Raw genomic sequence first — 57,671 nt, forward strand, 5'->3', positions numbered from 1 at the left:
TCAGGGTGATGCGGTTATTGAGCAACCCGACGTCGACACCCATATCGGCCTGGGTCGTCGTTTCCCACGACAGGTCGGGGTTGGCAATCTGATTGGGTCCTAACCCCGTTGACACGGTATTGCCGAAAACGTAGTTCTGTGTGCCCAGCAGCGAGTAGGCCGGGTAGTTGCCTACTCCATCCTGGTTACCCGTTGAGCCGTACGTAACCCGGAATTTAAGGTCATTGATCACCCGGTTGTTCTTCAGAAACGCTTCCTCCGAAACCCGCCAGGCCAAAGCCGCCGAGGGGAAATAACCGTACTGTTTGTTGGCCCCGAAGCGCGACGAACCGTCGCTCCGGAACGAGGCCGTGAGCAGGTATTTATCTTTATAACCGTAGTTGATCCGGGCCAGGTAAGACTGTAGGCCCCAGGTGCCAATGCCTGATGAAGGTGTGAGCGGCACCGAACCGGAACCCAGGTTGCTCGAGCCCAGGTTGTCATTGACGAAGTTACGGGCCTGAGCCTGGCTGTTTTCCGAGCGGTTGGCCTGTTGGGTGTAGCCGAGCAGGGCGGTTACGTTATGAACCGTATTGAACGTACGCGTGTAGGTCAGCAGGTTTTCGTTGAGCCAGGTTACCGACTGCCCGTTGAAGATCGAAGCCGCTCCCCCCTGCGCCAGTCCGCTGGATACCGAGCGGGGCAGGTACGAATCCTGCTTCTGCAAAACCCCGTCAATACCCAGCAGCACTCGCAGGCTTAGCCCGTCGAGAATCTGGTAATCACCGAATACATTGCCGAAAATTCGGTAAGCCGTGTTCCGGTTTTTATTGTCTCGGGCCAGCGCCACCGGGTTATCGGCCGTGAAGGCCAGCGCCGGGCTGGTGAGCAGGTACGAGCCATCGGGATTGGTGACGGGCAGGATAGGCGGAAACTGCAGAGCCGCAATGGTTACCAGACCCGCGCTGCCTAAATCCCCATCCGTACGCGCCTGATTGGTGACCGTCCGGTTGACCGTCAGGCTGTTGCCGATCTTTATTTTGTTGGTTAGCTTCCGGTCCAGATTGATGCGGAAAGAATACCGGTCAAAGTCGGAGTTGACGATGATACCGCCCTGTTTAAAATACCCACCGGCAATGGCGTACTGCGTTTTCTCGTCGCCACCGCTCATCGACAGCTGGTAATTGGCAATGGGTGCCTGCCGGAAAATCTCGTCCTGCCAGTCGGTTCCTTCACCAAAGGCATTGACCTGTTCCTGGGTATACACCGCCGGACGACCTTCGTTGGTGTTGGCGTCGTTCACCAGTTGGGCATACTCCCGGCCGTTCAGAACGGGGTACTTCCGGCGAACGGTCTGTATGCCATAATAGGTATCCAGGTTGATGGTCGATTTACCGGCCTTCCCGCGTTTGGTGGTGATAATAACAACGCCATTCGACCCCCGCGAACCATAAATAGCCGTCGACGAGGCATCTTTAAGAACCGAGATCGACTCGATGTCGCTGGGGTTAAGCGTACTCAGCACGTTGAAACTCGACCCGCTGCTGGCCCCGTCGTTTTTGAAGGGGATTCCGTCGATGACGTACAGTGGTTCGTTATCGCCCTGGATGGAGTTGCCGCCCCGAATCCGGATGCTTGTCGTGCCACCCGGTGCGCCCGAGTTCTGGGTGATCTGCACCCCGGCGGCCCGGCCCTGTAAGGCCTGATCGAGGGAGGTGACGGCCACCTTCCGAATCTCCTCGACGGGTACGGTCGATACCGCGCCCGTCAGATCGCTTTTCTTTACCTGACCATACCCCACCACCACCACTTCGTTGAGCGCTTTGGTATCCGGCAGCAGTTGAACGTCAATGATCGTCTGGTTCCGGACGGCCCGCTCCTGACTGACGTAACCGACAAAGCTGAACACCAGCGTAACAGCCGACGCATCGGTTGGGATGCTCAGTTGGTAACGCCCCTGCGCATCGGTCGTTGTCCCCCGCGATGACCCTTTCACCACGACACTCACGCCCGGCAGCTCTTCACCCGTTTCGCCCGTAACCCGCCCGGTTATTCGAACGTCGGTTTGCGCCATGTCCATCGGCTGTACCGTTGCCAGATTGGTCAGACCGGCCAACGACACAGGACCTGCTCCGGCGGTCGTCATGGGTATGGGCGCGGGCAAGTTGATCACTGCGCGGCTGTTGTTTCTGGGCGGCAGAATCAGGTACGCCCCCGACCGCAGCTTCTTGAACCGCAGGCCATACGGTTTCAGGAGCAGATCGAGGTTTGTTTCCAGCCGGGCGTTGAAGTTGAGCGGTTCAAGGGGGCTCAGGTGCCGCGAAATGACCGACTCTTCAAACAGAATATCAACGCCGTAATGCTCTTTCAACTGCAGCAGCGTTTGTTTAAGCGGCTGGCCAGCCCCAATACCGGCCGTGCCCTTGCCGGGTTGTTTGGTATCCGTATGCTGCGGAGGACGGGCAAACGCCAGGGTTTGGGCTACGGTATGCCCATACCCCACACTGATCAACCAGCCGGTTGTCAGCAATAACGGTAGCGATTTTTTCATTGATTGAGCTGGGTTTCAGAAGGAGTAGAAAAAACAATATGCTGATCGCGATGGCTGACACGCAGGTTGAGCAGTTCGGCCAGGGCATCGGCCAGTTCGTCCGATGAACCGGCACGGATGGTACCCGTTAGCGTTCGGCGGGCGAGTGCGGGGTCGGAAAGCTGCACCGTTACGCCAAATACGGTCTGCATTTGGGAGGCCACCTCCCGCAAAGAGGTATCGTTGAAACTGAACAGGCGGTAGCGCCAGTGGGCAAACCGGGTAGTGTCGGCGTGGGTCTGCAACTGCAACGCCCCTTTGCCATCGAGCGTAACCCGATCGCCGGGCTTCATGAGCAGATTTCGGGGAGGTTGGTTAGCGGTAACGTAGTGAAGATTAACCTTACCCCGTTTCAGGACAACCTCGGCGCGGGCGGCCCGGCTCCGTACAGAGAATTCTGTACCGAGTACTTCCACTGCCAGCCCATTAGCGGCCTGCACGACAAAGGGCTGGTTGTTGGCCAGGTGTCGGACCGCAAAGACCGCATCGCCCGTTAGCCTAACATGACGAGAGAGCCAGCCATAGCCAATACGCGGCACACGCAGCGATGAACTGCTGTTGAGGGCAACGGTTGAGCCGTCGGGCAGATCTACCGAACGGAGCTGGCGCGCCCCCGTCGTGATGGTCGTGTATAAAACAAACTCTTTGGCGAACCAGCCGCCAGCCAGCAGCAGCAATGAAACCGAAGCGGCAGCCAGCCAGCTTCCCCGTTGCCAGAGGGGGCGTGACACAGCCGCCCGTTGACGAACCAGTGGGACTTGGTCGTAAACGGGCGTATCGAGTCGCTGGCGGAACTGGTTGAGGTGGCCCGGTACATCGGGCATATACTGCGGAAAACTGCGTTCCCATTCGTCGAGCCACTGGAAATAGATTTCCCGGCTTCCGGCATCGGTCAGCCATTCGCCAATAACTTTCTGCTGGACAGACGTAGCCTGCCCGGCAAAGTAGGTAAATAACAGTTCTTTAGTTGGTTTCATGATGAGATCGTCTATCGTTGAGCGTTAGGGTAAAATCGTCAGCAGAAACAGTCCCCAGCTAATCAGCTTCTGTTGCCGGAGAAATTGCCGAACGGTGGTGATAGCCCGCAGCAGATGATTCTCAACGGTTTTGGGCGACAGGCTCATCTCGGCGGCAATCTCTTTGTAGGATTTTCCTTCAAATCGACTCAGCAGAAAAACCCGTTGCCGTTGGGGCGATAGCTGCTGAACAGCCTGCTCCAGCGCCCGGTACAGTTCATCCTGCTGCAACAGCCGGTCGGGTTGGGTAGCGTCGAGGTCGGCGGGGTCCAGGTCGTCGGGTAGTGTCTCCTGCCGGTTCAACTCCCAGCGCAGGCAATTATAGGCCCTGTTTCGCACGGCCTGATAGAGATACGCCCGGTACGATCCTCTAACCTGCTTGTACAGCTCTTTTTGATAGAAGGTATAGAAGAGGTCGGCGACTACGTCTTCGGCGGCTTGCCGGTCATACATGAAGCGAATGGCATGGCTGCAAAGGGGCGCAAAATATTGCCGGAAGAGCAATTCACAACCCAGCTTCGGGTCGTTGGCAAAGGCGTTGCGAATGAACAACTCACGATCAGCTGGCACGGAGGGCGCGGCTTCGGTATGACCCGGCAGTAAAGGCGATGACCCGGACGGTGCCGGGTCCGGTAACTGCCGGAATGGAAACGCGTTAGCTGCCATTAAATCGAAGGGTCTAGTAGACAGAAGACAAGCTCGCGTCAAAAATCCCCCAATCGATTGTTATTTTTTATTCACAAAATGCAAAACCTAGGCTTGTCTCCGGCAGCAGGATACTATTTGGTACAATACCGCTGGCCGATTGCAACTTCAGTAGATGTACAGATTCTGCGGAATTTCGGGGGCGCTCAGGTGCTGCCGGACCCAGTGCAGAAAAGCTTTGCGGTTAGCGTCGTTTAGTGTCCGAAGCTGAACGGCTCCGTACAGCTTGTGAGCACCCATGTCGGCTTTGGCATAGATGTCGCAGTTGGACACCAGGGGACACTCGCTGATTACCTGCCTGATGGTAGCCGGGTAAACGTTGACTCCGGCAATCGACACACTGTCGTCCAGGCGGCCAAGCACGCGAATCTCGGTGGCTGATACCCGCTCCAATCGGTCGGGCAGGGCGAAGGTGGCACCCGTATCGGTCCGGCACACGTCTACGGCTGGTTCTCCGGCCAACAGCGTTACATAGGGAAACAATGTAAACGGCTCGTCGGGGCGATGCCGGTACGCAAGTCCTCCGGTTTCGGATGAGCCGTAGATCTCTGTCATGGACACCCCGGCCCGGATCAGTTGGTCAAACAAACCCGGCGGCATGGGTGCGGCTGATGAAACGCCCCGGCACGGCAGCGACTTCCCGACCAGAAGAGACTGGTACGCAAACTCCCAGGTAAAAGGTGTGCATACCAGCAGCGAGTTGGCCGTAATGTCCGTTGCCGTAACATCTGCCAGCAGGCCCAAAGGCACATGCCAGAGCGCCGGAAGCAGCACCGTGTAGATAAACCCGTAAATATGATTGGCCGGCACCAGACTGATCACTCTGTCCGGACGAGGTAGCAACTCCGTCAGAAAGCGGGCTTCAAACAGCAGGGACGCCATCGAATGCCGAACGGCCCGGGCAGCTCCACTAGTGCCGGAAGTACGGAAAATCAGGTACTCATCCGTTTGCGAGCGGGCTCGCAGAATACAGTCTACCCAATGGTCGAGGGTAGTTCCGGCCAGCAGGTAGTTTTCAACGGAGGTGTCGAAAATACCAAAAAACTCGTTGAGATGAGCAGCCAGTTCCATCCGGCTTATGGAGTCGAGACCCACATCCCGATACAGGTCCAGCTCCATCGAAACGGCCGTTGGCAATCCGGCATGCGGGTTTTGGAGAATCCGCCCTGCCATGTCGAGAATGATTCGCCGGACGTTAGCGGATGTCCAGATCATAGGTATAAGAGCCAGAAACGGTATATAATGCGTTACTTACGATCAACCAGAAAATACTGATACCGGCTCTCCGGCGACTTGAGCAGCCGTAGGCGGACTTTGGTGGGCTCACTCACGTAGGTGAGAATATAGTCCAGTTCTTCATCAAGCGTTGGCAGTCCGTATTTGGCAGCTACCATCTGGTTGTTGGCACAGGGAGCAATCTGGGTGAAGTAATACTTACCCACCGCATATTCCTTCGAAATGCCGGTGATATGGGATTCTGACTTGCAGTAAGCAACGACGACTCCTTCGCGGTTCATCCGAACCACGCCAAAGGGAGCGTCTTCAAGCTGCTCATTCGTTTGCTCTTCCAGCCAATCAAGTAAATTTGAATCCGAAAACTGTAACGCTTGGCTCATAGGTTAGGTATGGAAAAAGTAAGATCCGGTTAGTTTTCAGTTGACGGAATAGGCAGATAGACGCTGAAAGTGGCCCCTTTGCCGGGTCGGCTGGTAGCCGTTAAGGCACCCTGATGGTTTTGAACGACCTTCTGGCAGATGGCAAGACCGATACCGGTACCTTCATAGGCAGTTCTGCCGTGCAACCGTTGAAAAACCTCAAAAATCCGATCCAGGTATCGTTCATCAAATCCAATTCCATTATCGGTTACGTTGATCCGGTAATAGTGTGAGGTTCTACCAGCTTCTGAACTGATGACCGTTGTCAGCACGGCAGCTTCGGGCATGTCTACTGATCTGACCTTCTTGCAGGTAACCCGCACGCGTGGGGCAACACCGGGGAGCCGGTACTTGACGGCATTTGACAGCAGATTCTGGAAAAGTTGACGCAGTTGCCCTTTGTCACCATGTACTACCGATAACTCATCCAGTTCAATAGTTGCATTCGATTCCTGTATCGGTATAGCCAGATCATCAAGGATCTTGGTCAGCAATTCGGTTAAGGATACCGGGTTGACCTCAACCAGTTGAGTAGACAACCGCGAGTAGGTAAGCAGATGCCGGATCAGTTCAGACATTCGCTGAGCCGATCCCTGCATTCGATTAATTATATCCAGCCCAAACTCATTCAGCACAGGGCCGCAGGTACTAATCAGCACATCGCCAAACGACTGAATTTTTCGCAGCGGCTCCTGTAAATCATGACTGGCCACGTAGGCAAACTTCTGAAGGTTCTCATTGCTCCGGCGTAACTCCTGGTTCGTTAATTCCAGAACCTGCTGCTGCCGTTTGAGGTTCGTAACATCCAGGAATGTAAATAAAATCTGATCACCATGACGAATCAGAGACGACTGGAACCACCCCCGAATACCGTCATTAAAATAAGGCAACAGCCACTCTTTCGACTGGCCGGTTTCGGCCACTTCTACCAATGTAAGGAAGAACTCCTGACCCGATTTACTGGGAAAGAGTTCCTTCATACGCTTACCTATCATCTCCTTATCCGAGCGGCCCGTAAGCTGTCTTTGTGTCTCATTAACCAATACCAGGGTAAAATCGACGATTTCCCCCGGTTGGCCATCCGCTGTACGCTCCCGCACCGGTTCATATAGAACAATCCCTGTCGGTTGAGCGTCAATAACCAGTTTCATCAGCTCGGCCTGCTGCCGTTGCACCAACTGCGCCTGATGAGCTTCGGTCACATCCATGTACGTCATCAGCACCTTATCCGTCGACCGGCCATCGCCTATACGTATAAACTGCGCATCGAACCAGCCGTCATTGGTTTCTCGGTAATACGTGAAAACCATGCGCTGTGTACGGCCGGTTTCGAGGGTTTCCCGGAGTGCAAACTCCAGCTCAGTTCCCCGAAAACGCGGAAACAACGTTAGTAAATTCTGCCCGATCAGGGTTTCGGCCGGATGTCCCGTTACGTAGGTGTTCATGAGGTTCGTCAGGCAGTATCGAAAATCGATCACCTTACGCTCAGGCGTATCATCCCGAACGGCCTCCCAAAGTACCAAACCCGCCGGGGTGTTATCGCTGATGGACTTCAGTACCTGTGCCTGGTCCTTGAGTTGTCGTTCAGCCTGTTTCTGGCCGGATTTATCCTGAATAGTCAGGACGATACCATCCTCGCGTTTCACGGCCGATACATCGTACCAACCGTTACCCCCTCCGTAATCAAACTCAGTTTCTGTACGAAACGGCTGGCCGGTAAGAACGACTTCGGTATACTGGTCGAGCAGTTTGTAGCATAGGGGAAATAGTTCGAGCATCGTATGCCCAAGCAGTTGATTGTCCGAACGCCCGGTACGCCTGCGGTGAGCATCGTTTTGCATAACGTACCGAAAATCAACAATTCGGCCGGTTGTATCCCGTACAGACTCCAGGGCAATAATTGAATTTTGAGAACCGTTGAGCACGGAGTTAAGCAGCTCTACCTGACGATGATGCCCCAGCTGTGCACGTTTCATCTCGGTAACTTCGGTCATCGCCATAATTAGCTGTTCCCCCTGGGGAGCCATCGACACCCGAAACCAGCCAGCCTTTTTACCAAGGGCAAACGGCAGTTCAAACTCCTGAACAATGCCCCCTTCAATACCCGTAATACAGCGGCTGAGCAAGCCCGAAGCGTTGGCATCTACGAAAACATCCGTCAACTTCTTCCCAACGACCGCCAGCGCCGATTGCCCCAGAATATCAGCTACCAAGGAGTTGATCAGGCTGATCTGAAAGCTGGGCGGACGGTTAGCCGGATCTTCACCAGAGCGAATAACGTCCAGTACAGCAATACCCACCGGTACACCTTCCAGCACTCGTTTCAACAATTCAGCCTGTTTCCGAACGGTTTCTTCGGGCTTTTTAATGGCTGTAATGTCAATATAGGTAACCATGACACCCGTGGGCAGGGGAACGATTTTCACTTTCCGCCAGGTATCATACTCAGGGTAGTAATTCTCCTTCTCAACGGACTGGCCTGTTTTACAGACTCGCACATACTCATTGAAAAGACCATTGATTTTAGTAGCCGGATAAATTTCCCACAATGTCCTGCCCAGCAGCTCTTCGCGGGTGTAGCCACCCATGCGTACACCCGCTTCGTTGATCATGACAAACTCGAAGTCGGTAACCTCACCCTGCCCGTCGTATAGTGCGTCAAAGACCGTGATACCATTAACCGATACATCAAAGGCTTTTTGCAACAGGCTATTCAGTCGGTCAGGCTCCGCATTGACTTTGGCAGGTGTAATGTCCTGACAGGATACCACCACACTGTTCTCTTCCAGTTTTACGGCTGATATGTCCCACCAGGTAGGCAGCACCCGACCCGGCTGGTTGAATTCAAACTCAAAACGAGCCGGTTGCCCCGTCGAAATCACGTGTTGGTATCGATCGGCAAGCTCCGTTCCCACCCAATATGGATGGATGCGATCAAACGTCTGCCCAATTACCTCTACAGACGAGCAGCCCAGGCTACGCTCGGCAGCTGCGTTTATCATCGTCAACTGCAAGTCTGTTAGCGTTCCGGCGGCATCATGAATGCCTCTGTAGACCAGCACCCCATTCTGCGATGCTTGTAGAACGCTTTGCAACAACGCTGTAGCCGATTGATTTGTGACAGACATACCTTCGTTAACTGGTTAAAAGTTGATTCGAACACCCGTAGACATAGTTATATACCCGGCTGGTTATGGCCTGTACTGGCTCTGCGTTAACCAGAAGTCGATGGCCAGGCGCATCATTTCGCTCACCTGGTGGTAACTTTCGGGCTTTATCAGGTAGGCATTAGCACCCAGGTCATACGCCCTGCGCATATCTTTTGGGTTATCGGAGGTGCTGTAAACGACTAACGGCAGGTAGCAGGTCCGACTGGTAGCCCGCACCTGCTGAATAACTTCAAAGCCATTATGTCCCGGCAACTTCAGGTCAATTAGTACCAAACGGGGCAAAGGCGTGCTTTGCCCCTGATAACTTCCCTGCTGAAGCAAGTAGTCGATCGCTTCACTGCCACTGCTTAAGATCAAAAAACTAGACGGCTCTTCCATCCGGCTGATAAGCCGTCTGAATATGTCAGCTTCGTCGGGGTTATCTTCAACGTAAAGGATATCAGGCATAAAAATCAGGAAATACGTTTGGGAAAAGATACATAGAAAGTTGTAGCCTGGTGAGGCACGCTCTCAAACCAGACTTTGCCCTGATGCCGACTCAGAATACGCTTGACAATAGCCAGGCCTACACCATACCCTTCATAGCTTGCTGCCGAATCGAGCCGCTGAAAAAGTTCAAACACTTTGCCCGCCTGTTTCATGTCAATGCCAATCCCATTATCCGTTACGGCATAAATGACTTCCTGGTTGCTTTGACTACCCCTCACCGATATACGGGCCTCGGGTACGGAGCGCGTGTACTTGATGGCATTGGAAAGCAGATTGCTGAAAACCTGATTCACCATGGTCTGATCTCCCTCCAGATCAGGGGTTTCTTGGATCTGGAAAACAATAGCGCGGGTCGTTTCACTCGCCAGCAACTCGTCTCGCAGTTGCAGCAGCATATCTTTCATGGGCAGCAGCCGTCGGGTCAACCCCGAACTTCCCACCTGCGAATACTGCATGATGTTGCGAATGAGCATACTCATTCGGTCGCTGGCTTTCATGATTCGGTCGAAGATAGCCTTGGCGCTATCATCCATCTGATCGCCGTAATCTTCCTTATATATCTCGGTGTATCGCTTAATCGACGAGAGGGGCGAACGCAGGTCGTGAGAAACCGTGTAGCTGAACGCTTCCAGCTCCTCGTTGGCCAGCCGTAGCTGTTCGTTTAGCGCGCGAATCTGATTGGCCTTCCCGGCCACAATCTGCAAAAGATCTTCGCGGAGTTTCAGAGCCAGCGCCACTTCGGTCTGTTGCCAGGATTGGGATTTATTCCGAACGATCTGATTCCATTTATCGAAACTTTTACGCGGACTGAGCCGCATTTCGCCAGAGGTCGTTCGCTCGACCGGTTTATCGGGATTGCCTCCCCACGAAATGTGCTGAATCTGCTCGGGTTTGAACCAGAGCAGATACTCGTTCATCTGCCGCGACAGTACCACCATTAATACCCCGGAGGCTTTAGCACGATAACTTTCGGCCGGTGGGTACAGGTTCGGGAGCTGGTTCGTCTGAAACACACTTTCGGGCGTTGTATTCTTGAGCCAGTCGATCAGGGTCAGGATTTCGTTCGGCTGCGGAGTATCGCCCAGCAGGTGCAGCTCCTCCTCAAAAAGCAGAGCGGCCCCGGTTGCTTCATTCAGATCCAGGGCCGTAATAGGGTGTTTGGTTAGCCCCTGTACAACATCCCAATCGGCTATCATCTGCTGGTAAAGGGCCTGCTCATTGTCGTGTAAGCGGTTCGAAATTTCAGTTTCCTCGTCATCTTTCCGTATTTCCAGAACAGTCGACAACAGTTGGCTCACCAATTTTATGGACTGCCGGGCGGGGTAGTCAATAAACCGGGGACCGCTATAATGGTGGCAGGCAATCAGGCCCCACAGCTCGGAACGGTAAAGTAAAGAAATGCTCATACTCGCCCGAACGCCCATATTCGACAGATACTCTACATGCACCGGCGACACGGACCGCAGCGTGGCATGTGTCAGATCGAGTGGACGGTCGTACTTCGCATAGTTGATGGGCAAAATAGGCACCCGGGGCTCCTTAACATCGGCAATACCCCGAACCAGATTGATTTTATAAAGCTCCCGCGCCTGCCGGGGAATGTCGGAAGCGGGGTAGTGCAGGCCCAGAAATGGCTCCAGATAATCCTCCCGCGCTTCGGCAACAACTTCGCCGTGCCAGTCTTCACCGAAGCGGTAGATCATTACCCGATCGAAACCCGTAATTTGCTTTATCTGCTGCGCCGTTTTCTCCAGCAGTTGTGAGAGGGTTTTACTACGCTGAATGTCGCTCATTGCCTGTGAGAGCAACGAGTGGATGGGTTTCGACAAACTGCCGTGAAGCGCGCCGGTTGGCTCCAGCTCCACAATCAACGCTCCGTCGTGCTGGTGAACAATGGCAAGCCAGTCGCGCCCCCGGAGTTTGACGGGGTAGGGATTAAAGGCTTCCGGCCTACCACTACGCATGGCGATGACCAGTATATCGTGAATCAGACTACCGGCCAGATCGCCCAGTTGAATAGCAGCGATAGACTGGCCAATAAGGCTGGCCACGGGCTGTCCGGCCAGTTCTTCTACATTCTCACTTACCTGCCAGATGGTAAATGCAACCGGATCAACCGCTATTAAAAACCCATTTGACTGAATAAACCCCGGCCATTGAATAGGTTCTTTTTCACAGCTGGTCAGGTCAGCGGTTGCTTGCATAATTGATAGTTCAGGAATTGGACACAGATCGGCATGGTAGTTTTCAGCTATATCATAGGCCAATGACAAACCCCGCTGACTTAGCCAAAGAATCAGTAATTACCTAACCGTTTAATTACAAAATTACTTATATCTCGTTGAAATATTTAGTGTATATACCTGAATTCGTAAACTTTTTGTGATAAACTATAAGTATTTATACCTGTCTTGGTAACAGCGGATAGACCAACTACTCAGAATGTGTAATTAATTATTTGTATTTAATCAGGAATAAGCCACTGGATTTTACTTTTTCGCTTTTGGATGCGCCTGATCGTACGTCTTTTTCAACTGATCCAGACTGGTATGCGTGTAGATCTGAGTAGCGGCCAGACTGCTGTGTCCGAGTAAGTCCTTGATAGCATTCAGATCAGCTCCCCGGTTGAGCAGATGGGTGGCAAAGGTATGCCTCAGGACGTGCGGACTTTTGGTACCGAGCGTTGTGACCAGCGTCAGGTGCCGTTTTACAATACGCTGAATGAGCATCGCGTAAGCAGCAACCCCTTTATCGCTGACAATTAGATGGGTATTATCGGCCTGACCGTGAAATTCTTTTTCTTTGAGAACGATGTATTGCTGGATCAGCTCGAACAACGGCTGGTTTAAAGGCACAATACGGTGTTTGTTGCGCTTCCCAAGTACGATGATCGTCTTCTCGTACAGATTGACGTCGGTGGTTTTCAAGCCGGTCAATTCGCTCAGACGGATACCGGTTCCGTAGAGAAGTTCCAGTACCAATTTATCCCGCAACCCCTCAAACGTGTCCGGAAACTCGATGTCGTCCAGCAGCATTTCCATCGGCTTTTCTTCGACATACTGCGGCAGTCGCTTGCTGGCTTTCAGCGCCTGAATCTTCGACATGGGGTCGAAGTCAATCACTTTACGACGCAGCAGAAATCCGAAGAAGTTACGAAGAGTGGCAATTTTCCGGTTCACGGACGATTTATCCATCCCGTTCTCCACCAGGCTCACGATCCACGACCGAATATGTCGAAAGTCGGCCCGTTCAGGCTGGTCGACGTTGCACTCGGCGAGCAGAAAGGTGCAGAACTGCTCCAGATCATTGGCGTAGGCCGTCAGCGTATGATGGCTCAGCCGTTTTTCGTAGCGAATGTGAGCGAGAAAATCTTGACCGGGATTAGTTTGATTCATTTGATTCCAATGATTTGGCCTATCAAATCTAATCATCTTAAACCGACGAATCTAGTGAATGTTAATGCGCCAGGTGGACCTCAAACGTATTGATCATGATAATCAGTCAAATCAGAAAAATTCCGGTTGAGAATCCCGGTCAGAAAAAAAGCAGCAGACATGACTGTCTGCTGCTCGTATTCGTGTCTTATCTGGCGATTCGGCATCGTTGACTGCGCAATCAACGATTCATCCACGACCAACTTCACACCACCAGCGTAGCTGATGACCGAACGATTCTATTGTTCGGTATGGTTGCCGTACATCCGCTCTTTGTAAGCGGCTTTGATAATTTCTGTGCGACGCTTTACCGACGGTTTTTGGAAAGCCGTCCGCGACCGCAACTGCCGCAACACACCCGTCTTCTCGAATTTCTTCTTGAAGCGTTTCAGGGCCTTGTCAATCGACTCGTTGTCTTTTACGTTAATGATAAGCATGTTCTAATTTTTCTGTTTTAGCTAAAACCGGACGGCAAAGGTAATAGATTTGCATCTATGAAACAAGCCATTATCGACTTAGGTACCAATACATTTCATCTCCTCATCGCCGAAAAAACCGATACGGGCTATACAACGCTGTTCCGCGAAAGTCGGCCTGCCAAAATCGGACAAGCCGGTATCAATCAGGGAATCATTACAGAAGCCGGTATTGAACGGGCGCTGGTCGTACTCACCTATTTCCGACAGGTGCTCGATCAGTATGCCGTAGCGCCCGATCAGGTCATTGCCACGGGTACCAGCGCCATTCGGGTGGCGCGCAATCAGCAGGAATTCATCGACCGGGTCCGGGTCGCAACGGGCATCCCGATTCGGGTAATTTCCGGAGAGCAGGAAGCCGAATACATCTATAAAGGCGTGCGGGCAGCCGGAGCACTAAACGAGACCACTGCACTGGTCATGGACATTGGCGGGGGCAGCGTGGAGTTTATTCTGGGCAACCAAACGCGTATCTTCTGGAAACAGAGTTTCGAGATTGGCGGGCAGCGTCTCCGCGAGCGGTTCATGTCTACTGACCCTATTGGCCCAGGCAGCATCCGGCAGCTTCATAATTATTTCCAGGAACAGTTACTGCCGCTGGCCAATGCCATTCACCAGTACGAGCCCACAGTGCTGGTTGGCTCCTCCGGTTCCTTCGATACGCTGGTCGATATGTGGTTCATGCACGAACAGGGCCACCTGCCCGACCCGCAACAAGCTGCCTTTACCCTGCCCGTCACCGAATTTTATAGGGCTTATGAGCTGCTCATTACCCGAAACCACGAAGAGCGGATGCAGATTCCCGGCATGATCGAACTGCGCGTCGACATGATCGTAGTGGCCGTTTGCCTAATCGACTTTGTCCTGAAAACGCACGGCATTTCGCAGATCCGGACTTCTACTTATTCATTGAAGGAAGGGGTACTGGCGTCGTTGTAACGCCTACCGTCCCGGTCGGGTGTGAAGCAATTTACGTCACACCCGACCGGGACGGTAGGTAATACACTAATCAGTACGCCAGCTTACTTATCCCACCACAACGGTTCTGACAGGGCTACTTCTGTGGGTACATTGATCCCATTTTTGGTCGTTTCGCCGTTCGGGTAGGCTACCCGACGAATGTATGTCGGCAGGGCGGCATTGACCGGAAGTTTGAATCCTTTGTACTGATAATTATACCGGCGGGCATCGTTCCAGGCTTCGGGATTCAGGTAGGTAGCCACGTATTTCTCTTTGAAAATGAGGTCGCGGGTGAGGGCATCGGCACCCACGCCGACCACTGGATTCGCGATGTACGCATCCCGGGCTGCAGTTGCTACACCGAACTTATCCATGTTGGCCCGGATACCGGCCAGGTAAGCGGCATAGGCGCGAGCCTTATCGCCAGTTGCCAGAGCCGCTTCGGCCTCCACGAATTTTATCTCCGCAAACGTCACGATCAACAACGGCGAGGCATCGCCGGTGAGGGGCGAGTTGAGTGAAATATATGACTCATCTTTCGTGGTGTTATTGCCGCCTACGTTGCCCTGCCCGTTTACGGTTCCTTTGTAATCGTTATTGACGGTTTTATCCGTGATCTTCTCGATCCGCGGGTCGAAAACACCGTACGTGGTGCCGTTCAGCTGATTCACCAGTTGCGTCGACAGCCAGCCGTCGAGTACCAAAGCGGCATTGTTGCGCGCTACCTGCGCCCATGGATTCCGCAGTAGAAACGACGACATCTGGGCATCGTCGGCATTTGACGTGTACGATTTCGACGTTGCCTCAAGAACATCAGCGGGCTTATAAGTGCTTGTTTTGGAGACTTTGTTCAGCATCCGCGCCTTAAGCGCGTAGGCTGTTTTTGTCCAGGCGGCCGTGCTCCCTTTGTGAATCAGGTCGTTGGCGGCACTTAGCTTTACCTTCGAATCTGTTTTGGCCAGTTCTGTAATGGCTTCGTTCAGTAGATTCAGGGCTGTGGCATACAGGGTTTCGGCGGTGTCGTATTTTGGCGTCAGGGTCGTTCCGGTGAAGGCATCCGAGAAGGGCGCACTCCCAAACGTATCGGCAATCAGCGTGAGGTGGTACGACAGCATGACATCGGCCACGCCAACGTACTCCGACGCCCCCTGTTCCTGCGCTTTCCGCTTCATGTCGTACAGGTCGGCCATGCCGAAATAAACTGCATCCCACGCTCCGGTATAATCCGTAATCTGGTACGTATCCGTCGACCCGCCAGCGCCCGGACTCGCCAGATACTGCACAAAGTAGGACGTAATGTTGCCGATCCGCTGCGCGTTAAGCGCCGTTTTCTGAGTCGTTGTCGAGAGGAACGCACTCAGTGGCGGATTGTCGATCAGCGTTGGATTCTGATTCAGTTCAAAATAATCTTTGCATCCGCCGAGGCTCCAGATCAGGAGCAGAGCCAGCAACGAACGCATATAATTCGGGTAAAATTTCATAGTAGCTTGAAAAGAAAATGATACTTAAAAACCAACGTTGAGCGTAAACAGGAAGCTTCGTACAGCCGGATAGGTGAAGCCGGTGAAGCCGTCTACGTTGCTGCCGCTATTGGTCGAACTGGTTTCGGGATCGTAGCCCGTGAATTTGGTCCACAGCCACACATTGTTGCCCGTTACGCTCAGGCGGGCACTTTTTACGAACGATTTTTTGAGCAGCGTAGTGGGCAGACTGTACGACAACCCAATCGAACGTAGCCGCACCCAGGAACCGTCTTCGATAAAGTTTTCGGATACGCCCCGGTGTACGTTCCGGTAGAAACCGTTGCCATAGTCGACCCCGTCCGGCCCCTTACCCTGACCCAGCCAAACGGCTTTGGTGTTGGGCTTGCCATCGGCCAGTACACCCTCAAATACCTTTGTATCGTTACGGTCTTCGGTGTACTTGGCAATGCCGAAGGCCGAAAAGTAGTTACTCAACTGGTTGTAGCGATCCTGTCCAACGCGGGCATCGAACAAAGCCGTCAGCGAGAAATCGCCGTACCGCAAGGTGTTGGTGATGCCGCCAATCCATTTGGGCTGCGAGTTACCCAGCAGTTTCTGCGCCGTATTGATAACCGGGAACCCGTTAGCCCCAATCACGACCGGGCGACTCCGGTCGAGTTCGACGGTTTCTTCCGATGGGTTGGCATAATACCGTTTGTAGCTCCGTCCGTACAGGTTTCCGTACGCATAGCCCGGTACCAGTTTCATCGTCACCGTCGAACTGGAGTAGCCGAACTGCGAGGCATAGTTGATTTCAGTAAGCCCCTCGCGGATGCTCAGGATCTTGTTGCGGTTGGCCGAGAAATTGAAATTTACATCCCAGTTGAATTTTCCCGTCCGGATGGGCGTAGCGCGTAAAATCAGTTCAATACCCCGGTTACGCATGGAACCGGAATTGATGGCTGCGTTGACGTAGCCCGTCGACGAGGTCACGTCGACGCGAATAATCTGGTCTTTACTGATGGAGTTGTAATAAGTAAAATCCAGCCCGAAGCGGTTGTTGAGGAAGTTCATCTCCAGCCCCCCTTCAAACGTATCGGTAAACTCCGGACGAAGGTTTGGGTCGCCGAGCAGCGAACCGCGCGTGAAGCCCGTCGTGCCGGAGGGCAGTTGGGTATAGGACGAGTAGCCCGAAACAGTTGAATAGGGCGCGGCATCTTTACCGATCTTGGCGTAAGAGGCCCGCAACTTACCCAGGCTAATGAACTGAGGCAGTTGGAATTGCTGCGAGAACAGATACCCAAGGCTCACCGAGGGGTAAAAGAACGAATTATTGGGAGCCATGAGCGACGATGTAATGTCATTCCGGCCCGTCAGGGTTAGGAACAGGTAATCCTTATAGTCCATGGTCAGCTCCCCGAAAATACCCATCAGACGGTAATCTTCGGCGCTTTGCGTTGGCACGATCGTTTTGGCATTTCGCAGGTCGAAGTAGTTGTAAACGGTTAACTCCGTCCCTTCCGCCCCGAAACCACGAATCCGGCGGTCGTACAGGTCGTGGCCCACGCGTAGCGTCGCGTTAATATCCGAGCCAAACTTGGTGTTGGCGCTGGCCGCAAACGTGGAGGTGATGGCCCGGAAATTGGTGTTATACTGATACACGAATCCAAGGCCATTATCTTCGAAAATTCGTTCGTTGGCAACGCCAGAGGGACCGGGCGCGGTCCGTTTGCGATCTTCGGAATACGTATCCAGACCGGCGCGGTAGTTCAGCGTTAGCCACGACAGAGGGTTGTAGGTGAAGTTCAGCCCACCCACCAGCCGGTTCACATTATCGCGGAGTTTGTTGGTCATGGCTCCGTAAATGGGGTTGCCATTCCCGTACGTTTTGTACGAGCCATCGGCGTTGAGGTAGTCGCGAACATCGTAGCGGGGCGACCAGTAGCTGAGGCTTTCGTTGTAGCGGTCGGCGTTGTACCGGTCGCCCCCCGAATTGATAAAATTCAGGTTGGCGCTGGTGCTGAACTTGTCGCTGAACTTCACATTGGTGTTCAGGCGAACCGACAGCTTGTTGTAGTTGGTAAACGGAATAACCCCGTCCTGGGTCACATGCCCGATGGACGACAGGTAGGTGATCTTGTCATTACCCCCCGAAAAAGACAGGTTATTCTGGAACTGCTTGCCGGTGTAAAAAGCGTCGCGGAAGTGGTTGTACAGCTTTTGCGGGTGCGTTGGGTCGATTTTGATAGCCTCCGCCACGGTTGGTCCCCAGGAAGGAAAGAAGTCCTGCGGGTTGTAGATACCCGAATAGCCAATGGTGTATTTGTCCTGTACTTCGGGGTATTTGTTCACATTCTCGAACCCGTATGTCCCGCTGTAACTGGCCCGCAACGCACCCGCTTTACCGGACTTGGTGGTGATAACAACGACGCCATTTGCACCCCGCAACCCATACAAAGCCGTTGCCGCTCCTCCTTTCAGGATGTTGATGGTTTCCACATCGTCGGGGTTGATATCCGCAGCCCGGTTCGACAAACCCCGAAGCTCCGCCCCCGAATTACTCGTCCCCGTCGAGGTGCTGTTGTCGAAGAGCACACCGTCGACAACGAACAGCGGCTGGTTGTCGCGGGTGGCATCGATGGAGTTGATACCCCGGATCAGAATCCGTGCGCCCTGGCCCGGTGCCCCGCCGGTGCTGGAGATGGTCACCCCGGCCACTTTACCCTGCAGCGCGTTGACCAGATTGGTCTGGCGGTTCTGCACGATCTGTTCGGCATTGACGCTCTGTGCCGCATAGCCCAGCGCCTTTTTGTCGCGGCTGATACCCAAGGCCGTTACGACCACCTCGTTGAGCATTTTATTGTCTGTCTTCAGCGCGACGCTGATGCTGGTGCGGCTCCCTACGGCTACCTCCTGACTCTCGTAGCCAATGTAGCTGAATACCAGGGTTGAGTTTCCGGGCGTGGCCCGGATGGTATATTGACCGTTTTCGTTGGTCAGCGTGCCCACCGTTGTGCCCTTTACCGACACGTTTACCCCCGGCAGCGCGGTGCCCTCTCCATCGGTTGTAACGGTACCACTTATTTCGATCTGCTGCGCCATCACAAGCGACGAACAGAACAACAGGATCAGTACTAAACACATTCGTACCAGTTTTTCCATAGTTGAGTAAGCATTAAAAGAGCGTTAAAAAACACAAAAGACAAAGTTATCATTTACTTAAAATTTTGCAAAGACTATCATTAAGCAAATTTTATTTGCTTAATGATTATTTAAGTTACTTGTAACCGTATTGTCTCATAGTCAGCGGATAGACAAAGGCGTCACGCTGTCGAACATCAGCCATAGGGCCAATCAGGCTTTTCGTACGGGTGACCAGCATGGGTAAGTTTAGATAGCCGGTTGCTTTTTAGGTCTACACATGTTCTTTGCGTCATTCTCCGTCTATACGCCCTTTTTAGAAAATGAAAGCTGAAACCAATGACCGCTCGTCATACAGCAATTTGATTTACACGGCCCTGATCATTGTAGCTGTAACCACAGCACTGATTTTTCCGGGACCCTTCACCAGTGTGGGCGACTTCCCGCTGAAAAAATTGATTGTTCCTCTGTTACAGATCATTATGCTGGGCATGGGGACGACCATGTCGATCAAAGATTTTGAAGGCGTTATCAAGCAGCCAAAAGCTGTATTCATTGGGGTAACCTGTCATTTCCTGATCATGCCCCTGCTGGGTTACACGCTGGCCAACGTATTCAGTTTCCCCCCCGAAATAGCCGCCGGGGTGGTACTCATCGGCTGTTCGCCCAGCGGACTGGCGTCTAACGTCATGTGCTTCATTGCCAAAGCCAACGTGCCGCTGTCCATCACGGTAACGACCCTGTCGACGCTGCTGGCTCCCTTCCTGATGCCCGCGCTGATGACCCTGTTGGCGGGCCAGTTCATCGAAATTTCTTTCTGGAAAATGATGATCGAGATTATGCAGATCGTTATCCTGCCCGTAATCGTTGGTCTGGCGTTAAATCGAATTTTTCATAAGTCGGCGGTTATGCTCAACCGCGTTATGCCGCTCATTTCCATGGGCGGAATCGTTCTGATCGTTGCCATCATTACGGCCGCCGGTCGCGATAGCCTGCTAACGGTGGGCTGGACACTGGCGCTGTGCGTATTGATCCACAACCTGACGGGCTTTACGTTAGGCTATTGGAGTGCCCGAATTTTTGGTATGGATGAGCAGAGTTCCCGCACGGTAGCTATTGAAGTAGGCTTACAAAATGGCGGGTTGGCCTCGGGTATCGCCGTTCAGATGGGGAAAGTGGCCACCGTGGGCCTTGCTCCCGCCCTCTTCGGTCCCATCATGAATACGACCGGTTCGCTGCTGGCCACCTACTGGAGCCAGAACCCGCCCAAAGGCGTGGCACTGAGCGAGACGGCACCTGTTCAGTCGGTGTCTTCGCAGGATGTATAAGTATTGATGTCGGCCGCGTGCCACGGTTACAACCATGGCACGTGTCCGACTGACATTGAGCCCACAGAATGTATGCGGGCTTAATTTTTACCACCCTAAGTTGCATATGCAACCTGCCTTTCTATATTTACTCCATGAATGCGGAACAAAGCCCTCAGCCTGCGGATTTAACCGAAAGCTACTGCATTGCGGGGCGGCTGCGGATGCTGGCGCGGGTCGTGACGGGGCGTTATAACGAAGCCTTTACATCGGAAGGGGTCACGTTCGCTCAGGCGGGATTACTGATGCACATTTTCGCTCAGCCCGGCATACGGCAGGCTGAATTATCGAAACAGTTACAGATTGAGAAGTCGGCAATGAGCCGGGATGTACAGCTTCTGCAAAGGAACGGCTGGCTGACGGACAACCTCCGCAATGGGCTTTTCCTGACCGAAGAAGGCAGACTGCTGGCCAAACGATGCCACAAGATCTGGAAAGCCCTCAACGAACAGGTCCGTAACGACCTAGGGACCAATGCCGTTGATGGTCTGAGTGTATTTTCCAGCCAGGTATTAACCAAACTTTTACCAAATCCATAATATAATACCGCATCAGCGGCCCTTCTCTTACTTTACCCACTACACTGTTTATTCGTACGATTCCTATGACAACACAACTCCTTACCCAGCTTTGGCAATTTAATCAGGCATCAGCTTCTGGTCCCGTTCGTAAACTGACACCCGACAACTACCGCCATCGACTGACACCCGAAACGGCATCGGCCGGGTTTATGGCCCTGCATACCGCCGAGGTCATGCACCGGTTTGCCTTTATGCTCTTTGGCCGGGAGGTAACCATTCCGTTACAAGCCGTGGGCGGTGTCTCGGACGACGGGCGAGAGCTTGATCTGCCCGTGGTTCAGCAATTTTATGACGACAGTTTCGCGATGATTGCCGACCATATTCAACAAATGACCGATGAGCAATGGGCCGACATTGTATCATCGCCCTTTGGCGAGGTGTCGAAGATGCAACTGCTTACCTTTCTCATGCACCACAATTCCTACCATGCCGGGCAAATAGCTCAGGCAACTAAAAAAGGGCAAATATTTCCCGTAACAGGCTACTAATCCGGCAACAAACCGCCTAGTCAACGTCTTCCATGAAACCTGCTTTTCTACAAACCAACCGGACCGAGTCGTTTAAAACATGGCGCTTTCGCCAGGTTATGAACTGGTACCCGATGTACTTCGGTACGGGTGGCAAAATCCTGTTCTGGTCGGGCGATTCGCGGGAGGTTCATCTGCGGCTACGCCGAAACCTGTGGACGTACAACTATGTCGGCACCATCTTCGGCGGCAGCCTGTTCGCTGCCGCCGATCCCTTTTACATGCTTATGCTATTGCGCATTCTAGGAAAGTCGTATGTGGTTTGGGACAAAACGGGCAGCATTCGGTTTCGCAAACCTGGTCGCCAGACACTCTACGCCCGCTTTGACATCACCGATCAGCAACTCGACACCATTCGGCGGGCCGTTGCCGAAAACGGACAAACCGAGCAGACATTTACGCTGGACTGGGTCGATGCCGACGGTGTCGTTCACGCCCAGATCGAACGACTTTGCTACATTGCCGATAAACAGCACTACGAGCAGCGAAAAAACGACCGCCAGCAATCACGATTTCACCGGTAAGTTACCATGCTTGAAGAACACCACTTACTTGTTCGACGTACCGCCCGGTATTACACCCTGGGAAAGCTCACGCAGCAGACTAAACGCATCTGGTTCTGCCTGCACGGATTCGGGCAACTGGCGCAGTATTTCAGCCGGAAATTCAACGATCTGGATGATGGGCAAACGCTGATTGTAGTGCCGGAAGGCCTCTCCCGTATGTATCTGGATAACACCTACCAGCGGATTGGAGCCTCGTGGATGAGCCGCGAAGACCGCGACCATGAAATCAGCGACTATATAATTTATCTGAACTCCCTCTACGACCTGCTCATGGACGGTCGTAAGCCCGACAAAGCCGGTTTGCATATCACCCTGTTTGGGTTTTCGCAGGGAGCCGCTACCGCCTGCCGATGGCTGAACAACGGGCACGTTCACGCCGACCGACTCATTTTATGGGCGGGCTACTTCCCGCAGGGCCTGGCCGACATGATCGATTCGGCAAAATTCGGCCATACCGACATGCACTACGTATACGGGCGGCAGGATGAATATATTCGGGATATTGCGGATATTGACGGGTACCTTGCCCGACTCAAAGCAGATGTCCCCACGCTGCAAGTTACTGTCTTTGACGGTTCTCACCGGGTAGAGTCGGAGGTGTTGATGGCGTTAAACGCAGGATGGCGTCATCGTTAAGAACCGTTTCTGATTTGGGGCCGCTGCGTAACCAGTCCTTTCGTTTACATCTCCGCCATTCCGAATACCCGTTCGGGGGCTTTTCTTTCCTGCATCAGAAATGCATTCGGGCTAAGGTTGGTAAATTCCCGGAAGTCACGAACTAAGTGCTGATAGTCATAGTAGCCCAGATCCAGGGCAACGCTCAGCCAGTCTTTGGTCGGCTGAGCGTTTTTTAGTTTCATAGCCTGTTCAAAACGCGCTATGCGGGCGTAGAGCTTGGGACTTACACCCTCGCGTTCTAAAAATTGCCGGTAAAACTGCCGTTGCGACAAACACGCCTGATCAGCCAACCAGTCCAGTGAAACGCGGGAAGGATGCTGAAGCATAAAGTGGCTCACCTTGTCAATTGGACGCATACCTCTTTCTTTAGCTCTGCTAATCAGATACATCAGAAAGTCTTCGACAATTGGAATCATTTCAGTGTATTGCCGGGTGTAACTCAACCGCTCATTTACCCGACGAATCTCCATAGAGAAGACGGCTTCTGCATCCACAAATGAGTTGGTCAGCTCATGACTCGGTATACCCGTGAGACGATGCAAGGCCCCCGGCTGAAACTTCACCTGAAACACCATAAAATCACGTCCCACGTGCCGGTTAGTCACAATGGAGTACTGGCCATTTAGCGTGGAACAGGGTTTGCTAAGGTGATTACCACCAAAGCCATACTCTATTTTTTCGGGATCTTTCGGGTAAAAGGCCAGACTGTTTTCGGCGCGGGGCCAATACGGTTTAACCGGTAAAACAGTCATTGACTGCGGGAACAAACAACCTACAATCTGGAACTGCCGCACGTATCCTCGTAGGGCCGGGCTGGGAAGTCGGTAGTCGAAGATGGCGTCCATTTCAGTAGCCTATACATCAAAATAATCAAAGCTTGATAAGTAACAGACTGTTTCTTAATCGGTTGACAGGAAGCGTGCTTTTATCTTAGTGCCAGGGGTGGTCCAACAACGGTCATACCGTGGGCCTTATGCATTTTCTGAATCAGCTCTTCGGTTGGCGGCCCTTTAAGTTCGGTTAGTCTCAGGAAGAAATCTTCCAGTTGGCCAGCAGGCTGCACCATGTACACCTGCTTCCCACGTTCCGACAATTGTAGCCAGGTATGGGGTATCCCACGTGGCGCAAAAACCGTATCACCTGCCTTTACGGTAAACTTCTCGTCACCAACCTGAAAGAGGTAGTCTCCTTCAATAATGGAAAACAGTTCGTCCTGATCGTGGTGAATGTGCAGCACCGGGCCAACTTTCTGAACACCAATATACTCAAATACAGCCAGTTGCCCATTGGTATCTCTACCCGAAATTTTAATATCGTTCACATTTACACCCCGATAAGGGGTATGAACCCCAAAACGGGCATCGCCTGCTTTGACAATGAAGGGCTTAGGGGGCGCAAGTCGGCTGTCAGGTTCAGCCTGAGCAACAAAAGCCGAAACGGCAAGCGTTGAGGTCAGAAATTGTCTTCTCTGCATAACTAGTTCTATTTAAGAATGTTACGCAAAAATACCGTACCCAAAAAGCCATTTGGTGGTAAGAATCGGACATTAAACGATCCCCTTACCAATCAGTCCTCCAGCCCGAACCGCTGGTTGATCATCGCAAAGAAAGCTTCGTTGCTCATACTTTTCCAGGCACCATAAGTGGCCTGTGCATCCTGCCCGGCTACGTAACGAATCTGGTCGGTATCGTCGGTGGCGGCCTGGTAGATCACCTCGGCGATCTGCTCAGCGGTTGAGTAATTGGACGAATTTTTGCCAAAAGCCGCAAACACCTTCTCCAAACTGGCATCGTACACACTGGGTCCATCCACGGTCCGTTTCAGCGAACGGGTAGCAAAATCGGTGATGACCCCGCCCGGTGCCACAATTTTGACCCGAATCCCGAACGGACGCAGTTCATAGTTCAGCGACTCGGACAGGCCATCCAGCCCGAACTTGGTGGCGTGGTAGATGGAATTGAACGGCAGGCCAACCAGTCCGCCAATTGACGTGACGTTGATGATCGTGCCACCCCCGGCTTCCCGTAAATTGGGCAGCAGCGCCTTGATCGTCCGCATCACCCCGAACACATTGGTGTTGAACTGGTCCATGATCTTCTCTTCAGAAGCCGTTTCCAATGGGCCAGCCAGACCGTAGCCCGCATTATTTAACAGTACGTCGATCTGTTTCCAATCGGCCAATGCCTGCTCCACCGCCTGGCTAACGCTCTCAGGCCGGGTAACATCCAGCGCATAGACTTTAATGGACGGATGCTGCACCAGTTCGGTTTCCTGTTGCGGGTTACGCATGGTCGCGGCAACGTTCCACCCATGGTTGGCAAACAGGAGAGCCGTAGCCCGCCCAATTCCTGAGGATGCGCCTGTGATAAAGATAGTCTTAGCCATGTAGTTGAATGTTTTTAAACCTATAAGATCTTTATGACCTTATAGGTTTAAAGAAACTGATTACTTCCGATGAATCGTCGTAGCGGCAGCCTGAGCCGATGCCAGAATGGTCATATCGGCGATGGTGACGTTGGCCGGAGCGGTTACGGCATAGACGATCGTATCGGCAATATCGTCGGCGGTGAGGGGCGCAAATCCTTCGTATACTTTAGCCGCCCGTTCGGTGTCGCCTTTGAAGCGCACTACCGAAAACTCCGTTTCAACGGCACCGGGCGCAATATTCGTGACTTTGATACCGTGCTGGGTCAGGTCCAGCCGCATGCCCGTGCTGATGGCTTCAACGGCGGCTTTGCTGGCACAGTAAACGGCCCCATTGGCGTAGGTCTGCTTACCCGCTATTGAGCTCAGGTTAACAATATGACCGCGCTGGCGTTCGACCATTCCCGGTGTTACGGCCTTCGACACATACAGCAACCCCTGCACGTTTCCATCGATCATCAGATCCCAGTCGGCAACATCGCCATCCTGAATCGGCGACATACCAAAAGCATTCCCGGCATTGTTCACCAGAATATCAATGGCTTTCCACTCGTCGGGCAGGCCGTTGATGGCGTTACTAACTTCGGTCCAGTCGCGTACATCGAAGCTGAGGGTCAGTACAGATGTCTGGCTGCCAAGTTGTTCTTCCAACTCCGCCAAACGGTCCTGCCGGCGGCCACAAAGAATAAGATGGTATTCCAGATCGGCAAATGCATTCGCCGTGGCGCGGCCAATGCCAGAGGTTGCGCCGGTGATAAGAGCAATACGAGACATATGAAAGCTGTAAAAAAGATGATTTCACAAAGATAAACGGGTGCGTAACGTTTTGTGGCTGAAGGCTGCAATTCTGTAACCGCAGAAGGTCAATAATCGACTAAATCAATCGAATTAACCAAACTCATACAATCTCCTGATAAATGAATGCACCGTGCGGGACTTTTTTAGGCAATGCTGGTGTTTTTTGGGTAATTTTGAGTTTTTACATCATAATGAGATGAGTCATTTGCAGCAGTCTTTCACGGTTAAATTCGTTTACAACGTCTTTTTTACCGGAAAACTTTTTGAGAGTACAAATTCATCACTCGCCGATTTTTTCGCGCAACAGGCTTCCGGTGACACGAAGAAAAAACTCTTGTTCGTCGTTGATTCAGGCGTCATCGACTCGCATCCCGATTTGTCAGCACAGATCAAATCCTACTTTTCCCGGCATACCGATCTTATCGAACTTATCCCTGATTTACTGATTATTCCGGGGGGTGAGGCCGCCAAAAATGATCCCGATCTGGTCGAAAAAATCGTTGAAGCCGTTGATAGCCATGGCATTGACCGCCACTCGTATGTAGCGGCTATTGGGGGGGGCTCTGTTCTCGATTTAGTAGGCTATGCTGCGGCCATCTCGCACCGGGGTATTCGCCATATTCGTATTCCAACCACCGTTCTTTCGCAGAACGATTCGGGTGTGGGCGTGAAAAATGGTGTTAATTACAAGGCCAAAAAGAACTTCCTCGGCACGTTTGTACCACCCGTCGCGGTCTTTAACGACAGCGAATTTCTGTATACCCTCGATGACCGCGACTGGCGGGCCGGTATTTCCGAAGCCATCAAAGTAGCGCTCATTAAGGATAGGGCATTCTTCGAGTGGATCGAGACGAACGCCGAAGCACTGGCAGCCCGCGACATGACGGCCATGAGTTACCTCATTCACCGCTGCGCCGACATGCACCTGCAGCACATTGCCGGTGGTGATCCGTTTGAGATGGGCTCGTCGAGACCCCTGGATTTTGGTCACTGGAGCGCCCACAAACTGGAGCAACTTACTAATTTCGAGCTGCGTCACGGCGAAGCCGTTGCTATTGGCATTGCCCTGGACAGCCTGTACTCGCAACAACTCGGCTGGCTCAGCGACGCCGACGCGAACCGTATTCTGGCAACGCTCCGAACCCTCGGCTTCTCCCTTTACCAGCCCATGCTCGACGCCGACAATAGCGCGGGCGTCCTGAAAGGCCTGTCGGAATTTCGGGAGCATCTGGGCGGTCAACTGACTATTATGCTGCTGAAGGACCTTGGTCAGGGCGTTGAAGTGCATGAAATGGATGCCGACCGTATTCGGCAGGCGATTGCCACTCTGCGCGAGCACGAATTATCAACCACAGTTTAGCTTTATCGTTGACCGGAAGCGGCCTGTTTCGAAAACGGGCCGCTTTTGGTTACTACTGTTTTATGAAAACCCTCCTCGGACACCTGGGCTACTGTACCAATATTCATGCGGGCGAAACCTGGACAGATCACTTTGCTGCATTGCGGCAAGCCATTCCGGAGCTGAAACAGCGGCTCTCGCCCGATGTGCCCTTTGGCATCGGACTACGGCTGTCTAACGTAGCCAGTGAAGAACTGGAAATTCCCGAAAATCTGGTCGAATTCCAGCACTGGCTGGCCCAAAACGACTGTTATGTTTTCACCATGAACGGTTTCCCGTTTGGTGGCTTTCATGATACCATCGTTAAAGATCAGGTGCATACGCCCGACTGGACCACCGAAGCGCGGGTTGAATATACCAAACGGCTGTTCCGGATTTTATCGGTGCTGCTGCCGGTCGACGAGCTGGGCAATGGCATACAAGGGGGCGTATCGACCTCGCCCCTCTCCTACCGGCATTGGTTCGAGTGGGACCAACCGGCGGCCCGCGACTATATCTATTCCCAGACGACTCAGAATGTTCTTGAAGTTGTAGCGGACCTCATTCGCTTACGGAAGCAAACCGACCGGCTCATGCACCTCGATCTGGAACCCGAACCGGATGGCATCATCGAAACATCCGACGAGTTCATCAGCTGGTTTACAGACTATCTGCTGCCCATGGGCATCGACCAGCTCAGCAGCGAATTTGGCCTGACCGACGAAGAAGCCGAAGCGACCATCTGCGAACACGTTCGGTTGTGTTACGATGTATGCCACTTCGCGGTAGGCTACGAACGAGCTGCCGATGTGCTGGACAAACTCAAAGATTATGGGTTGCGCGTCGGTAAAATCCAGATCAGTGCCGCTTTAAAAGCTGAATTCCCGGCTGATCCGGCGGGGCGGCAGGCAGTTCGGCAGGCCTTCGAGCAGTTTAACGAACCAACGTATTTGCATCAGGTGGTGGCCCGAACAACATCCGGTGCGTTGCTTCGCTTTCCGGATCTGCCCGAAGCCCTGGCCGCGTTCGACGATACCCATGCCGAATGGCGGGCCCACTTCCACGTTCCGCTGTTCGTTTCGGACTATGGGGTGTTGCAGTCCACCCAGGAGGACATCCGGGAGGTACTTGAACTCCAGACCGAACGGCGGTTTACGAACCAGATGGAAGTAGAAACCTATACCTGGGGCGTGCTGCCGGACGAATTAAAGAAAGACCTGATTGATTCCATTGAACGAGAAATGAAATGGGTGTCTAAATCAATGGTGACTGGTGAATGATAAATGCCATTACCGGCTTATCGTTCATCATTCATCGTTCATCATTATGAAAAAGACCGTAGTACTCGACGTTGTCGGCCTGTCGTATTCGCTCATTGGCGAGCACACGCCCTTCCTGAAACAGTGGTTTGCCGGTAAACACCAGGCCACCATAGACCCCATGCTGCCCGCCCTTACCACGTCGGCGCAGTCAACTTACGTGACGGGCAAATGGCCCAGCGAAACGGGGATTGTCGGCAATGGCTGGTACGACCGCACCGATTCGGAAGTAAAGTTCTGGAAACAGTCCAACAAGCTCGTGGCGGGCGAAAAGATCTGGGAGCGGGCGAAGAAAATCGACCCTGGCTTTACAGTCTCCAAAATGTTCTGGTGGTACAACATGTACTCGTCTGCCGACTACTCGGCCACGCCCCGGCCGCAGTACCCGTCAGACGGCATGAAGCTTCCCGACTGCTACACCCAGCCCGGCGACCTCCGCGACCGGCTTCAGCAAGAACTCGGCACCTTCCCCCTGTTTCAGTTCTGGGGACCGGCCACGACCATCAAAAGCAGCCGCTGGATTGCCGATGCCTCCATGCTGGTTGATAAATGGCACAACCCAACCCTGACGCTAATTTACCTGCCGCATCTGGATTACTGTCTCCAGAAGTTTGGGCAGGATTTCTCAAAAATAGCCAACGACCTGCGCGAGATCGACGACGTTTGCCGCGACCTGATCCAGTATTACGAAAAGCAGGATGCCGAAATCATTGTGCTGTCGGAATACGGCATTACGAACGTCAGCAAGCCGATTCACATCAACCGGATTCTGCGCGAAGCCGGTATGATTCGCTACCGGGAAGAGCGTGGACTGGAGATGTTCGACGCCGGGGCCTCCCCCGCCTTCGCCACCCCCGACCATCAGATTGCCCACGTATATATCAACGACCCGGGTGTCTTTGAGCAAGTGCGTACGCTGCTGGAGCAAACACCGGGTATTGAACTGGTGCTGGACAAAGACCAACAGAAGGATTACCACATCGATCACGAACGCTCCGGCGATCTCGTCGTCGTGGCCGATGCCGATAGCTGGTTCACGTATTATTACTGGCTCGACGATGCCCGTGCGCCGGACTATGCCCGCCTGGTGGCCATTCACCAGAAACCCGGTTATGACCCCGTTGAAATGTTTATGGACCAGACCAACCCGCTAATCAAGCTTAAGGCGGGGTACAAACTGGGCCGCAAACTGCTGGGCTTCCGGTACCTCATGAACGTCATTTCGCTGGATGCTACCCTCGTGAAAGGATCGCACGGACGGATCGATACCCCCCGCGAATACCATCCCGTTTACGTGAGCAGCCAGGACGTGGGCCAGTCGCTGACGGCCACGGACGTTTACGACAGAATATGGGACACGATGGCTGCCGAAATCACCGAAAAACAGATACGGTAAGTTATTGGTTATTTGGACGAAAGGACGTAATTTAACTTTATGAAAGCCCTCGTCGCCCTCCTTCTGTTGGCCTCAGCCTGTAGCAGCCACCGGCCGGCCGCCATCAATGCCCCGGCCGATGGCGCGGAGTACTATCAGCCGAGCGATCCGGTTTCGGTGAGCATGCCTCGCCTTTACCCGGATCCGCAGGGCGGACTGGGCCACTCGCAGGACCCGGATATCCGCGTAACGGACATTCGGCTCACGGCCAGCTACACGGTGCTGTACATGACCTTCGGGAAGGACCCCAACGACCGGAACAACAACTACTTTGGTACCAGCAGCATTTCATTCAATCCCAAAGCACTGCTGGCTTCGGCTGATGGCAAAAAGACGTACGCGCTGGTCAAAACAGAAGGCATTCCTATGTCGCCGGAAACCCGGGAAATAAAGAATGATGAAAAGGTGCCCTTCGTACTGTATTTCGAGCGGCTGGACAAAGGCGTCGAATCCTTCGATCTGTTCGAATGCAAGAGCGACAACCAGAACTCCTGTTTTAACGTAGCCGGCATGACCATCCAGAATCCGGCCAGTTCTGAAGCCCGACAGAATTAGCCGGTATAAGGGTGTAAGCTCAGGAAGCCTTCTCCGAAGCCCGGCACCTGACTCTGGTAGTCGATAATTTGGGTGACGTTACAGGTATGGGGCTGCTGAAGTCCGTTAAAAAACCGGTACAGGTTGCGCAGAAGCCAGTTCAAACTCACTTCCTATCATCACCGACCCAGGCATTTCCCAGGATTCTTATGGTTGTAATTTGGCAGACCCTGCGAGATGAATAAAGTAAGCAGCGATCATTTTTTTATTCATTTGTACACAGATTAGACAAAACAGACGTTACCAGATAAGAATTATTACTTTGTTTTAGTCTGATTATGTTTTCTTCCTCTTCGATTAACCGTTCTTATCGGGTTCTTTTGTTTATCATTTTCTGCTTATCCTTCAGTCTCTTTGCTCTAGCCCAAACGAATCTTAAGTACCGGTTGCTCACCGGTTATCTGCTAAACAGCGACGCTCCCATTACCAAAGGCAAACCCACTCTTTTTGTTTTCGAGCAGGACGATACGTTTAAGCAGATGTTTCAGCAAGCGGCCACGGCCCCCAAACGTAAGGCCGATGCTCCTAATTTTGAGCGGGAAATGGCCATTGGCATTGCTTTGCCTCCTACCAAAACACCCCCAAAACTCTCGGTTAGCCGCGTATTCGTACAAGACTCAACCCTTACGGTGCGGTACATTCGTTTGGTCGATACCACCGTTACCAAATCTCCTTTACAATCGCCTGCTCAGCCTATGCTGCTGCTTAGCATCCCGAAACAAGTAGTGCTGAAAACCCGGCTCGTTGAGAATGGTAAAGTTGTACAAACCCTAAAAAAGCGGGAAACCAACTAACTTAACCCACCTATACGTAGGTATCCAATTAATAAATATTTTCTTTTTTCGAGGAAAAAGGGATACCTGTTTATCATCGACGAGTTACCAAAAATGGCCTCTTAGTTGTCTGTTGATTTATTTGGCAATAGCGCATTAGCCACTAAAAATCAGATAATTAATCGTATTTGATTGCCATTAACTGACTGCTTTTAAAACCCTGTTAAATGTACGCAAGTAACTTTAAGAGAAATTATTAACATATATAAAATTATTGTTAAAATCACAAATAGATTTAATTTTGACCTGTGAATGCGCATGAGCCGCGCCACTATCTATCCACATCTGTTTTTTACCTTCCCTCTTTTTAACTTTACTACGCCTATCCGGCAGCTGTTTTCCAGACGGGTTGGCGGCTAATCCTTCCACAGGGTTAGTTTGTTCATCCTTAGCCCCAGCTTTACGTTTACCAACTCCCAGGTACCGTTACGGGTTAATAATTTGGTTAAAAATCAATTAAACTAAGACAAAGGTATTCTTATCCTGTTTTATACAGAAAAATTCACTGTACACGAAAGGATACCTTTTTTTATGGAAACCCAATCCTCAACACCTGCCAGCAAAGGCCTTTTGGAACGTTTTTCTTCAGCTGTCGCGAGAGCAACGGGTAGCTCGGCAGCTTTTCTGCTGGCTTTGGCTACGGTCGTCATCTGGGCTTTAAGCGGCCCTATTTTCGGTTATTCGGAAGACTGGCAGCTGGTCATCAATACCGGCACAACCATTATTACGTTTCTGATGGTGTTTCTAATTCAGAAAGCACAAAACAAGGAGTCGATGTCGGTGCAATTGAAGCTCAATGAACTCATTGCTGCGACAAAAGGAGCCAGTAACCGCCTGGTATCGGTTGAGAACCTGACCGAGGAGGAATTGGCCGTCTTACAACAACACTACCAGACGATGGCCGAAATCACCAAAAAAGCGTCGGACCTTCGCCAGTCGCACTCGGTTGAAGAAGCCATTAAAGATGCATCGGAGAAACTGGAAGACGAATCCGGCGTGGGGCACACCTTGTAAACCAAACGCGGCTTTGTCCGTTTGGTGGAGGTAACGTAACAATGAGTACTGGCCGACGTTACTAGTTCCCTTTCTGGCTGACTTGACGATTTGAGCCATGAAGATACTAGTCTGACACAGGTACATCCTGTACGCATACGAACAAATTACCCGCTAATTACCCAACCAGTTGCTGCAGGGCCAGGGCGTTTCGTACGGCGTTGCCTCCGCCATCGTTGTTGAAATAGACGAATACATCTTTTCCCATACCTGCCCATTCCCCAATTCGGTTGGCCCACCAATGCAGATCGGTATCGGAATAGGAGCCGCCGTACAAATGCTCGGTATCGGGTCCATGCATGCGTATGTACACAAACGGGGCCGTCACGCGTAAAATACAGGGTAGCCGGGCACCGCTCATAATGCAATACGCAACCTGATGCCGCTCAAGGAGCGAAAAAACGGCTTCGTTGTTCCAGCTGGGATGCCGGAACTCCACGGTGGTATGCAGCCAGGGCGGAATCTGATCCAGAAAATACGCTAATCGGTCGTAGTCATACGCCTGCTGGGGGGCCAGTTGCACCAGCAGAACGGCCCGCTTCTGCTTTAGCTCATGCCAGCAGGCTTTAATTCGCTCCATCCAGACTTCCGGCTGGTACAGCTTCTTGGCATGCGTCAGGCCTCTGGGCGCTTTGACCGTCAGCAAAAAGTCGTCGGGCAAACGTTGCTCCCAACCCGCAAACGTCGTTTGTTTGGGCCATCGGTAGAAACTGCTGTTGAGTTCAACCGTCTGGAATTTCTGCACGTAATAATCCAGCCGTTTGGCCACAGGGGTTGGATACGGGTATAGGACGCCTTGCCAATGGTCGTAACTCCAGCCCGATGTACCGATGAAAACACCCATAGCTATTCTTTTTTATCGTCCGACGACGCTACTTCTGTAATGGTATACGCAATGGCACTCTTTGTTGGCGATACCCCCAGGTGGGACCACTGGCTGTACTGACGGGTAAACGCGGCTCCATAATAGAACATCAGTGCGCCGTAGAACACAAAAAGCAACACCAGGATAATTGCCCCCGACCGACCATACATAGGCCCTACCGAGCTATGTATCAACAGCTTATTAAGCACCCACTCCCCGAGCTTGAACAGCAGACTCGTGAAGAAAGCCCCCGGCCAGACCACCCGCCAGGCTATGTTTATATCGGGCAGAAATTTAAACAGGATGGCAAACCAGACCATCCGGATCAGAATAGAAACGAGCTCGTGACCCAGGGTCATTATCTCCCGATAATACGCCAGCGACGAAAGCGACAGACTGCTGCTCACCAGAGTCATCAGCTGCTCCAGAGCCAGCGACAGACTAAAAAGCAGGCCGGAACCCAGAATGATAGCCAGTGCAATTAATTTATCACCAAGAACCCGATACGCCTGACGTCCGGTTTTACGCTTTACGTTCCAGAGCTGATTGAGTGAGTTTTTGACGATGGTGAATAAGGTGGTCGACGCGATCAGCAGCAGCAATAGGCTAAGGGCCGTCAGCGCCGGATCGGGTTTGGGCAGTTGCAGCCGCTCCGAAATATCCTCCAGTTGATTGGCACTTCTGGACCCGAACAGTTCGGCAAGTTCATCGAACAGCTGCCCGCTGATGCGCTGGTAATGGTCGTTGAACAGCCCGCTAAGTACACTACTGAGAATGATGACAATGGGCGGCAGCCCAAAAAAGGCAAAAAAAGCAGTGGCCCCCGCCATACGAATGGGGTCATTTGCCTGTAAGTTGATGAACGCTTGCCTGAGAAGCCGGAAAACAGGCGCTACCTTTTTCAATGGCGTAACGGTTGGGTGCAGGAAGATAACCGTCCGGGTAGCCATAGGGTTATAAGGGCAGCCCCGCTTGCTTACTTCGCCCCTTTTACCTTCATCTGGAGGGTGTAAATCGACTCCGATGCGGTAATAAAAAGCATATCGTGGTTTTTACCGCCGAAGCAGACGTTACCAACCCAGCCGGATGGCACGGGAATGTTCGTGATTTTCACCCGGTCCGGCCCGTAAACCGTTACCCCTTTACCCGTTATATACAGGTTGCCTTTGTTATCGAGCGTCATCCCGTCCGACCCCTGGCTGACGTATAACTCACGATTCGTCAGCGTCCCATCGGGCTGAATATCATACTTGTACGTCTTACTATCCCGAATGTCGGCAACGAACAGGTGCTTACCATCGGGCGTACCGATTATCCCGTTCGGCTGTTTTAAATCGCCGTCAACGACCCTTGCTTCCTTCGTGCCCTTGGGTAAGTAATACACTTTCTGCCCGTCGATTTCCGGCTTTTTACGTTCCCAGTAATCACGCTGGTAGTAGGGATCCGCGAAATAGATACCGCCTTTGGGATCGAGCCATAGATCATTAGGGCCGTTGAGTTTATGTCCCTGAAAATCGGTGAACAGAACGGTAACTTTCTTATCAGGACTTATGGACCATAGCTCATTTTTTTCGTCGGCACAGGTGATCAGATTACCTTTTTTATCGAAGTACATACCATTGGAACGCCCCGTTTTGTCCATAAACAGCGACAACTGCCCATCAACATCGTATTTCCAGATTTTATCGTTGGGTTGATCCGTAAAATAGACCGCGCCTTTTTTATCGGCAGCAGGCCCTTCGGTAAACTTAAACTGACTGGAAATCTTTTGAAGCGTTGCGTTTGGCGCAATAAGCGTTTCAGAATCGGTCTGTGTCATGGTACTGGATTGGCTAAACAGATTCCCCGACATAGCCAGAGAAAGTGCCATTATAAAGCCGGACCGGATGTAATTGTTCATGTGAGCGCGTAACTGCTAGGTAAATGCCTGTTTTTATAATCAGTAAGTGAATACAGGCCGAAAACTAATCCCGCATCCCGTTTATTTAACGATAATTTGGAATCAATCAAACGACGGGGAGGCCTTAACACCTACCTCCTGCGTTTCAGCCAAATTCTCATGCATGATCGTTTGCCGGTGCGTGACACCCCACTCAAACAAGGCGACGATGACCGTTTCCAGGGTTCGGCCGTAGGTGGTGATGCCATACTCGACCGTTATGGGCGAGGTGTCATATACCCGACGGGTAATCATCTTGTTTTCTTCCAGTTGCCTGCCCTGGCCGATCAGTTTACCCTCGGTCTGGGTCGCCCCGTCAGTTACTACGCCATGCCCCCACAGAAATTTGGGTCTATTCTAAGTGGTATTTTCGGACCGGAGGGCGGAGCTGCGGTAGCGAGTGAATACCAGAAATTGTGGGACAACCCAACGCGGCCGGTCATGTACGCAGCCATGGAGCCGGTTCTGGCTACGTTACCCGTTCGGTTAACCACCGTTCGGGAATGGGTCGCCAAACATGCGTCTGCCTTTTCGCAGTAGCCCGCCGGTCACGCTTCCTCCAGCGCCTGCAGGTTTGTTTCCAGCTTCCTGATCAGGGCCGCACATTGGCGATTGGTCAGGAACTTCTGAAGTCTTCCGCTAAACAGGGTAATCAGGATAGTCGAACCGATCATGATGGTGAGTGCGAAAGGGTTATGAACAAGTTCCGAAACGGTACGCCCTTTGTAGATCAGCACGCCCAGCAGACTACCCAGAAAAACGAAAGGGGCGAACAGAGCCACGAAGTTAGCCTCGAACCTGTTAATGGACCGGACCAACGCGAGCGACGTCCGGATAGCATCGGCCGTTTGCAGCGATAGATCAGGCAGTCTGAACCGGGCAAATTTAACCAGTAAAAAACCGGTCAGGGTCAGGCAATAGGCCCAGATCAGGCCAATACATAGCAGGTATTCCGGCTCATTGGGCTTCAATAGTCCAAACAGGGGCGTTATACCCGTGAGTACCAGCATGAGCCAGTACGATCGCCGGTATGACCGAAGCAGCCGGGTTATGTCGCTTTTCGATTGTTTTTTGAGCTCGGCCAGCAGATCGGCATTCGCATAGGAAAACTCCGAGGCTTGCCAGTTCATGGCTTTCCAGCGGTCTGTCAAATCCATAGCTTATCAATTTTCTGTCGGAGTCGATGCAGTTTCGTGCGCACATTACCGGGGCTAATACCCATGGTTTCGGCAATTTCGTCGTTTGTATAGCCGTCCATACTCATCACCAGCAGGGTTCTGTCCAGGGTGTTGAATTGCTGGAGCATATACCGCAACTGATCGTCAGACTCAAAGGCAGTCGGGCTACCCTCCAGGCTCTCGTCCAGTTCAGCCGTGGGTTGTCGTTTTTGGTCATTGAGCCGGGTCATGGACACGTTCAAACCAACCCGGTAGAGCCAAGTCGAGAATTTAGCGTCGCCCCGAAAGCCCGCATACGACCGCCATGCCTGGAGTAGAATCTCCTGACGCAGGTCGTGCCGGTCTTCGGTCTGATCAGCATACAGAAACACCAGTTTGTTGAGTAACGCCTGGTGTTTTTGTATCTGCTCGATAAACTCGTCCTGGAGCGTCAACGCAGGTTTCGTTTGCGCAATTCGTTGGTTATGGCTTTCCGTTTTTTCTCGTACTCATCGAGTGCCGGAATCATGGCAGATGTACAGGCGGCAACGAAGTAGGCCTCCAGCATGAAGGCCATCAGCAGCATCAGTATAACGACAACACCGCTCATTTGCCGGGTTTTAGTCTGGCGGATAAATAATTGCTCGTCCGTCAGTTGATCGACGGGCAGCAAAGCTTCCGGGCAGGAAGCCCGTCGAAATCTGTTCAGGGATAGTTGCATCGTACAGCTGGTTTTGATCCATTAGTACGGCAAACACCTCGTTTGTTACAGTGGATGATAAAAAAAGGCAAACCAGTTTAACGTTACCGGATCGGCGTATCTCTGGAATCGGCGTAGGCTTTGCTATAGTCGAGTTTGGTTACCTGACCAGCCACGTAGCGAATGCCCTGAAAGATATGTTTGATGAATGTTTCATCCTTCAGGTAATCGGTTTTGGCATGCCCAAGGGTTGTACACCAGGTATAGCCACCGTCGAAATTATAATACCAGGCCGAAGGGTACAGTTGCGTGTAGGTGCCCCCAAACATCTTGACTTTTTCGGGCTCGTCGTTATTGAGCGTAGTAAGGTCATTCGCCATAATCACCGTTGGGCCGGGCGACATCTCTTTGGTGAAGTAAAACTCATCTTCCCGCTGCCACTTTTTCGGCAGGCCCTGCATGGATGCGTTTTTGGTATCAATTACCTCAACGGTGAATTTCTGAAACTTAGGATGCCAGGCAAAGGAGCCGCCAATCATGCGTTTGAACCAGGTCCAGTTGCGCTCGGTACCCATCACGGAATGAATACCGACAAAACCACCCCCCGCTTCGATATACCGCCGGAACGCCAGCCGCTGGGCGTCGGTGTCGAATACGTCGTTGTTCGTGCTGGGGAACAGCAGCAGGGTGTAGTTTTTCAGGTTGTCTTCGGTGAAAACGACGGGATCTTCAGACACATCGACGGAGAAGCCGTTTTGCTGCCCTAATTTCTGGATGCACTGCACCGCATTCGGGATGTTATCGTGCACATAGCCTTTACCGTTTTTGGTGTAGACCAGTACCTTCACTTTTTTCCACTTCACATCCTGACCTAGGCTGGTACTCGCCGTTAGGAGTACCAGCAAAAAGCAGAACGATAAGGCCGTACTTATTCGATTCATCTGTGTGATTGGTTGATAAATCTATAAGCACTCCTCCTGCTTTATCTACGCGTACCCGCCCGCTCCTGACTGACGGGAAGTCGAAAAAAGAAAGCGGCTCCGTCTGTAACGGTGGTATCGAGGCCGATCTGGCCGTTCATGCTCTGGATAAATTCGCTGGAAATGGCCAGACCAAGACCCGTACCTCCCGTTGTTTTGTTCCCCATAGGCTGTCCGTTCAGGCCCGGTGCTCTGAAGTAGCGGTCAAACACCCGATTCTGGTGCTCCGGTCGGATGCCCGCGCCATGATCGCGCACCCGGAACTCCACGAATGCATCGGCTTTCTGCGCCAACACCTCAATAACGCTGTCGTTAGGGCTGTGCCGGATGGCGTTCGAGAGGAAATTAACCAATACCCACGACGCTTTGTCGGGGTCGGCGAGTACGGCAGGCAGATTAGGGAGAACGGTCAAAGCCAACGAAATATGTTTGTTTTCAGCCGCTACACGAAGGGCATTGGCCGCATAAGTGACAATATCGGCGGGGGCAACGGGCTGGATGTTCAACTGAATCTGCCCCGACTCAACCTGGGCCATGTTGAGCAGTTCACCAGTCAGGTTGAGGAGCCGGCTGATGTCGTCGCCGATGCTTGATACCAAGGATTTCTGTTCATCGTTCAAAAGGCCAATTCGGCTATCTTCCAGTAGTTTAAGACTCATTTTACTGCTCGACAGGGGCGTTTTCAGCTCGTGCGAAATGGTGGCGATGAAGTTGGTTTTCGCCAGATCCAGCTCTTTGTAGGGGGTGATATTCTCAAGGACCATCACATAACCCGCCAGTTCCGGCTGGCTTTCACCCGTGCGGACGACCTCTACCGTATGCGTCCGCCGGTTGAAATAACTTTCCTTTCCCTGCCCGTCGGCTCCTTCTCCGGGTCGCTCCAGACCCGGTCTCTCCGGACCGGAATCGTAGATTTTCAGGAAACCATTTCGTTCCGACTCGCTGGTGTTTCCGGCCATTACATCCTGAATCAACGTTCGCATCAGGTCGTTCGACGCGGCTATATCGGGGGCGTATTGGCCCAGCAGCTGCGATTCATTGACGCCCAGCAACCGGCAGGCGACCGGGTTGGCAAACAGAATACGCTTGTGCTCGTCCATGCCCACAATCCCTTCGCTCATGATCCGGATAAGGGTATCGATGCGTCGCTTTTCGAAGAGCACCCGCGCCAGATTGGAGTGTTCGTACTCGTCCAGTTTTTGCGCCATCGAATTAAACGACTGTGCCAGCTCACCGAATTCATCATTCGAATCAATATGCAGTCGCTCCTCGAAATTCCGCTTGGCAATTTGCTTGATACCACGGGTCAACTCACGTACGGGATTGGCCACGTAACCGGGAAAATTGATGATGAACGAAAACAAAATCAGGAAGAACAGCGTCCCGACAGAAGCCAGCCAAAGCAGGGCATCTTTCGCCGTTTGTTTGGCCGTTTCATTTTTGCGAACGATGGCCTGCCGGTTGAGGTCATCCAGCGTAAAGAGCTGCTGCCGGATACGGGCAACGGCTATCGGGTCGAAGGTACTGCTCGTTTTCAGCCGATTAAACTCACGGCGCAGGTTACCGGTCACTTCCTGCTCGCCGACCTCGGTGATGTTGGCTTCCTGTTTCTTCAGATTTCGCTCGAAATCGGGCAGTCCATCGGGGTCACGCTCGACCGGATCGGTCATCATGGCCAGTGCTTTCTGCATGTTGCTGGCGTATTCGAGCGAGATGTAATTATCCTTCAGAATCGCCTGCGAATCGCCGGAAAGTTCATTCAGGTAATAGATGCCCAGTCCGCCGAGTGCCACAATGATGACGAACATGAAGGCCAGGGCAGCGGCTATTTTGGTTTTAATGCTCATAGCTACGAGAGTATAATCAAATCCGTATCCGACCCCGACAGTTTGGTAAGAAGCTGGTTAAAAGCATTGGTTCTCAGGATAATCTGAACAAGCGTAAGATGCGGTTTTCCAATGCAAACAGTCGTGATATTTCGCTTCTCTACTTCGGCCATAATGCTGTTCACAATAGTACTATCTTTCACCCGAATAACCTCCGCCCCCAGTTCGGTAGCTAGTTTGAGGTTATTGATCAGATGGCGTTGTAAGTCAAGTTTAATGCGGTCGGAGCTTTCGGCGGGCGTTTGCACGTAGAGCACAAACCAGCGCGAGTTGTAATAAGCCGCCAGCCGCGCCGTTTTGCGAATGACCCGCCGGGCAATTTCATGATTGGAACTGATGGCGGCCAGAAATCGCTCGGGCTTGGCCTTGCTGCTCATGGGCAACGAGGTTTCAATCTTTCGCTCTACAGCCGTGGCCACTTCACGCAGGGCCAGCTCGCGCAGTTGCAGAATCCGCTCCGGCTGAAAGAAGTTGTTCAGGGCCGTACTCACCTTTGCGGTATCGTAAATCTTGCCGTCTTTGAGCCGGGTGATCAGCTCGTCGGCGGTGAGGTCGATGTTCACCACTTCGTCGGCCATTTGCAGCATCCGGTCGGGTACCCGTTCGGTTACATCGATGCCCGTAATGGTGCGAACGGCCGTGTACAAACTCTCGATGTGCTGGATGTTGACGGCGCTGACGACGTTGATACCAGCCTCCAGAATCTCGACGACATCCTGCCAGCGTTTCTCGTTTTTCGACCCCGGAATGTTGGTATGCGCCAGTTCATCGACAATGACCAGTTCGGGGTGGAGGTTAACGACTGCCTGCAAGTCCAGTTCATCGAGTTCGCGCCCTTTATAAAACAGCCGCCGACGCGGAATAATAGGCAAGCCTGCTACCAGCGCCTGGGTTTCAGCCCGGTTGTGCGTTTCGATGAATCCGATTTTTACGTCGATACCCGCCCGCAGCAGGGCATGCGCTTCCTGTAGCATCCGGTATGACTTACCAACGCCCGCACTCATACCAACATACACCTTAAACTTTCCCCGCCGGGACTGGCGAAGGAGGTTCAGAAAATGCTCGGCGTTCTGGTTCATGGATTTGGGTCACAGAGATGCACCAAGAGACACGGAGAGGCACAGAGAAATTTCTTCGTTAAACCTCTGTGTATCTCTGTGGCTAAACAGTTAAAAACTCACCGCCAGACTCGTGGTCAGCGACGTATTTGTCTTACTCAAACCTGTTTTTGCTTCGAAAATAGCATCCTGGCTGTCGTACAACTTCCCTTCAATACGAAGTACCGTATTAGATAAAATGAAGTAATCGACGTTGAGCGAATACCCCCAGGTTTTGAATCCGTGGGGCGTTCCGGTGGCAATGATGACGCCATGCCGGTCGTCGTAATACTCAACCCGCCCGGCTAGTTTGACGGCATCGCTCGCGGAATACCGCACAATAGCTACGGGCGAGTACCACACATAACTTCCCGTTCCAACCCGACGACCATCAGCATCAACCGGTTTCCGATCGGCCCCGACATCGAAGCCGAGGATGGCGCTGACTGTATGGGTCGGATTAATGATGGCGTAGACATTATTGAAAACCCGAGTCTGCTTCAACGAGTCGGGGCGGTCGCTGCCGATGAATGTGCTCCAGTTCAGCGTCAAGTTGGCGCTGGGTTTAAACTGCACCTGTGTGCTAAGCGATGGCCCCGAATAGCCCGGCAATCTGGCAATGTGCTGCCAGCCGTTCACTACCGAACCCAGCAGGGTCCACTTACCATTCGCAGTGTTGTAAGTCAGCTTGGCCCCCGACAGGTAGTAGGGCGAATTTTCGGCCAGGATGCTCCGGGTCAGCGTCCAGCAGTCTTTCGAGATGGCACTCTCGAACCCGATGTGCGACGTGAAAATTCCGGCATCGAGCCACAGGTCTTTGGTTTTGCTGAGCTTCACCCCAGCGTTCGCTTCAAATACATTGCGCAGCAGGGGCTGCTCAGCCGCGTAGTTGTATTGCGCATAGGTACCCACCTGAATAGCCAGATTCGCCCGGACGCGTTCGCGGGTGTAGGTGCCTTTCAGATAAGCCAGATTCACATTCACTTCTCGATTTCGCTTATGATTGTACAGAAAACCCGGCCGCTCCTGACTCGTTTTTGACGCGGTGAAATCGTGGGTGTAATACGCTTCGACATAGCCGGTGAACGTTACGCCTGTTCGCGGTGGTGTCGATAAGCGGGCAGTAGAATCGCCAGATGTTTGCGCCAGTGCAGGTAAGGCAACAGCTAGGCAGACAGTGGTGAGAGAAAAGAAAACTCTATTTTTCATGGTTGTTTTGTTGTACTCAACTTGTACCGAACAGCCTCTGGCCGTTCGGTACTATAATTTATCCAGCGCCACGTTCAACTTCAGCACATTCACCGTCGATGGGCCAAACAAGCCAATCAACGGCCCTTTCGTTTGTTCATCAACAAGTTGGCGTAGCCGATCATCGCTCATATTTCTGGTTTTGGCAATTCGGGCTATCTGAATCTTTGCCGCTGCGGGCGACAAGTCCGGGTCTAGTCCTGAGCCCGACGCGGTCACCAGCTCGGCGGGAATATCGGCTTTATCGACGCCCGGATTGTGCACCAGAAACGTGTCGATCCGTGCCTGAACCGTTTTCAGATAATCGGGATTAGACGGTCCTTTGTTCGACCCACCCGACCCATCAGCCTTGTAACCAACCGCCGACGGGCGACTGTTAAAATACCGGTCTGCCGTAAAGGTCTGCCCGACCAGCGCATAGCCAACGACCCTGCCGTTGACAGTAACCGTTTCCCCTTTTCCCTGACCCGGTGCCAGTCTGGCCATTCCGGCAATAACCAATGGATAACCGATAGAAAGAATGACCAGCAGAATGAGCGTTAGCCGAATGGCTGGTGAGAGGTGATTTTTCATGATTTTACTTTTATCATGCTGACGAAGGAAGCATCTTCATCAACGTGTATATTATGACATATCTATCAAAAAGGCCTGCTACCGAAGATGCTTCCTTCGTCAGCACGACAAAAGCTACACCAACAACCCAACCACCAGGTCAATCAACTTGATCCCGATAAACGGGGCCACAACACCGCCCAGACCATAGATGAACAGGTTTCGGCGAAGAAGGGCCGATGCCCCAATGGGTTTATATTCGACCCCGCGCAGGGCCAGCGGAATCAGCATCGGAATGATGATCGCGTTGAAGATTACCGCCGACAAAATCGCCGACTCAGCACTATGCAGCCGCATGATGTTAATGGCCTGCAAAGATGGAATCGACACAACGAAGAGGGCAGGCACGATGGCAAAGTATTTGGCAACGTCGTTGGCAATGGAAAAAGTCGTTAAGGTACCCCGCGTGATGAGCAACTGCTTCCCAATTTCAACGACTTCGATCAGTTTGGTCGGGTCGTTGTCGAGGTCGACCATGTTGCCCGCTTCCTTGGCGGCCTGGGTGCCGGAGTTCATGGCAACCCCTACATCGGCCTGCGCCAGCGCGGGGGCATCGTTGGTGCCATCGCCCATCATGGCCACCAGTTTGCCGCCGGTTTGTTCGTGCCGGATGTAGTTCATTTTGTCTTCCGGTTTAGCTTCAGCGATGTAGTCATCGACACCGGCTTTCTCGGCGATAAATTTGGCCGTCAGGGGATTATCGCCCGTTACCATCACTGTTTTAACGCCCATTTTACGCAGCCGGTCGAAGCGTTCAGAGATGCCGGGTTTGATAATATCCTGCAATTCGACAACGCCCCGTACCTGTTCGTTTTCGATCACGACCAGTGGCGTACCGCCATTACCGGCAATTTCCTTCGCCTGATTTTCCGTTTCGACGGGAAACAGGTTTCCGGCTTTCGTAACGATGTTCCGAATGGAATCCGTTGCCCCTTTCCGAATCCGTATCGACGAGCCATTTTTACCCGTGGGCAAGTCAATGCCTGATGAACGAGTCTCCGCCGTGAACTTGATAAGTGTAGCACCTTCCGTTGATAAACGGCTGGTTACACTACTCCCCGCCAGTTCGACAATGGATTTTCCCTCGGGGGTTTCGTCGGCAAGAGAGCTAAGCGCCGAAGCCCGAATCATGTCGGCCTCCGAGACACCCGGCGCAGGATAGAAATTCGTCGCCTTACGATTGCCGATAGTGATCGTTCCGGTTTTGTCGAGCAAAAGCGTGTCGATGTCGCCCGCCGTTTCGACCGCCCGGCCCGACTTGGCAATGACGTTGGCGCGTAGGGCGCGGTCCATACCCGCAATCCCGATGGCCGACAGCAGGCCGCCGATGGTGGTAGGAATCAGGCACACAAACAGGGCGATCAGAGCGGCAATGGTAATGGGCGTATTGGCGTAATCGGCGAAGGGTTTCAGCGCGACACAGACTATAATGAAGATCAGCGTAAAACCCGCCAGCAGAATCGTCAAGGCAATTTCGTTGGGTGTTTTCTGCCGGGTGGCTCCTTCCACCAGCGCAATCATTTTATCGAGAAACGACTCCCCCGGCTGGGTGGTCACCTGCACCTTGATGCGGTCCGACAGCACTTTCGTACCGCCCGTCACCGACGATTTATCACCCCCCGCTTCCCGAATAACCGGAGCCGATTCGCCCGTAATGGCCGACTCGTCGATGGTGGCCAGCCCTTCGATGATCTCGCCATCGGAGGGAATAATGTCGCCCGGTTCGCAGAGGAACACATCGCCTTTGACAAGTTGCGCTGACGAGATGATCTGCACCTCATTGGTATACATGTTTCCTACAGAGCGAATCACTTTAGCGGGTGTCTCCTGCCGTGTTTTCCGGAGCGATTCGGCCTGGGCTTTCCCCCGCGCTTCGGCAATGGCCTCGGCGAAGTTGGCGAACAGGATCGTCATTAACAGAATGAGGGTGATAGCCACATTATAGCCTAATGACCCCTGGGTGGTGTCGCCCGTGATGGCGATGTAGGCCGTAACCAGCACCATCACAACGGTACCGATTTCGACGGTAAACATGACCGGATTCTTACTTAGAACAGCCGGGTTAAGTTTGACAAATGATTCCCGAATAGCCGTGCCCACAAGCTCACGCTGGAACAGGGCGGTGCCGCGTCCGGCAGGGGATAATTTTTGCGTTGCCATTTTTGTATCTTTGATAAAAATGAATGTTGTTATGACGGCTCCTGCTTCCAAATCCTCCCTCGAACGAGTCATCCAAAACTTGGGCTATCGTAGTACAGATGATTTTTTGCATATTCAGCTTCGAAATGTGCTGGAGCAAAAAATTGCGTACTATCAGAGCCGTATTGACTTTTTTCAACAGAAGTATGGGATGGATTTTGCTACGTTTCGTCGGCTTGTTGTCGATAAATCGGATTCTTCATTAACCCGTTTTGGCGCTATCGAAAAAGAAACTGACGATAATGAATGGGATGATGCCATTGACTTTCTGGATGATTATACGACTTACCTGCGTCAGATTCGCCCATGAATGAACTCCTCGATGAGTTCTCGGCAATTATAGTTTCCCACACAAGCGAACTCGAGACCGGACCTGGCGCGAAAGCTATTGAACGTTGCTTATTCATCTTTAAAGACTCTTCCCGGTTAGCCACCTACGAATCCAGGAAGGGCAGTAAGTTTAAATACGGCTATCAATGGTTAACCGCGTCCGATCAGACTATTTACCGCTGGGATAATACTCCTCATTTCCCAAATTTTGATACGTTCCCGGCTCATCGACACGTGGGTCCTGACGAAACGCCGGAGCCCTTTCCATTAGTCACTTTAGCTGACGTCCTCACCTTCATTGCTGATCAGTTGTCCCAATCCGCTACTTCAGGCTCAAGTATTCAGCCAGTGGACCGAGGGCCAGCGCGGGGAAGAACGACAGGGCCGTAATGATCAGAATCACCGCGAAGGTCATCAGCCCAAACGTGCCCGTATCGATGGGTAAGGTGCCCGATGACTCAGGAACGTACTTCTTCTGGGCCAGCAGACCGGCGATGGCTACCGGGCCAATGATCGGGACGAAGCGGCCCAGAATCAGGACAATACCGGTGGCGTAGTTCCAGAAAAAGTTGTTGTCGCCCAGACCTTCAAAACCCGATCCGTTGTTGGCGTTGGCCGAGGTGAACTCGTACAAGATCTCCGAGAAACCATGATTACCAGGGTTGTTGAGCCAGGCCGACGGCTTCACCGCCCAGGCGGCATCGGGGTATTTCACGAAGAACCACACCGCCAGTGCCGTACCGCCCTTGACCAGAAACGTGCTGAGCAGCGCCACAATAGACGCGATCTTAATTTCCCGCGCTTCGACTTTCCGTCCGAACAGTTCCGGCGTCCGCCCGACCATCAGCCCCGAAATAAAGACCGCAATGATCAGGTAGTAATAGTAGTTGAGGAAGCCGACGCCACAGCCGCCGTAGAAGGCGTTGGTCATCATGCCCAGCAGCTGCATCGTTCCCGACAGCGCCATCGACGAATCGTGCATGGAGTTGACCGAACCCGTTGAAATAATGGTCGTGACAATGCTCCAGTAGGCGGAAGCCAGTGGGCCAAACCGAACCTCTTTGCCTTCCATGGCACCCGTTGGCTGGCTCACGCCCAGATGAGCGATTGCCGGGTTGCCGTGCACTTCGGTTACCAGCGTCGGAATGAGCAGGCAGAGCATTCCCAGCGTCATGACCCCGTAGACCACCCACGTAAACCGCCGACGGTTGATCAGAAAGCCCAGCGCAAACAGCATGGCGATGGGTAGCAGCACCTGCGCTACCATCTCGACCATATTGGTAAAATAGTTGGGGTTCTCCAGCGGGTGGGCCGAGTTGACACCGAACCAGCCGCCCCCGTTGGTGCCGATGTGTTTGATGGCGATCATGCCAGCCGCTGGTCCCCGCGAAACATTAACCGTATCGCCCTGCATGGTTACGACCGAATCTTTCCCGTCGAAACTGGCGGGGGTACCGTTGAAGGCCAGGATCAGGGCGACAACGAACGCCAAAGGCAGCAATATCCGCGTGATCGCCTTTACGAAAAAGACGTAAAAATTACCAACCGTGTCGACAACCTTCGGCAGAAACGAACGGACGATGAGCAGCAGCGACGCGATGCCGGTGGCGGCAGAAACGAACATCAGGAACGTCACAACCCCCAACTGTGTCAGATAGGTCAACCCCGATTCGCCGGAGTAGTGCTGCAAATCGCAGTTGACCATGAAACTAATGGCGGTGTTGAACGCCAGATCGGGCCTCATAGACGGGTTGCCATCGGGATTGAAGGGCAGCGTGCCCTGTAGCAGCAGGACCGTAAAGGCCAGAAAAAACCAGAGTGCATTGAGGGTAATCAGGGCGATGAGGTTCTCTTTCCAGCTCATCTCGCGGGTAGGATCGATTCCCCCAACCCGGTAAATGAACCGTTCGAACAGCCCATGGGCTGATTCCCGTTTAAATACATTGGCAATGTACTTGCCCAGCGGGATCGCCAGTAGGACTGTCAATCCATACATGACGATAACGCCCATTAATTCAGTTGACATCTTAGTACGTGCGTAATTGCCGACATAGCGGCATGTTCAGGTTAAAAATTCTCTGGTTTGATAAGCACATACAGCATGTATGCGAATACCAGCAGGGCGATGATGAATAAGGCAGTGAGCATAAGTGAAAGAGTGAATGAGCGAATGAGTGAGAGAGCGAAAGTCTATATGTAAAGTGAATCGTGGATGCATCCGCATATTCACTCATTCGCTCTTTCTGCCTTTCGCTCTTTAAATCCGTTCGAACCAGTCGATGGTTTTGTAGAAGAAAACGAAGCAGCCGATGGCCGATATAACAAGAAGCAGCAGGGTACTCATGGTCGTTAGGATAATGTGTTAAACAGTCGATACCCCTATGCCAAGAAGTGGTCCAGAAAAATGAAATACTCTTATTGGGTTTGATAGGTGTCTGATAAAGAGATTATTAACTTTATTTGTAAGCGCAGTAGGAACGCATAAAAAAAGCCGACCCTTCCATTTTGGAAGGGTCGGCTTTTCAATTTGGTACGGTCAACGTCGGCTTATCCTGTGTAAGGTTCCTCTTTCGGCTTTATGCGTGTCAGGCGCAGGTTGGCGGGACGGGCCAGCACGATAGGCACTTCTTCAACGACTACGTTGCTGGTATCCAGTCCGTAGGCGGCCTGCGGGGGCAGCGAAATGTTCTTGATCAGGAAATAGATATTCATGATCAATTTGTCGCTGACGGACAGGGCATTCTCGTACGACAGGAACGTTCGGAAAAGCACAAACCGAAAGTCGCCCGGTACGCGATGGGTGTTCAGCGAGCGATACCGCGTTTCGAGGGTTATTTCCTTGTCCTTTACCATGTCTTCCACCACCATCCGAAAGAGCAGGTTAATGCGCGGCTGCACCCGAAAGCCCAGGTAGAACGTAATGAAGTATACATCCTCTTCGGCCAGCGTTTCCACTTTGTAGCGCATTACATAGGGCTCATCTTCGACGCAAATATGCAGGAGCCAGTAAATATCGGCTCGCTTGGGCGCTCGGTTCAAAATAGAGTACAGCGTTTCGGCCTCGATCTTGCGGGCGTCTTCGGCTGTGGTCAGGTACACCAGATGGGTGGCATATTTCGGAATCGACTCGTCGATACTGAGTTGTTTCAGCAGGTGCAGGTTGTCGGGCAGGGAATCATATCGGATCGACTCGGCTTTGATGGCTTCGCCCCGGTACCAGAAATACATCAGTCCCATCAGCAGCAGCCCCAGCGTGACGGATATCCAGCCGCCCTCTTCAAACTTGACCAGGTTGGCAATCAGGAAAGTGGTTTCCACCGTGAGAAAGACACCCGTAATCAACACGATCAGTATTGGGTTGACCCGTTTCACGCGCAGGAACATGCTCATCAGCACCGTACTCATGAGCATGGTGAGCGTCACGGCCAGCCCGAAAGCCGCTTCCATATTTTTCGATTCGCGGAAGTGCAGTACGATCAGGACACACCCGACCATGAGCCCCCAGTTAACGTAAGGCACGTACAACTGCCCTCGTTCGGACGATGGATAAACGACGCGCTGGCGGGGCCAGAAGTTGAGCCGCATGGCTTCACCCACCAGCGTAAACGCCCCGCTGATGAGGGCCTGACTGGCAATGATGGTGGCCAGCGTAGCCAGGCAAATGCTGAATACGGTGAGCCAGGCTGGCACAATCGAATAAAACGGACTAGTTTCGCTGAGTCGCTGGCCGAGGTGCTGCATGAGCCAGGCCGACTGACCCGCGTAGGACAACAGCAACATCAATTTGACATAGCCCCAGCTTACCCGGATGTTGCCCCGCCCGCAGTGCCCCATGTCGGAGTAGAGGGCTTCGGCACCGGTAGTACACAGAAACACGCCCCCCAGCAGCCAGAAGCCGCCCGGGTATTCCGTTAGCAGCCGCATAGCCCAGGTCGGATTGAGTGCTCTTAATACGCCTAGATGTCCGTAGAGTGCCCAGAAGCCGATGGCCCCAATGAACGAGAACCACACCAGCATAATAGGGCCGAACAGTTTGCCCAGAAACTGCGTACCGAATTGCTGGCTCACAAAGAGGGCAATAATTATGGCTATGACAATAGGGACTGTATCGAGATGCGGGTAGAAAATAAGCAGCCCCTCGATCGCTGACGATACGGAAATAGGCGGTGTAATCAGTCCATCGGCCAGCAGAAACGAGCCGCCGATGATAGCCGGGTACTTCAGCCATCCGCCCGTAAAGCGCCGGACAAGAGTATAGAGCGAGAAAATCCCGCCTTCCCCTTTGTTATCGGCCCGGAGCGTGATCACAACATATTTGATGGTCGTTTGCAGAGTCAACGTCCAGATCACGCAGGACAGTGTACCCAGCACCAGCGTTTCGGTCAGCTCTTTGCCGCGCATAACGGCCGCCAGTGTGTAAAGGGGTGACGTACCAATATCACCAAAGACAATACCAATAGCCACCAGCAACCCCTGGGGTGATACCTTATTTAACGACGAACGCGACAACGACATGAAACAATTGGAGTAGAATCGTAGGCAAAACTATGCGGCACGGCAGTAGTTTGCTTTCCTTTACATTATATTTTCATTAGGAACATGATCTCACCGCTACAGCAGGACTCCACCAATCTGGCTGCTCTTCTCGAACGGGCCAAAGCCGAATGTCTGGCCCACCTCAATGCCCTCGATACGCTGCCAACAAAAGGCAACTATACAGCCAATGCTTCGCCGAACCAGTTGCCGGAACAAGGCATGGGCGCACTCAGTGCTTTCGACGAGTTCAACGCCCGACTGCGAAACGTGATTGTAGCCTCATCGGGTCCACGCTACTGGGGCTATGTCATCGGCGGCACCACCCCGGCATCCATCGTGGGCGACTGGCTGGCCACGGCGTTCGATCAGTGTACATTTGCCTCCGCCGGGCAGGGCGACATATCAGCCAACATCGAGCTGGAAACGATTCAACTGGTACGGCAGCTGTTCAATCTGCCCGATACCTTTCTGGGTGGGTTTGTCTCGGGCGCGACCATGTCGAATTTCACCTGCCTGAGCGTAGCCCGGCAATGGGCGGGTCAGCAACTGGGCGTCGACATTGCCAACGACGGAATGGTGCCGGACATCACGATTCTGTCGGCCGAGCCACACGCATCAGCGGTGAAGTCGCTGGCCATGCTCGGTATTGGCCGGAACAACGTTATCCGTATCAACTACCTCGACGGTAACCGGGAAGCGATGGATGTGCGCGATCTGGAAGCGAAACTACAGGCCCTCAACGGAAAACCGGCCATTCTGATCTCCAGTGCGGGCACCGTCAACACCGTCGATTTTGACGATATGACAGCCATCGCCGAACTGAAAAAGAAATACTCGTTCTGGTGGCATGTCGACGGTGCGTTTGGTGGCTTTGCCGCCTGTTCGCCAGCCTATCAGCACCTGTTGACCGGTTGGGAGCAGGCCGACAGTATCACCATCGACTGCCACAAGTGGCTGAACGTGCCGTACGACAGCGCCATCTTTTTAGTGCAGAACACCCACCGCCAGCTTCATATCGAAACGCTGCAACCGCTCAACAGCCCCTACCTCGGCGATCTGCTGACGAACGTAAACTACCAGACGCTGGTACCCGAAAGCTCCCGGCGGCTGCGGGCTTTACCCGCTTGGTTCAGCCTGATGGCCTACGGAAAGGAGGGCTATCAGGCCATCGTAGAAACCAACATCCGGCTGGCCCAAACCTTCGGTAAAAAGCTGGTCGACAGCGGCTATTTTGCGTTACTGGCCCCCGTCCGGCTGAATACGGTTTGTTTTTCACTGACCAACGCCGGGCCGGAGCTGGTAAACGACTTCCTGAGAACTCTGAACGTTACGGGGCTGGTTTTCATGACGCCAACCGTCTATAAAGGGCAGGCCGGTATCCGCGCGGCTTTTGTGAACTGGCGCACAACGGAGGAGGATCTGGAGTTGGTATTTGAGAAGATGATGGAGTTGGTGAAGTAGGTGGAGTGAGTGGTCATTGTGTGGTGTCGGGTTCTCAAACCCGACACCACCCATTTCACTACTTCACTATTTCACTCACTACACCACTTTCACTTATTCTACTCGCTCCCCAATCCCCGCTTCCCCCAATTTCCGATACAGCGTTGTCAGGCCGATGCCCAGCAGGCGGGCGGTCTCAGTTTTGTTGCCATTAGTCTGATGAAGCACCCGGCGGATGTGCTGCTGCTCCACCGTCGCCAGGTCGAGTGCCGTGGGGTCGGTGGGAAATGCTCCCGTCTGCATGTCGTAGAGCAGCAGCTCGGGGGTGAGTTCGAGGACTCCGTCACGGGTGTCGGCCAGGATAACGGCCCGTTCAATGACGTTTTTCAACTCCCGGATGTTGCCTTTCCAGCGATGAGCCGTCAGCTTCTGAAGGAAAGCCGGACTCAGCCGAACATCGCGTTTGCCCACTTTGGCGGCTTCCTGCCGGGCAAACTGACTGGCAAGATCCGGAATATCGTCGCGCCGGTCGCGGAGGGCGGGGAGTTCGATCTGGAAGACCGAGAGCCGGTAGTACAGATCGAGCCGGAACCGGCCCGCGCTGGCTTCCTGTTCCAGACTCCGGTTGGTGGCGGCAACAACCCGCACATCGGTTTTGGTTGGTTTGGTGTCGCCTACCCGCAGAAACTCGTGGGTTTCGAGCACGCGCAGGAGTTTCGCCTGTAGGTCGAGGGGCATTTCGCCGATTTCATCCAGAAAAATAGTGCCTTTGTTGGCTTCGGCGAAGAGCCCTTTCTGGTCGCGGCTGGCCCCGGTGAAGGCCCCGCTCCGATGTCCGAACAGCTCACTTTCCAGAATATCTTTTCCCAACGCCCCGCAGTTGATGGCCACGAACGGCCCCGTCCGGCGCGGGCTGGCCTGGTGAATGGCCTGGGCAAAGACTTCTTTCCCCGTACCCGTTTCGCCCGTAAGCAGAACGGTCGTATCCGTCACGGCAACTTTACGAGCGAGGTCAACGGCCTGCTGCAGGGGTCGGGAACGGCCAATGATCCGGTCGAAACCGTAGCGCTGGCTGACCTGCTCTTCAAGCTGTTTGATCCGAAATTGGAGGTTCGCTTTCTCCACCGCCCGACTCACCAGCGGAATGATCCGGTCGTTATCGTCGCCCTTGGTGATGTAATCAAACGCCCCGTTCTTAATGGCCGTCACGCCATCCGAAATGGTCCCGTAGGCGGTCAGGACAATCACTTCAGTAGCGGGGTAAAGCTCCTTGATCTGCGCGGACAGTTCGATTCCGTTTTTGTCGGGCAGCTTCACATCGCTGATCACGAGCTGCACCTCTTCGCGTTCGAGGATTTTCAACCCGGCGCGGGCGTTTTCGGCTTCCAGAATGGTGTACCCTTCGAGTTGCAGAATTCGCGCGAGAAGCTGACGAAGCCGGGATTCATCGTCAATAAGTAAAATGGTAGCCAATGGGTATCAGGATTTCAGGACAGTATTACATTTGAATCAGGATAGGCGACATTCGACCTTAAAGAAGCTGTTTATGATTTTATTTGTCGAGTGTTTTTTTGTCATCCCGAAGAATGAGGGATCTTCGGGTGAGGCTGAAAAACCTCCTATTACCGAAGATCCCTCATTCTTCGGGATGACAAAAAAACACTGTATCCGATTACTGATCTAATCTAATTCTTTATGCCGTTTTTTACGAAAAAATACCTGACCGTTCTGGTATTTACCTTTGTCGGAGTCAATAGCCTGGCTCAGTCGCCAGTTTCCGTCAGCTCGCCAAACCGTTCTATTGTCGTAACGGCACAGAACAGCCCAACGGGCGAGGTGATGTATCAGGTTCGCTACAAAGGTAAGTCAGTTATCGAACCGTCGGGGCTGGGCTTTGTGCTGAGCAAGCCAAAGGTGTCGTTAAATCGCTTTACGGTTGCCCGGATCGACTCTTCACAGACGGACGAAACCTGGAAGCCCGTCTGGGGCGAGGTAAGCCAGATCCGAAACCACTACAAACAGCTTATTCTTACCCTCCAGGATAAATCCGGCTCGGGCATCGGTATGCGGGTTCACTTTCGGGTGTTCGACGATGGCGTTGGCTTCCGGTACGAGTTTCCGCAACAGCCTAAGCTGACCCATTTTGTGGTCGATGATGAGAAAACGCAGTTTAAACTGGCCGCCGACCACCAGACGTTCTGGATGCCGGGCGATTACGACTCGAACGAGTATTTCTACAACAAAACCAAACTGACCGAGGTCGACGCCATAGCAGCCTCCGACAAGGAGAAAGATATTGCACTCAAATCGGTAATCGGGCCGAACGCCGTGCAGACGCCCCTGCTGTTCAAGACCAACGACGGCCTGTATGTGAGCCTGTACGAAGCGGCCCTGCTCAATTACCCGGTCATGCACCTGCAACTGGACAAGAAAAGCCTGACGCTGACATCGCAGCTAACGCCCGATGCGGTGGGTAACAAAGCGTACCTACAAACCCCGGCGCAGACCCCCTGGCGCACGCTGATCATCAGCGATAAAGCCACCGACCTACTGGCCTCCAAACTCATCCTGAACCTGAACGAGCCCTCCACCATTGCCGACCCGTCGTGGATAAAGCCGCAGAAATTTGTGGGGATGTGGTGGGAGATGCACATCGGCAAAGCGAACTGGGCAAAGGCCGAAGGCAAACACGGCGCCAATACCCAGAACGTGAAGAAGTACATCGACTTTGCCGCCAAATACGGCTTCAACGGCGTGCTGGTCGAAGGCTGGAACGAGGGCTGGGAAGACTGGTTCGGCAACTGGAAAGAGGATGTGTTCGACTTCGTGACGCCCTACCCCGACTACAACATCGACTCGCTGACGACCTACGCCCAGCAGAAAGGCGTCCGGCTGATCATGCACCACGAAACCTCCGGCTCGGTCACAAACTACGAACGCCGGATGGATGCCGCGTTTCAGTACATGGTGAAAGAGGGCATCAACACCGTGAAGACCGGCTACGTGGGCCGGATCATTCCGCGTGGCGAACACCACGACAGCCAGTGGATGGTAAACCATTACCAGCGGGTGGCCCAGAAGGCGGCTCAGTACAAGATCATGGTCGACTCGCACGAATCGGCGCACCCGACGGGCCTCCACCGAACCTACCCCAACTGGATGGCGAGTGAAGCCGCCCGGGGCAGCGAATTCAACAACGCGCCCACGCTGGGCATCACGCCCGAGCACACGACCATTCTGCCGTTTACGCGGATGCTGGGTGGCCCGATGGACTTCACGCCCGGCCTGTTCCGCTTCAAGCTGAACCAGTTCGACAGCACGCGCACCACGGTGGTACGGACGACGCTGGCCAAGCAACTGGCGCTCTACATTACGCTCTACAGCCCGCTGCAAATGGCCGCCGACCTACCCGAAAACTACGAGAAACACCTGGATGCGTTCCAGTTTATCCACGATGTGCCCGTCGACTGGGATGACACCAGAATACTGGCCGCCGAACCCGCCGACTATGTCATGATTGCCCGGAAAGAAAAGGGAGCGCCCAACTGGTACGTAGGGGCTATCACCGACGAGAACAGCCGCGATCTGCCGCTGGACCTGTCGTTTCTGGAACCCGGCAAAACCTACGAAGCCACCCTCTACCGCGACGCCCCCACCGCAGACTGGGCCACCAACCCGGAAGCGTACGTCATCGAGAAGAAACCTGTTACCGCTAAAACCAAACTGACGCTTCATTTGGCCAAAGGGGGCGGGTGTGCTGTGCAGATTGTGGGGCGGTAAATGGTACAGAGTATCAATATAAAAAAGACAGTCGACCCGTAAATGTCACATTTGATTTTCCGACGTACATCCCAACGCTAAAAACAAAAGAGCTATTTTTGCCATCATACGGACATAAAAAGGTAAATTTGACAAACATTAAAAAAACATAAAAACTGAATGACTTTTACAGAAGCAAAACACGAGTTTGACAGTATATACGGAACGGTAACAGAATACGACTGCTTTATAACCGAACATTTGACCTTTGGGCGAAAAACCAATTTCAAAAAGAAAAATGGGCAGCGAAATGAACAATACTACAAGTGGCAATTCCTATATTCTATTGTACAAACAGGACTTTTTGCCAAAGATTTTACCGGCACAGAAGTTCAATTTCCAAAAGGCAATAAGTCATCTGCACCACTCAAACTTGACGGGGCAATTTTTGATGATAGCGCTTGGTTTGACAAATACAAAGACTATCACGAGAATGGAAACAATGAAAGTTTGGAGTGGCTTCGTGAACACTTAATTGTTGCACTTGAATTTAAAAAGGAAGACAATAAAAATATTGCTGATATCTGGGACAAACAGCTTAAAGCTTATTTAAACGAAAGTCGTAGACAATTTTGTTTAGCTATATTGTATGACACGGAAAGGCTTTATTTATTCCGTAAACACAATAACAAATTTTTAAGATATAGTGAAGAATTTAATACCAAAGGCGAAGAAAGTAAAACAAAAGAACTTGCTCTACACCTCCCTGACCCTTATTTAAACCTACCAAGTTTTGATGACCTTTTAGAGTGGACAGAAACACAAACGGTTGACCGTTCAAAAAGAGCAATCACCGACTTAGATGTAATTTCAGGAGTTCATTCAACCCAAATCAATGATGCTATGAGTAGCATTTTGCGAACAATGGATAAAGTTGGAATGGTAAACCAAAATGGATTTGAAATTCTTATTCAAATCCTTTCTCTGAAAATATATGATGAAAAGAGAAACGAAAAAACACCAAATCGTTTTTTAGATTTTTACATTACAGAAGAAGAGAAAAATTTCAAAACTCTAGCAGATAATCCACTTCAAGAATTCATAAAGCGTTTCAATGCTCTAAGGAATGAAGCAACTGGAACTTACTACCGTATATTGAAAGAAAATCCACTGAACGTAAAAAATGAAAATCACATCAAAGTCTTGATTGAAGTGATTTATCAGTTCCAGGACTATTCATTTGTTAATTCACAAAAAACTGACCTTTACCAGTTAGTATTTTATAAGTTTGCAACACCATTTTCGAAAGAACAAAACGCCCAATTTGTTACACCACTTCCATTGATTGACTTTTTAGTAAATATTGTAAATCCGAGAAATGGAGAAACAGTAATCGACCCAACCGTAGGTATTGCTGACTTTCTTTCGGTTTCCTATGTAAACTCAAATAGCAAGTTGGACGACAATAACATTTTCGGAATGGATATTGATGATCAAATGGTGATGCTTGCAACTTTAAATATGCTTTTGAATGGAGATGGAAACGCCAAAATAAAAGCAAAATCAGGTTACGGTTCTCTACTTTCAAAGTTTGATCACAAAGGTGATATTCTTGACCTTGTGCCGACAATGAACCAAAAAGGAAATTGGGACGAACGACCAGATGACAATAAACTTTAAAAATTTGATGTAGTCTTAACTAATCCTCCTTTTGGCGAAGATCGCGCATTTGTTCCGAAAGACAACAAAGATCTGGAAATGATACAATGCTATGAGCTTTGGCACTTGTATAGTAACAAAGGTGATGAACAGTCACAAGGCAAAAAGAAAAAAGCAGAAAAACAAGCAAGTAAAATAGACTTAGGCGTGGTTTTCCTTGAAAACGCTTATCGTATTTTAAAAGAAAACGGCAGGATGGGAATTGTTTTATCCAACTCTATTGCCAGTATTGACACGCATAAAATTGCCCGAAAATGGCTAATGGATAAAATGCGAATTGTTGCCATTTTTGATTTGCCGGCTAATGTATTTGCGGAAACAGGTGTAAATACTTCAATTATTGTTGCCTACAAACCAAATGAAAAAGAGCTACTAAAGTTAAAAGAGCAGAACTATCAGGTATTTTTCAGAGCTATTGAAAAAGTAGGTTACGAAGTAAAGACAAGTAAGCGCGTGAAATTCTTCTCGCCAAACTATAAAACCAATTATAAAAACTTTGAAATTGAGATTGACAAAGACGGACGGGCTTTACTTGATGAAGATTTTACAGAAACCATTGCTGATTTCAAAAAA

At 52.2% G+C, this 57,671-nt stretch carries 52 protein-coding genes and 1 pseudogene (2 of these 53 only partly in view); 18 read left to right on the forward strand and 35 right to left on the reverse strand.

The window, feature by feature from the left end; translation table 11 throughout:
* The 10 genes from ACYVJM_RS10155 to rpsU form a co-directional block, all read right to left on the reverse strand.
* Positions 1-2,530: the 5' portion of a SusC/RagA family TonB-linked outer membrane protein gene (locus ACYVJM_RS10155; protein WP_461148112.1), read on the reverse strand. 956 nt of this gene lie to the left of the window's left edge; the window shows 2,530 of its 3,486 coding nt (coding positions 1-2,530); it begins with the start codon at positions 2,528-2,530; its stop codon lies beyond the left edge, outside the window.
* Positions 2,527-3,546 (reverse strand): FecR family protein, encoded by a 1,020-nt coding sequence (locus tag ACYVJM_RS10160; RefSeq protein ID WP_461148113.1) that lies wholly within the window; start codon positions 3,544-3,546, stop codon positions 2,527-2,529. Before ACYVJM_RS10160 ends, ACYVJM_RS10155 begins: the two co-directional genes overlap by 4 nt.
* A 24-nt stretch (positions 3,547-3,570) precedes the next feature.
* Positions 3,571-4,251, reverse strand: coding sequence for an RNA polymerase sigma-70 factor (locus ACYVJM_RS10165; protein ID WP_461148114.1), 681 nt, complete (start codon positions 4,249-4,251; stop codon positions 3,571-3,573).
* 147 nt (positions 4,252-4,398) lie between these two features.
* Positions 4,399-5,505 (reverse strand): AMP-binding protein, encoded by a 1,107-nt coding sequence (locus tag ACYVJM_RS10170; RefSeq protein WP_461148115.1) that lies wholly within the window; start codon positions 5,503-5,505, stop codon positions 4,399-4,401.
* A 32-nt stretch (positions 5,506-5,537) separates the two neighbouring features.
* Positions 5,538-5,906, reverse strand: a complete 369-nt coding sequence (locus ACYVJM_RS10175; RefSeq protein ID WP_461148116.1) for a photoactive yellow protein — start codon at positions 5,904-5,906, stop codon at positions 5,538-5,540.
* Positions 5,907-5,935: 29 nt separating this feature from the next.
* On the reverse strand, positions 5,936-9,073 hold the full coding sequence (locus ACYVJM_RS10180; protein WP_461148117.1) for a PAS domain-containing sensor histidine kinase: 3,138 nt from the start codon (positions 9,071-9,073) through the stop codon (positions 5,936-5,938).
* A 63-nt stretch (positions 9,074-9,136) separates the two neighbouring features.
* Entirely contained in the window at positions 9,137-9,562 is a 426-nt protein-coding gene (locus ACYVJM_RS10185; RefSeq protein ID WP_461148118.1) for a response regulator, read from the reverse strand.
* Positions 9,563-9,567: 5 nt separating this feature from the next.
* On the reverse strand, positions 9,568-11,808 hold the full coding sequence (locus ACYVJM_RS10190; RefSeq protein ID WP_461148119.1) for an ATP-binding protein: 2,241 nt from the start codon (positions 11,806-11,808) through the stop codon (positions 9,568-9,570).
* Between the two features lie 285 nt (positions 11,809-12,093).
* Complete coding sequence (locus ACYVJM_RS10195; RefSeq protein WP_461148120.1) at positions 12,094-12,999, reverse strand: tyrosine-type recombinase/integrase; 906 nt, start codon at positions 12,997-12,999, stop codon at positions 12,094-12,096.
* A 278-nt stretch (positions 13,000-13,277) separates the two neighbouring features.
* Positions 13,278-13,475, reverse strand: coding sequence for a 30S ribosomal protein S21 (gene rpsU, locus ACYVJM_RS10200; RefSeq protein WP_012924721.1), 198 nt, complete (start codon positions 13,473-13,475; stop codon positions 13,278-13,280).
* 57 nt (positions 13,476-13,532) lie between these two features.
* Between rpsU and ACYVJM_RS10205 the strand changes: the two genes are divergently transcribed.
* Positions 13,533-14,453 (forward strand): Ppx/GppA phosphatase family protein, encoded by a 921-nt coding sequence (locus ACYVJM_RS10205; protein ID WP_461148121.1) that lies wholly within the window; start codon positions 13,533-13,535, stop codon positions 14,451-14,453.
* Between the two features lie 83 nt (positions 14,454-14,536).
* Here the strand turns inward: ACYVJM_RS10205 and ACYVJM_RS10210 are convergent, their stop codons facing one another.
* The gene (locus ACYVJM_RS10210; protein ID WP_461148122.1) at positions 14,537-15,955 is read right to left on the reverse strand and encodes a SusD/RagB family nutrient-binding outer membrane lipoprotein; all 1,419 of its coding nucleotides are present in this window, start codon (positions 15,953-15,955) and stop codon (positions 14,537-14,539) included.
* 24 nt (positions 15,956-15,979) lie between these two features.
* A complete protein-coding gene (locus ACYVJM_RS10215; RefSeq protein WP_461148123.1) occupies positions 15,980-19,099 on the reverse strand; it encodes a SusC/RagA family TonB-linked outer membrane protein in 3,120 nt (1,039 codons plus the stop codon).
* Between the two features lie 302 nt (positions 19,100-19,401).
* Here ACYVJM_RS10215 and ACYVJM_RS10220 point away from each other — a divergent pair, with 302 nt between their 5' ends.
* The 5 genes from ACYVJM_RS10220 (at position 19,402) to ACYVJM_RS10240 (ending at position 22,755) form a co-directional block, all read left to right on the forward strand.
* Positions 19,402-20,406 carry a bile acid:sodium symporter family protein gene (locus tag ACYVJM_RS10220; protein WP_461148124.1) on the forward strand — a complete coding sequence of 335 codons (1,005 nt, stop codon included), beginning with the start codon at positions 19,402-19,404 and terminating at the stop codon, positions 20,404-20,406.
* A 134-nt stretch (positions 20,407-20,540) separates the two neighbouring features.
* Positions 20,541-20,984 (forward strand): MarR family winged helix-turn-helix transcriptional regulator, encoded by a 444-nt coding sequence (locus tag ACYVJM_RS10225; protein WP_461148125.1) that lies wholly within the window; start codon positions 20,541-20,543, stop codon positions 20,982-20,984.
* A gap of 65 nt (positions 20,985-21,049) precedes the next feature.
* Positions 21,050-21,514, forward strand: coding sequence for a DinB family protein (locus tag ACYVJM_RS10230; protein WP_461148126.1), 465 nt, complete (start codon positions 21,050-21,052; stop codon positions 21,512-21,514).
* A 32-nt stretch (positions 21,515-21,546) separates the two neighbouring features.
* Positions 21,547-22,077, forward strand: a complete 531-nt coding sequence (locus ACYVJM_RS10235; protein WP_461148127.1) for a DUF4442 domain-containing protein — start codon at positions 21,547-21,549, stop codon at positions 22,075-22,077.
* 6 nt (positions 22,078-22,083) lie between these two features.
* The gene (locus ACYVJM_RS10240) at positions 22,084-22,755 is read left to right on the forward strand and encodes an alpha/beta hydrolase (protein WP_461148128.1); all 672 of its coding nucleotides are present in this window, start codon (positions 22,084-22,086) and stop codon (positions 22,753-22,755) included.
* Between the two features lie 44 nt (positions 22,756-22,799).
* Here the strand turns inward: ACYVJM_RS10240 and ACYVJM_RS10245 are convergent, their stop codons facing one another.
* The 4 genes from ACYVJM_RS10245 to ACYVJM_RS10260 form a co-directional block, all read right to left on the reverse strand.
* Complete coding sequence (locus ACYVJM_RS10245) at positions 22,800-23,642, reverse strand: helix-turn-helix domain-containing protein (protein ID WP_461148129.1); 843 nt, start codon at positions 23,640-23,642, stop codon at positions 22,800-22,802.
* 80 nt (positions 23,643-23,722) lie between these two features.
* Complete coding sequence (locus tag ACYVJM_RS10250; protein ID WP_461148130.1) at positions 23,723-24,271, reverse strand: cupin domain-containing protein; 549 nt, start codon at positions 24,269-24,271, stop codon at positions 23,723-23,725.
* A 92-nt stretch (positions 24,272-24,363) separates the two neighbouring features.
* The gene (locus ACYVJM_RS10255) at positions 24,364-25,182 is read right to left on the reverse strand and encodes an SDR family oxidoreductase (protein WP_461148131.1); all 819 of its coding nucleotides are present in this window, start codon (positions 25,180-25,182) and stop codon (positions 24,364-24,366) included.
* A gap of 60 nt (positions 25,183-25,242) precedes the next feature.
* Positions 25,243-25,995: an SDR family NAD(P)-dependent oxidoreductase gene (locus tag ACYVJM_RS10260; RefSeq protein WP_461148132.1), complete on the reverse strand. Its 753-nt coding sequence runs from the start codon at positions 25,993-25,995 to the stop codon at positions 25,243-25,245.
* A 220-nt stretch (positions 25,996-26,215) separates the two neighbouring features.
* Between ACYVJM_RS10260 and ACYVJM_RS10265 the strand changes: the two genes are divergently transcribed.
* The 4 genes from ACYVJM_RS10265 to ACYVJM_RS10280 all read left to right on the forward strand — a co-directional run bounded on the left by ACYVJM_RS10265 (position 26,216) and on the right by ACYVJM_RS10280 (position 30,706).
* Positions 26,216-27,379 (forward strand): 3-dehydroquinate synthase, encoded by a 1,164-nt coding sequence (locus ACYVJM_RS10265; RefSeq protein ID WP_461148133.1) that lies wholly within the window; start codon positions 26,216-26,218, stop codon positions 27,377-27,379.
* 62 nt (positions 27,380-27,441) lie between these two features.
* Positions 27,442-28,677: a metabolite traffic protein EboE gene (gene eboE / locus ACYVJM_RS10270; RefSeq protein WP_461148134.1), complete on the forward strand. Its 1,236-nt coding sequence runs from the start codon at positions 27,442-27,444 to the stop codon at positions 28,675-28,677.
* Between the two features lie 46 nt (positions 28,678-28,723).
* On the forward strand, positions 28,724-30,112 hold the full coding sequence (locus tag ACYVJM_RS10275) for an alkaline phosphatase family protein (protein WP_461148135.1): 1,389 nt from the start codon (positions 28,724-28,726) through the stop codon (positions 30,110-30,112).
* A gap of 39 nt (positions 30,113-30,151) precedes the next feature.
* Positions 30,152-30,706, forward strand: coding sequence for a hypothetical protein (locus ACYVJM_RS10280; protein WP_461148136.1), 555 nt, complete (start codon positions 30,152-30,154; stop codon positions 30,704-30,706).
* On the opposite strand, the gene ACYVJM_RS10285 is transcribed toward ACYVJM_RS10280, so the two are convergent.
* Positions 30,703-30,849 carry a hypothetical protein gene (locus tag ACYVJM_RS10285; RefSeq protein ID WP_461148137.1) on the reverse strand — a complete coding sequence of 49 codons (147 nt, stop codon included), beginning with the start codon at positions 30,847-30,849 and terminating at the stop codon, positions 30,703-30,705. The two genes, ACYVJM_RS10280 and ACYVJM_RS10285, sit on opposite strands and share 4 nt — an antisense overlap.
* A gap of 174 nt (positions 30,850-31,023) precedes the next feature.
* On the opposite strand from ACYVJM_RS10285, the gene ACYVJM_RS10290 reads away from it, so the two are divergent.
* A complete protein-coding gene (locus tag ACYVJM_RS10290; protein ID WP_461148138.1) occupies positions 31,024-31,539 on the forward strand; it encodes a hypothetical protein in 516 nt (171 codons plus the stop codon).
* A gap of 222 nt (positions 31,540-31,761) precedes the next feature.
* Here ACYVJM_RS10290 and ACYVJM_RS10295 read toward each other — a convergent pair whose 3' ends face one another.
* A complete protein-coding gene (locus tag ACYVJM_RS10295; protein WP_461148139.1) occupies positions 31,762-31,947 on the reverse strand; it encodes a hypothetical protein in 186 nt (61 codons plus the stop codon).
* Between the two features lie 162 nt (positions 31,948-32,109).
* On the opposite strand from ACYVJM_RS10295, the gene ACYVJM_RS10300 reads away from it, so the two are divergent.
* On the forward strand, positions 32,110-32,592 hold the full coding sequence (locus tag ACYVJM_RS10300; RefSeq protein WP_461148140.1) for a low affinity iron permease family protein: 483 nt from the start codon (positions 32,110-32,112) through the stop codon (positions 32,590-32,592).
* A gap of 157 nt (positions 32,593-32,749) precedes the next feature.
* On the opposite strand, the gene ACYVJM_RS10305 is transcribed toward ACYVJM_RS10300, so the two are convergent.
* From ACYVJM_RS10305 to ACYVJM_RS10320, 4 genes are all read right to left on the reverse strand, one after another.
* Positions 32,750-33,475 carry a DUF72 domain-containing protein gene (locus tag ACYVJM_RS10305; RefSeq protein ID WP_461148141.1) on the reverse strand — a complete coding sequence of 242 codons (726 nt, stop codon included), beginning with the start codon at positions 33,473-33,475 and terminating at the stop codon, positions 32,750-32,752.
* 2 nt (positions 33,476-33,477) lie between these two features.
* A complete protein-coding gene (locus tag ACYVJM_RS10310; RefSeq protein WP_461148142.1) occupies positions 33,478-34,446 on the reverse strand; it encodes a YihY/virulence factor BrkB family protein in 969 nt (322 codons plus the stop codon).
* Positions 34,447-34,472: 26 nt separating this feature from the next.
* Positions 34,473-35,396, reverse strand: a complete 924-nt coding sequence (locus tag ACYVJM_RS10315) for an SMP-30/gluconolactonase/LRE family protein (RefSeq protein WP_461148143.1) — start codon at positions 35,394-35,396, stop codon at positions 34,473-34,475.
* A gap of 102 nt (positions 35,397-35,498) precedes the next feature.
* Complete coding sequence (locus tag ACYVJM_RS10320) at positions 35,499-35,690, reverse strand: winged helix-turn-helix transcriptional regulator (protein WP_461148144.1); 192 nt, start codon at positions 35,688-35,690, stop codon at positions 35,499-35,501.
* A 15-nt stretch (positions 35,691-35,705) separates the two neighbouring features.
* On the opposite strand from ACYVJM_RS10320, the gene ACYVJM_RS10325 reads away from it, so the two are divergent.
* The gene (locus ACYVJM_RS10325; RefSeq protein ID WP_461148145.1) at positions 35,706-35,975 is read left to right on the forward strand and encodes a hypothetical protein; all 270 of its coding nucleotides are present in this window, start codon (positions 35,706-35,708) and stop codon (positions 35,973-35,975) included.
* Between the two features lie 8 nt (positions 35,976-35,983).
* On the opposite strand, the gene ACYVJM_RS10330 is transcribed toward ACYVJM_RS10325, so the two are convergent.
* The 9 genes from ACYVJM_RS10330 to kdpB all read right to left on the reverse strand — a co-directional run bounded on the left by ACYVJM_RS10330 (position 35,984) and on the right by kdpB (position 45,275).
* Complete coding sequence (locus tag ACYVJM_RS10330) at positions 35,984-36,592, reverse strand: hypothetical protein (protein ID WP_461148146.1); 609 nt, start codon at positions 36,590-36,592, stop codon at positions 35,984-35,986.
* The gene (locus ACYVJM_RS10335; RefSeq protein WP_461148147.1) at positions 36,583-37,047 is read right to left on the reverse strand and encodes an RNA polymerase sigma factor; all 465 of its coding nucleotides are present in this window, start codon (positions 37,045-37,047) and stop codon (positions 36,583-36,585) included. The genes ACYVJM_RS10330 and ACYVJM_RS10335 overlap by 10 nt, the downstream gene beginning before the upstream one ends.
* Entirely contained in the window at positions 37,044-37,313 is a 270-nt protein-coding gene (locus ACYVJM_RS10340) for a hypothetical protein (protein WP_461148148.1), read from the reverse strand. Before ACYVJM_RS10340 ends, ACYVJM_RS10335 begins: the two co-directional genes overlap by 4 nt.
* Before the next feature lie 83 nt (positions 37,314-37,396).
* Positions 37,397-38,233 carry a ThuA domain-containing protein gene (locus ACYVJM_RS10345; RefSeq protein ID WP_461148149.1) on the reverse strand — a complete coding sequence of 279 codons (837 nt, stop codon included), beginning with the start codon at positions 38,231-38,233 and terminating at the stop codon, positions 37,397-37,399.
* Between the two features lie 41 nt (positions 38,234-38,274).
* Positions 38,275-40,119, reverse strand: coding sequence for a HAMP domain-containing sensor histidine kinase (locus ACYVJM_RS10350; RefSeq protein WP_461148150.1), 1,845 nt, complete (start codon positions 40,117-40,119; stop codon positions 38,275-38,277).
* Between the two features lie 2 nt (positions 40,120-40,121).
* On the reverse strand, positions 40,122-41,237 hold the full coding sequence (locus tag ACYVJM_RS10355; protein ID WP_461148151.1) for a sensor protein KdpD: 1,116 nt from the start codon (positions 41,235-41,237) through the stop codon (positions 40,122-40,124).
* 90 nt (positions 41,238-41,327) lie between these two features.
* The gene (locus ACYVJM_RS10360) at positions 41,328-42,464 is read right to left on the reverse strand and encodes a porin (protein ID WP_461148152.1); all 1,137 of its coding nucleotides are present in this window, start codon (positions 42,462-42,464) and stop codon (positions 41,328-41,330) included.
* 51 nt (positions 42,465-42,515) lie between these two features.
* Positions 42,516-43,076: a K(+)-transporting ATPase subunit C gene (locus tag ACYVJM_RS10365; protein ID WP_461148153.1), complete on the reverse strand. Its 561-nt coding sequence runs from the start codon at positions 43,074-43,076 to the stop codon at positions 42,516-42,518.
* 114 nt (positions 43,077-43,190) lie between these two features.
* Positions 43,191-45,275, reverse strand: a complete 2,085-nt coding sequence (gene kdpB, locus ACYVJM_RS10370) for a potassium-transporting ATPase subunit KdpB (RefSeq protein WP_461148154.1) — start codon at positions 45,273-45,275, stop codon at positions 43,191-43,193.
* A 19-nt stretch (positions 45,276-45,294) separates the two neighbouring features.
* Between kdpB and ACYVJM_RS10375 the strand changes: the two genes are divergently transcribed.
* Together ACYVJM_RS10375 and ACYVJM_RS10380 are read left to right on the forward strand one after the other, a co-directional pair.
* Entirely contained in the window at positions 45,295-45,624 is a 330-nt protein-coding gene (locus ACYVJM_RS10375; protein WP_461148155.1) for a hypothetical protein, read from the forward strand.
* A complete protein-coding gene (locus ACYVJM_RS10380) occupies positions 45,621-46,034 on the forward strand; it encodes a toxin-antitoxin system TumE family protein (RefSeq protein WP_461148156.1) in 414 nt (137 codons plus the stop codon). Before ACYVJM_RS10375 ends, ACYVJM_RS10380 begins: the two co-directional genes overlap by 4 nt.
* Here the strand turns inward: ACYVJM_RS10380 and kdpA are convergent.
* The 3 genes from kdpA to ACYVJM_RS10395 form a co-directional block, all read right to left on the reverse strand.
* Complete coding sequence (kdpA, locus tag ACYVJM_RS10385; RefSeq protein WP_461148157.1) at positions 45,967-47,670, reverse strand: potassium-transporting ATPase subunit KdpA; 1,704 nt, start codon at positions 47,668-47,670, stop codon at positions 45,967-45,969. The genes ACYVJM_RS10380 and kdpA overlap by 68 nt on opposite strands.
* 41 nt (positions 47,671-47,711) lie before the next feature.
* Positions 47,712-47,792, reverse strand: coding sequence for a potassium-transporting ATPase subunit F (locus ACYVJM_RS10390; protein WP_461148643.1), 81 nt, complete (start codon positions 47,790-47,792; stop codon positions 47,712-47,714).
* 399 nt (positions 47,793-48,191) lie between these two features.
* Positions 48,192-50,159, reverse strand: a complete 1,968-nt coding sequence (locus ACYVJM_RS10395) for a KUP/HAK/KT family potassium transporter (RefSeq protein ID WP_461148158.1) — start codon at positions 50,157-50,159, stop codon at positions 48,192-48,194.
* Between the two features lie 84 nt (positions 50,160-50,243).
* Here ACYVJM_RS10395 and ACYVJM_RS10400 point away from each other — a divergent pair, with 84 nt between their 5' ends.
* Positions 50,244-51,641, forward strand: coding sequence for a pyridoxal phosphate-dependent decarboxylase family protein (locus ACYVJM_RS10400; RefSeq protein ID WP_461148159.1), 1,398 nt, complete (start codon positions 50,244-50,246; stop codon positions 51,639-51,641).
* Positions 51,642-51,734: 93 nt separating this feature from the next.
* Here the strand turns inward: ACYVJM_RS10400 and ACYVJM_RS10405 are convergent, their stop codons facing one another.
* Positions 51,735-53,093: a sigma-54-dependent transcriptional regulator gene (locus ACYVJM_RS10405; protein ID WP_461148160.1), complete on the reverse strand. Its 1,359-nt coding sequence runs from the start codon at positions 53,091-53,093 to the stop codon at positions 51,735-51,737.
* A 222-nt stretch (positions 53,094-53,315) separates the two neighbouring features.
* Here ACYVJM_RS10405 and ACYVJM_RS10410 point away from each other — a divergent pair, with 222 nt between their 5' ends.
* The gene (locus ACYVJM_RS10410; RefSeq protein ID WP_461148161.1) at positions 53,316-55,400 is read left to right on the forward strand and encodes a glycoside hydrolase family 97 protein; all 2,085 of its coding nucleotides are present in this window, start codon (positions 53,316-53,318) and stop codon (positions 55,398-55,400) included.
* A 159-nt stretch (positions 55,401-55,559) separates the two neighbouring features.
* Positions 55,560-57,671 (forward strand): annotated as a pseudogene (locus ACYVJM_RS10415) (HsdM family class I SAM-dependent methyltransferase); it runs 54 nt beyond the window's last position.

The organism is Spirosoma pulveris (assembly GCF_054781875.1).

Excerpts from the sequence above, each read along its gene's own strand:
- ACYVJM_RS10160 (WP_461148113.1), bottom strand. The coding sequence starts at position 3,546 with ATGAAACCAACTAAAGAACTGTTATTTACCTACTTTGCCGGGCAGGCT.
- ACYVJM_RS10165 (WP_461148114.1), bottom strand. The coding sequence starts at position 4,251 with ATGGCAGCTAACGCGTTTCCATTCCGGCAGTTACCGGACCCGGCACCG.
- ACYVJM_RS10170 (WP_461148115.1), bottom strand. The coding sequence starts at position 5,505 with ATGATCTGGACATCCGCTAACGTCCGGCGAATCATTCTCGACATGGCA.
- ACYVJM_RS10175 (WP_461148116.1), bottom strand. The coding sequence starts at position 5,906 with ATGAGCCAAGCGTTACAGTTTTCGGATTCAAATTTACTTGATTGGCTG.
- ACYVJM_RS10180 (WP_461148117.1), bottom strand. The coding sequence starts at position 9,073 with ATGTCTGTCACAAATCAATCGGCTACAGCGTTGTTGCAAAGCGTTCTA.
- ACYVJM_RS10185 (WP_461148118.1), bottom strand. The coding sequence starts at position 9,562 with ATGCCTGATATCCTTTACGTTGAAGATAACCCCGACGAAGCTGACATA.
- ACYVJM_RS10190 (WP_461148119.1), bottom strand. The coding sequence starts at position 11,808 with ATGCAAGCAACCGCTGACCTGACCAGCTGTGAAAAAGAACCTATTCAA.
- ACYVJM_RS10195 (WP_461148120.1), bottom strand. The coding sequence starts at position 12,999 with ATGAATCAAACTAATCCCGGTCAAGATTTTCTCGCTCACATTCGCTAC.
- rpsU (WP_012924721.1), bottom strand. The coding sequence starts at position 13,475 with ATGCTTATCATTAACGTAAAAGACAACGAGTCGATTGACAAGGCCCTG.
- ACYVJM_RS10205 (WP_461148121.1), top strand. The coding sequence starts at position 13,533 with ATGAAACAAGCCATTATCGACTTAGGTACCAATACATTTCATCTCCTC.
- ACYVJM_RS10210 (WP_461148122.1), bottom strand. The coding sequence starts at position 15,955 with ATGAAATTTTACCCGAATTATATGCGTTCGTTGCTGGCTCTGCTCCTG.
- ACYVJM_RS10215 (WP_461148123.1), bottom strand. The coding sequence starts at position 19,099 with ATGGAAAAACTGGTACGAATGTGTTTAGTACTGATCCTGTTGTTCTGT.
- ACYVJM_RS10220 (WP_461148124.1), top strand. The coding sequence starts at position 19,402 with ATGAAAGCTGAAACCAATGACCGCTCGTCATACAGCAATTTGATTTAC.
- ACYVJM_RS10225 (WP_461148125.1), top strand. The coding sequence starts at position 20,541 with ATGAATGCGGAACAAAGCCCTCAGCCTGCGGATTTAACCGAAAGCTAC.
- ACYVJM_RS10230 (WP_461148126.1), top strand. The coding sequence starts at position 21,050 with ATGACAACACAACTCCTTACCCAGCTTTGGCAATTTAATCAGGCATCA.
- ACYVJM_RS10235 (WP_461148127.1), top strand. The coding sequence starts at position 21,547 with ATGAAACCTGCTTTTCTACAAACCAACCGGACCGAGTCGTTTAAAACA.
- ACYVJM_RS10240 (WP_461148128.1), top strand. The coding sequence starts at position 22,084 with ATGCTTGAAGAACACCACTTACTTGTTCGACGTACCGCCCGGTATTAC.
- ACYVJM_RS10245 (WP_461148129.1), bottom strand. The coding sequence starts at position 23,642 with ATGGACGCCATCTTCGACTACCGACTTCCCAGCCCGGCCCTACGAGGA.
- ACYVJM_RS10250 (WP_461148130.1), bottom strand. The coding sequence starts at position 24,271 with ATGCAGAGAAGACAATTTCTGACCTCAACGCTTGCCGTTTCGGCTTTT.
- ACYVJM_RS10255 (WP_461148131.1), bottom strand. The coding sequence starts at position 25,182 with ATGGCTAAGACTATCTTTATCACAGGCGCATCCTCAGGAATTGGGCGG.
- ACYVJM_RS10260 (WP_461148132.1), bottom strand. The coding sequence starts at position 25,995 with ATGTCTCGTATTGCTCTTATCACCGGCGCAACCTCTGGCATTGGCCGC.
- ACYVJM_RS10265 (WP_461148133.1), top strand. The coding sequence starts at position 26,216 with ATGAGTCATTTGCAGCAGTCTTTCACGGTTAAATTCGTTTACAACGTC.
- eboE (WP_461148134.1), top strand. The coding sequence starts at position 27,442 with ATGAAAACCCTCCTCGGACACCTGGGCTACTGTACCAATATTCATGCG.
- ACYVJM_RS10275 (WP_461148135.1), top strand. The coding sequence starts at position 28,724 with ATGAAAAAGACCGTAGTACTCGACGTTGTCGGCCTGTCGTATTCGCTC.
- ACYVJM_RS10280 (WP_461148136.1), top strand. The coding sequence starts at position 30,152 with ATGAAAGCCCTCGTCGCCCTCCTTCTGTTGGCCTCAGCCTGTAGCAGC.
- ACYVJM_RS10290 (WP_461148138.1), top strand. The coding sequence starts at position 31,024 with ATGTTTTCTTCCTCTTCGATTAACCGTTCTTATCGGGTTCTTTTGTTT.
- ACYVJM_RS10300 (WP_461148140.1), top strand. The coding sequence starts at position 32,110 with ATGGAAACCCAATCCTCAACACCTGCCAGCAAAGGCCTTTTGGAACGT.
- ACYVJM_RS10305 (WP_461148141.1), bottom strand. The coding sequence starts at position 33,475 with ATGGGTGTTTTCATCGGTACATCGGGCTGGAGTTACGACCATTGGCAA.
- ACYVJM_RS10310 (WP_461148142.1), bottom strand. The coding sequence starts at position 34,446 with ATGGCTACCCGGACGGTTATCTTCCTGCACCCAACCGTTACGCCATTG.
- ACYVJM_RS10315 (WP_461148143.1), bottom strand. The coding sequence starts at position 35,396 with ATGAACAATTACATCCGGTCCGGCTTTATAATGGCACTTTCTCTGGCT.
- ACYVJM_RS10320 (WP_461148144.1), bottom strand. The coding sequence starts at position 35,690 with ATGATTACCCGTCGGGTATATGACACCTCGCCCATAACGGTCGAGTAT.
- ACYVJM_RS10330 (WP_461148146.1), bottom strand. The coding sequence starts at position 36,592 with ATGGATTTGACAGACCGCTGGAAAGCCATGAACTGGCAAGCCTCGGAG.
- ACYVJM_RS10340 (WP_461148148.1), bottom strand. The coding sequence starts at position 37,313 with ATGCAACTATCCCTGAACAGATTTCGACGGGCTTCCTGCCCGGAAGCT.
- ACYVJM_RS10345 (WP_461148149.1), bottom strand. The coding sequence starts at position 38,233 with ATGAATCGAATAAGTACGGCCTTATCGTTCTGCTTTTTGCTGGTACTC.
- ACYVJM_RS10350 (WP_461148150.1), bottom strand. The coding sequence starts at position 40,119 with ATGAGCATTAAAACCAAAATAGCCGCTGCCCTGGCCTTCATGTTCGTC.
- ACYVJM_RS10355 (WP_461148151.1), bottom strand. The coding sequence starts at position 41,237 with ATGAACCAGAACGCCGAGCATTTTCTGAACCTCCTTCGCCAGTCCCGG.
- ACYVJM_RS10360 (WP_461148152.1), bottom strand. The coding sequence starts at position 42,464 with ATGAAAAATAGAGTTTTCTTTTCTCTCACCACTGTCTGCCTAGCTGTT.
- ACYVJM_RS10365 (WP_461148153.1), bottom strand. The coding sequence starts at position 43,076 with ATGAAAAATCACCTCTCACCAGCCATTCGGCTAACGCTCATTCTGCTG.
- kdpB (WP_461148154.1), bottom strand. The coding sequence starts at position 45,275 with ATGGCAACGCAAAAATTATCCCCTGCCGGACGCGGCACCGCCCTGTTC.
- ACYVJM_RS10375 (WP_461148155.1), top strand. The coding sequence starts at position 45,295 with ATGAATGTTGTTATGACGGCTCCTGCTTCCAAATCCTCCCTCGAACGA.
- ACYVJM_RS10380 (WP_461148156.1), top strand. The coding sequence starts at position 45,621 with ATGAATGAACTCCTCGATGAGTTCTCGGCAATTATAGTTTCCCACACA.
- kdpA (WP_461148157.1), bottom strand. The coding sequence starts at position 47,670 with ATGTCAACTGAATTAATGGGCGTTATCGTCATGTATGGATTGACAGTC.
- ACYVJM_RS10390 (WP_461148643.1), bottom strand. The coding sequence starts at position 47,792 with ATGCTCACTGCCTTATTCATCATCGCCCTGCTGGTATTCGCATACATG.
- ACYVJM_RS10395 (WP_461148158.1), bottom strand. The coding sequence starts at position 50,159 with ATGTCGTTGTCGCGTTCGTCGTTAAATAAGGTATCACCCCAGGGGTTG.
- ACYVJM_RS10400 (WP_461148159.1), top strand. The coding sequence starts at position 50,244 with ATGATCTCACCGCTACAGCAGGACTCCACCAATCTGGCTGCTCTTCTC.
- ACYVJM_RS10410 (WP_461148161.1), top strand. The coding sequence starts at position 53,316 with ATGCCGTTTTTTACGAAAAAATACCTGACCGTTCTGGTATTTACCTTT.